This window comes from Fictibacillus sp. b24 (assembly GCF_030348825.1).
In the GTDB taxonomy this organism is placed as follows: Bacteria; Bacillota; Bacilli; order Bacillales; family Fictibacillaceae; genus Fictibacillus.
In genome coordinates this window covers 403,701-460,616 of sequence record NZ_JAUCES010000005.1, presented here as the reverse complement: position 1 = coordinate 460,616, position 56,916 = coordinate 403,701, and the positions used below count along the sequence as shown (strand labels likewise).

Sequence of the window (56,916 nt, the reverse complement as noted above, 5' to 3'; positions counted from 1 at the left end):
TTTGTCGAAAATATATGTTTTAAGATTAATTAAATAGGGTAAATGAATTGGGTGTCTATTATTTTTTTGCCTATGGAGGATTTGTTTATGAATCAGACGCCGAATGAATTATTGAAATCTCAAACCAGTATTGATATTAATGGTTCATCTTTTCTTTGGGACACAGAAAAAGGTATTTTTAAATTTGAAGGCGCCGACGTTTTGCTGTTTTGGACTGATTCAGCGTTCAAGGTATTTCTGGACTCAATTGAAGAGATTACTGGCGAAGGAACGGCAGACCTTGTTTTTGAGACAGCTGGCTATCGTACTGGACTTGTCGTAAGCGATTTTTATAAAAAATCAATGGTTTCTATAGAAACATCTTTTGAATCATTGCCCAACATTTATGCTTCTGCTGGTTGGGGAAAAACGTTTATTGATGTAGATGTGGAAAAGAAAGAAGCGGTTATTACCATCTCTAATGGATGGGAAACAAAAGTTAAGAAGGCACAAAACAGCACGCGTATGGGCCGATTCTTACCTGGTCATTGGGCTGGCGTATTTACAGGTCTGTTTGATACAAACATGTGGTACGAAGTTTTGGAGCATGATCTTACCTCTGACTTTCTAAAAATACGAATAACAGAGTCAAATATTACGCCAAAAGATAATATTCGTGAACTTGTTCAGCGTGAAGAACAAAATGAGATCATGAAGCTTGAAGCAATGGTTGAAAATCGCACGCGCGAGTTAACTGACCTTATTCGCGAGATTTCTTCGCCTATTATTCCAGTAACCGATAATATCGTGGTTATCCCGCTGATCGGTAAATATAATGAATTGCGTTCCAAAGATATGCTGGAACACACTCTTACTTCTCTACCGCAACATCGCGCTAAATTTGTAATCCTGGATTTAACCGGTATAAAGTCCATAGATTCAGAGATGGTAGATATGCTGAATAAGCTCGTATCCTCTGCCCGGTTGTTCGGTATGGAGACGTTGTTAGTAGGTATCTCACCAGAATTGAGTATGGAAGTAACAAAACACCAATATTCCATTGGGGAAAGTACATATTTTAGAAACCTGAAGCATGCCATTCATTTTGCTTTTGCTAAGGAAGGTATGTTCATTCAGGAACCTAAAAAATAGATTCAAGCCACACCGTGATAGTTGCGGCGTGGCTTTTTTTTTGGTTCTCATGGGCAATTTCTCTTGTGTCTATGTGGAAAGAACATATTTGTAATTTTTGTCTTTGTGTGGGGTCAGACCCCGGGTCTGACCCCACACACCACATGTCCCCATTTTTTTCAAACCCCCATCATTCGTCTAAGCAACTTGTCTCCATCTACATATGATATACAGAAACCGAATTCAGATAGGAAATCGGTATCAATTTGTGAGGTGAACGTTTAATGTGTTACAAGTGCGGTAACTTCGACCACTGCAAGTATAAGAAAGAGAAGAAGAAGTCTTGGAAGAAAGAAGAGAAAAAGCATGATCACAAGTGTGAATCTTCTTCATCTTCATCCTCCTCTTCCTCTTCAAGCTCTAAGGTCTTGAAGTGCAAGAAAGTTAAAAAGAAAAAGCATCATTGCTGCTGCGATCCTTGGGCAAGAATCTTGTTCTGGGGTTGTTAGTTAAAATAAATAGTAGCCCAGTCACTTGGGCTGCTATTTTCTTTATGATTAACTTTTTAGTGAGCTTCACTCTGAAATTCCTCTGATATATCTTTTATTCAAAAACAATCCCAATATAAATTAAACATGCAAAAATATAGTTAAAAGCACCGTATTACAACCGATAAAAGATAAAAAGGATATATATTTATAGAGTTCAACAAAAACAATATCAGTAGTTATTAAAATTTTTGTATAATATTCGTTTGCCCAATACCTAACCCGTACTTTATATAATATTCACCATAATTAACATGGCTAGCTATAGTAATCGCTATTTACACTTACTTTTAACGACGGAGGTATTTTTTATGAGTAATCAAGTTGGAGTAAAGTTTACCTATTACCGGAATGGGACAACCATATCCCGAATGACAGACTTTGAAGATATGCAAGAAGTTATCAATCATGGTTTAGAAAGTGTCGCATTAGATTGTATACAAGAGGTATTCTGCACAACGGGGCTTGATTTAAATCAGTTATCTTACCCACATACCGCTACTCGCTTTTGTTTCTTTTCAGAGTTAAGTTATGACGCGGATCAAACAATTACCGAGGGCAAGAGAAAAACAGTATTAAATAATAGAAGTAAAAAGAGAGATTTGGTTTATTAATTCATATCATAGACATAAAAAAGAGGAGTGACCTAACAAAAGGTCATCCTCTTTTTCGATTATAAGCGTTTCGTCCCGTAATAACGTGGTCCCCAATATGAATTGTTCATATCAGCGATTGTTACACCCGTTGATGATCCAGCGTGTATGAACTTCCCGTTCCCAATATAGATTCCCATGTGTGAAGCGCCTGGCTCGTACGTTTCAAAGAATACAAGGTCACCTACAGCTTGTGTTGATACTTTATAACCTGTATTTGCCCACATATCTTTAACTGTACGTGGCAGCGTAATGTTGTGCGAGTTTTTAAATACATAGTTGATGTATCCTGAACAGTCAAAACCAGATGGTGTTGTTCCGCCCCATTTGTAAGGAGTGCCTTGATAACGTTTTGCGTATTCTACTAAATAGGAGTTGTTAACGTTATAGACTCCTAGTTTGTTAAACGTGTTGCGACCAGCGATACCGTCAGCTGTTAAGCCCTTAGCACGCTGAAAACTTACTACGGCACTCTTTGTGTAGGATCCATAATACGATGTATATGAACCGCTATATGTAAAGTATCCTTTATCGCGCAATATTGATTGTAATGTTTTTACATCTGAATGCGTCATTGTTGGACGAAGTGTTTGATCTCCGATATTTGCAAATGCCTGAAGTGGCGACAATAATAAAGTTGCTCCTAAAACTGATGTTGCTATCCATTTTTTCATTATTTATCCCTAACCCCTTTAATTTTCCAAGTAATCTATTATTATCCTACTATATAAAAAAGAGGTTGTGTTTTACGGTTGAGTTACGGAAAATAGGAATTTGGTCCATCTTGTCAAACTAAGTCGAATGAGCTTTATTTGATATTTTAAAATAAAAAAAGGATTACTCTCACTTATGAGAATAATCCTTTGCCAAATTTTTAACCCACTATCTCCCCAAGCGTCTCCGCAAAATTCTTTGATTGCGCAATCGACCCAAACTGCCTTACTTTTTGTTTGGATCCGTAAAACAGCAGCTCACCTTCTTTTAAAATTAAAAAGGAGGTGCATAATGTTTCAAGCTCTTGCGCGTCGTGGCTGGAATATAGGATGGTCTTCCCTTCCATTCCAAGCTCGCGCAAATCATTCACGATTTCCTGTTTTGCAGAGATATCTATTCCTACTGTTGGTTCGTCCAAAATCAAAATCTCCGGGTCATGCAGCATCGCGATCAAGATGTTAAGTTTTCGCTGATTACCGCCAGACAGATGCTTCACTTTTTTATCCAAATGCTCAGCAAGCCGCCATTCTTCACAACGTTTCATCCATCTTTCTTCAGATGAATTGTTCGCTAACTTTCCAAAAAATCTTAAATTCTCTCGCGTTGTTAACTCATGATACACGGCAATTTCTTGCGGTACATATCCGATTTTTTGACGGATCGCCTTTTTCTCTTTTTTCACATCTAATTCATCGACCTCAACCGTTCCGCTTGACGCGCTCATGATGGTTGCGATGATTCTAAGCAACGTAGACTTTCCAGCGCCGTTTGGGCCTACAACGCCGACGGTTTCTCCTTTTTGAATTATGAAATTGATATTCTTTAAAACTTCTTTTCTGCCAAATTTCTTTGTTAGATTTTCTGCAGCAATCAAGCGTTGTCACCTGCCTTTATCGTTGAAAGTCCGTATAAGATAATGCTGATTCCTACAAAAACAAGTGGGATCAGCAGTGTATCCTGGTGCAGTGATGATATGACCCAATATTGAGGGGTCCATTGTGCGGCTCGTTCTAAAAAGCTTGAAAGTTCGTCACTCGGAAAAAAGGTTCCGCTTAATAGCGATGTGGCGAGCACAACAAAAAGTGTAATCGCCTGCCATGTGCGGTTGGCGTGAACAAAATAGGCGAAAGTCAAGGATAGCGCATTTAAAAACAGCACATATCCTATGAGCGCAAAAATTACCGCTCCGTTTACCTCGAGTTCACCTTTCCACCAGCCAAAACCACATAACAGAACCAGAAGCACAAACTGTAAAATCAGCACCCCGAGGGCATTACCGATCCAATACACAGAAAATCTGCCCACCGAATATGGGACTCTTGAGCGCATGCCTGAATTGCGGTCTTTGATTGGCCAGCTGTTCCATAAAAAGCTGAACAGCATTAAGAGGACGAGCATTCCGGGAATATAGATTGAAGCTGCGGATCCGGTCTCAGCCGTTTCGGCTTTTTCACTCGTGACGCCGACTTTGTAATCAATAGTCATGAGCGGTTTTGGCTCCCAATGTTTGTCGCTAAACGCCCAAGCATCTTTCCAGACGGATGCTTGTTCTGCGGCATTGAGATTTTCGCTCTTTCCGTACGTTTTTAACACGGTGTTCGCGCCATACGAATTACTCGACAAACGTTTCACTTCGCTTGCAAAAATTTCGCGCACTAAGCCGTGTGAAATAGTACCGGTTGAGAGCCACATGGTCACGAGTCCGTCTTCATCATTTTTCTGAATTTGATCCATAAATCCTTTTGGTATGAGAAAACCGATTGCCGCTTTTTGCGTCTCGATTTGTAGACGGGCTTCGTCTTCGTTACTCACACTTACAGCGATCGCTGGATTTTTACTCACTCTTTCAATAACGGTTTTGGAGTATTCTGTAGCATCCTCATCCACGATTACGACAGGGATTTTCGTTGCGTTCGCGGTCTTTTCAACAGACATGTTTAAAAAACTCAGCAATAGGACGGGAATCAACAAGCCGATCCAGCTCAACGGACTTTGAAGCAATAATTTTATACGTGTAAAGGCAATTGTCCAGACCATGGCAACCTCTTCTTTATTGTAATAAGTAGTAATCCCGCAGCCCAAATTGTAACAGAAATACTGAGTAACATGATTACCGGCATCCAAGAATCATCGCCGACAAAGAGCGACTCTACTAAACCGCTGTGTGCGTGGTGCACCACATTAAGAAAGCTTGCGCTGTGCCACATTTCAGGCAGGTAGGATAATGGTAAAATACTTCCGCTCGTGGCAGCCATACTTACGACGAGTATGATGCCCGTACCCCACTTTGCTCCGTTTCGCTGAAAGAGCTCTTGAACGAGTGCGAAAATGGAGGATACCACTAAACAGAATGCGAGCAGAATTAATGTTGCGGATAGGCTCCACGTTTTGGTGACGCTGTAGAAAAGGGATATCAGGATAATACTTTGGATGACGAGCAGCACGAAAACGGACAGAATGTTGCTAAAAAAGAAGACGCCCGACCTTACGCCTTGAAGTTTTAGTCTTTCGCGGAGAGCTGTTTGTTCACTTCTTGCCGTTAAGCTCATGCCGAACAATCCGCCGACTAATAGCAGAATCAACACGCCCGACAAACTGTAAAACTCAACCGTCGTGATTCCGCCGAACGCACTTAGTGTTTCGGTTTCATAGATTTTGTTTCGGTTTAAAGCCTGGAGAGTAAAATCGGTAATAATGGTGTCACGATATTTCGCAAATTCCTCAGAACTTAAGCCCATCTTCCGCAAATAGTGAAAAGCTGCGTTCGCTCCGCTTTGGGCCGAGGAAATCAAGTTTGCGTTAGACACCATCACTTGCTTCAGCAGTTCAGCTTGAAAAGGGCGCTCTGGGTTTCCGATCACAGCAACGGGAATGTTCTTGCCGCGGCGTATGCCCTTTGTGAATCCATCTGGCACGATGACTATTCCAGCGATTTCATTCGCGGTCAACCGCTCACTTGCGGTCGAAGCATCTGTTTTTTCAAAAACAAGGACGTTTTGCAGTTCTTCTGATTCTTCATACTGCTTCATCAGCAGTTTTGTTTCAAAGGTGTTATCTTCATCCACGATCGCTACGGCAAAAGGTTCGACCCACTGCTTTTCTTCGAGCAGCGGTTTTAGTCCAAGATAAGTGATTCCGAGCAAAAGGATCGGAAACAGCATCATGGCGAACAGCGGAAACGGCTGTTTGAGCCAGCATTTTACCGTTAGATGGGCAATGAGTAGCGTTTGCCTCATAGTGTCGTTCCTTTCGCTTAAAAGTATTTGTTTCATCCAGGTTAGCAAATGTCATCATGTGTGTAAAAAAAGGACAAAGATCAACTTTGTGTGAAGTTATCTCTGTCCTTCTTATTATAAATCTAGTTTAGAGTCCTTGGAACATTGAAGCATTTTCGCCTACAAACTGCTCGATGTTACGCTGAATTTCGCTCATCATGCCCATCATTTCAGCATCGCTCATCTCAGCAACGTTTACTGCTTTTCCTTCTGATAACTCAAGGAACTTCAGCTTCTCACCAAACGTTGTTTTTGTTTTGATGTTAAGTCCAACGTTGATGTCGCCCATTGTTGCGTCGTTGCCAGTCAATGTTACTTTGTAATCGTGGTTCGCATAATCTTTATCAAGATTCTGGTCACCTGTATGCTCGATCTCAATCGTCATATCCGGAAGTTCCATCGGTGCATCGCCAGCTGGGACAAGGTTTGCTGTCCACTTGGATTTTTTATCCGTGCCTTCACCTTTAATGTGGAATCCGATCCCTTCTGTTGTACCGTTTTCCGTCATTTCAAATTTTGCTTTAATGTCTCGTTTCTTGCCGTCTTTGCCTTTTGGTTCGCTTTCCATTTTCACGTCCACAAGCAAAGTTTCGTCTTCAGGACCTGCGTTAAGAACCCAAGAAGAGTTCGTTACATCACCCTTCGTCCAGCTTTCAGACTTGTAGTTCATCGGAACGGCTTCTTCACCGTTAGCGCCAATTTTCATCGAAAGATCACGGCTTACTACTTTATCGTCTCCATCGATGATTACAACTTGCTTCATGCCGCCAGGGATCTGCAGATCATCGTTAATCCCTTTTTTTGCATCAGCTAAAACTTTTTTCAGTTCTTTTTTCGCGTCTTCTTTGCTCATGTTGCCTGTTGGTGCCATCATGCCTGTTTGAAGTCCGCCTTGCAATGCTGTTTGCTCAGCGATTGCATCTAGGATTTCGTCGTCTTTTTCAATCTTTTCAATAAAGTTCACAAGCATTGTTTTTGTTTCTTTTTCAGATAGAGAAACCGTTAGTTCGCGAAGCTTCTCGCCTTTAAAGTCAACATCGTCCTTCATTGTTACGTTTTCATCTTTAACGCTGTCCGCATATACTTTTGCAAACTCTTGGAACGCTTCGTCACGCGCTTCTTCGCTTACGTCGCCTTCGATCGCTTTAAAGAAGTTTTCAAGCTTTTCCATGCCTTCGTATGATGGGTCGAACTTACGCATTACGTCGCCAAACTGATTGTTCGGAAAATAAACGTTCTTGTCGTATGCAGCAGGAATACTCACTGCTGTTTGCTTGTTGTTTTGGTAAAAATCAGCTTTTACAAGGTCTGCGTTGTTCATTGTTAACGCAACTCCTGCAGATCCTTCTTCTTTTTTAGGGTCGTGCTGTGTTGTCATTTTAATTTCACTGTTTGATAGAATAGATCCGATCATCATCGCTTCCATTCCGCCTGCTCCAAACATTGCAGGATCCACTTCTACACCTACGCGCGCTTCAGATTTATACGCTTCTTCACGCTGTTTGTCTTGAAGAGCAAGCGCGTCTCCAAAGCTGTCTTCAAAAGATTCGTTTAGGGCTTTAAATGTTTTCAGTTCTGATTTTAAGTACAATTCACGCGGAGATAGGTCAATGAACATGGCATAAGCAGTTGCTCCGATTGCAAGCACTGCAATAATCGCAAGGCCAATGATCAACGGTCGTTTCTTGTTTCCAGTACTCTGATTAACTTGTGTTTCCATCGTTTGGTTGTCCCCCTCTTAATAAATATATAAGCTTTGTCCTACCAACTTATTACACTGTTATTCTAAAAAAATAGCAGCTTCTTTCTCTATTGGCTTTTATGGGTAAAAAAGGAATTTTTCGCCCACAGTTTTCTACTATACCCTAATTCTAGAATTATATCCATCAAATCACATAGTAAGAAAGTTTGATTTTATTGGGTAATTAAAACTGTCCTAAGCTTCTTGATGGCAGCCTTCCTCCATGACTTCACCGCGTATAGAGTAACCCCAAACTGATTCGCTATCTCGGCTTCACTCTTCATGTGAAAAATCCGCTGGATAACCCACCGCTGCTGATTTTCCGTAAGGTGCATTAGATATAGATTCAGTGTTTCGTCTTCTAAATACGGAATGTGGTCTTGATGGGTCAAATGCTGAAACGTCAGCGACTCGTGCGGATCATGACTCACCTCTTTTTCTAGCCGCGTCGCTTCTTTTCTCAATTCTTGTAAAATACGTCCTCGAACAAGAAGAAAGGCGTAGGAAGAGAACTGCCCTTTTTCCGCATCAAACGTTTCGTAAGCTTTCCAGAGTCCGAGTAAACCAGCTTGATAGTATTGATCAAAATGGGTGGTGAGGTGATACCGCTTGATCTGGGACTTGATGAGAGGGTCAAACATGGCTGCTACTTCTTCAAAGGGCATGTTTTTCATGGGAATACTTCCTTATGGAATGTGCGCACATTCTGGGAATTCCGCGGTACCCTCACTATAGGTTGGAGTGGGTTTGTAAAACAAAGTCTCACTCTTTAAAAGTTGACTCAAAAAGTATGCAAAAAGATAAAAGTTGCAGGGAAACTTTTGAAAAGTTATCCACAGAATGGGTGTCAAATCACGAAAATCGATATATTTTTTGTGTGAAATGCTCAATTTCGTAAAAATTAGGTGTTGTTTTTGAGTAAATGAAGCTGATTGTGGATAAGTGCTGTAATGTAATTACTGTTGTTTTTGGTAGAGGTTGCTTTCCGTTCCAGGTTGCTCGCTTTCCGGGGGGCGGTGAGCCCCTTGCCGCTACGCGCCCTTAAGGGTCTCACCTGTCCCACTCGTCCCCCAGGAGTCTCGCACCTTGCACTCCTATCAACTTTTCAACGAAGAGGAAGACAAAAATTACATAAAAGCACACTCTTTTAGATAAGAGCTTTTAGAATAAAGCATTAACAAAAAAGACCTTCAAAAAAAATTTTTACCACCATGCCTCCTTTTACCCATCCACTGGAATTTATGATGTGAAAGGAGGTGAGGCACATGGCAACAGCAGCTTTGATTGGTTCTTCGATGCGATTAGAGTTTGACGGTGGACTTGATGCAGACTTGAAACCGGTGGTGAAGTACAAAAGCTTTGCAAACGTAAAAACTTCTGCAACCCCTGACCAGCTTTATGCAGTCGCAAGCGCGTTGACAGGACTTCAAGTTTATCCACTTGTGATGATCAACCGCAATGATTCCTTCGCGATTCACTCTTAAGAAGGAGTCGTGAGGAAAATATAATAGAGAGGAGGGATTTCAATGGCCAAAGTGCTTGAATTGCAGTTTCTTAACCAGGAAAATAAAACGGTAACGATCCGCCTGGATGCTCCGATTGAACCGGTTGATCCTGCAGCTGTAAACGCAGCGATGGACACCGTAATCGCCCAAAACATTTTCACTTCATCAGGCGGAAATTATACGAGCAAAAAAGGTGCGCGTATCGTTGACCGTGAAGTGAGCGAGATTACGCTGTAAGTTTTAGCGAACAAATTGCGACCGTAAAAAAACCGTCTTCTGACCAACTGGTTGGGAAGACGGTTTTATTTTAACTGTGGATACTGTTGATAATGTGGATAAATAAGTGGATAGATTGATTTGACGATGAGTTTGTTTTAAAGGAAATTGTGGATAACCTCTGGATAACTCAATTTATTTCGGGAAAAGCTTATAGATTGCATGATTTTGGAAGCGGTTTATAAAAGCGCTTCAATGGTAATGGGTTTGGGTTTTCGATATAATGCTTAACAAATAGAAGTTTTTAAAAATAAAAGGAAATTACGCTACAATTATGGTAAAATAGTACAAACATAAAATAGTTGGAGGAAAAGGCATGGAATTTAAAATCGGTGACATTATTGAAACGTTCGACGGCTTAAAAGGAGAAATTACTTCATTGTTGACCAACACCGCTGTTGTGGACTTTTCCGTAACAGAAAATTATACCGAGCATTTTGAAGATGCAAAGCAAGTTGTTCGCCTAAATGATATTCGTCAAGTGGTAAAAAGCTAAATCGATATATACGCAAAAACAGCCCTTTTGTTTTGAACAAAACAAGAGAGCTGTTTTTTTGGTTGTATTAAAGGTTTTTACGATTGTTTTGAGAGGTCACGCCGACTGAAACCACATTTTGATCGTTTTCAGTGGTATATGCGGTTTGATTTGATCCAGATGAATAATCTTGCAGATTATCTTTTCCGATCGGGTTTTCCGTTAGTTCTGTTCCCGCTTCTTTTAGCTTTGTACTGATGCTGCCGATCTCCCCTTTTGTTTCTTTTGCCGTGGAGAGAACCTCGTTCGAGATTTCTTTTAACGTATTGATATTGCCAAATACATCTTTATTAAGGCGTTCGTATAGAACTTGCGCGTCACTGATCGCATCTTTTAAGGTAGTTGTTGCAGTCTTGAACTGGCTGATCATCTGGTCCTTCACTTCACCCGGGTTTTGTTTTACTTCAGTTATCATCTTGCTCGAACTGTCCTTCAGCCCTACAGCTGTATTTTTCACTTTTGTCCGCGTATTGTAGTCGATTAGGGCAAGTGCTCCGCCAACGATTCCACCGATTATGATTCCCCTTAAAAGTTTGCTGTTTTGTGGGTTTGCCACTCGTTCTGTTTGAGCTGTGCCATACGTATTTTCTTGGTACAACCCGCTTTCATATCCGTTTCTAGTGTTTGCACTTTGTTCCATTTTGAGTCCTCCTTCAAATAATTTTTTTCGTAGTATGGAGATTCCCTTTTCTCTAAAAGATAAACGTTTGGGTACGCCATTTCAGGATAAACAATCATTTTACATAAAAGTTGGGATAACTCCTCATACTATGAAAAATCATTGTGAAATGGAGGTTTTTAGAATGGGAAAAGACAGACAAGAGAAGAAACTGAGAGAGTCTGGACGCGTTGAATCTGACCGCGATCAAGATTTGAAGTATTCAGGCGCTGCTAAGATGGAAAGCCCTGATGAAGCGCGTGCTCGTAATCATCAAGATCAGTAATAAGTTAAATGGATTGCGATGTGAATGGCTCATGAGGGTGAATTTTGCCATTGTGGGCTGTTTTTGGTGTGGAGTGATGTATGGAGGTTGGCGTGTTTTTGTCGAAAAACGGATAAACTATTTAATACGCGGAATTATTCAGGTTTACCGTGGAATTATTTTGATTTACCGCGGATATATTCTTCATCCTTGTATATAATTTTATGCATCCACTTGGAATGGAAGTATGTATTGTTTGTCCTTCCCATAAAGACATCCAATCCTTTACAAAACTTAAAAGAGGCATTCCCTCAACAAATCGAGTTCATCCCCCCTGTCTTACTTCAATTTTATGGACCTTACAATGAAAAGGGCGATTGTTCCGGTGATTCCGATGATAAAAATCGGCAGAATCCATACACCAAGCCCCTCTTTAGCTCCTTGTGCCACCCCTGTACTCACCCAGCTCATTAGAACGAAGAATAATAGCATCTCATTTTTAATGATATTCAGCATCAGACGGGCATTTTTGTACTGTCTCTCTGCGTTTTCTTGAGTTAGATTAAAATAATTGTAGATGTGCGGAAATTTTTCAAGGACCGTAAGCAGAATCCATGTTATCAATCCGATCACGAGTAAAATCCAAAGATTGATTTTACTTCCCCAGCCGTCTGGTTCACCCGCTGCGTTAAAGTGAGTTGGAACGGTGTCTGGGATGGACGGCCATTGCATAATTAGACTTCCGGTACATGCTATGAACAAGCAAATCGCCACTATATCAAGAATGTTTTCGAGCAATGTCTTAGGAATTTTAAGTTTCGGCCGAATTTCATACATTGTTTTCAACCTCCTCTATTCGACTAATACGGTTTTTTCCAGGTAAAGTTTCGTTCTTATTGTATTTGTGGAAATTCACATTTATAGTAAAAGTATCTTTTTTCCAATAGGAGGACTTATGAAACTAGGCGCATTTTCGGTAAGTTTAAATGTAAAAGATATTCACAAATCAAAAGCATTTTATGAAACACTGGGATTTGAAGCATTAGGCGGGGATATTACTCAAAACTGGCTGATCATGAAAAATGAAAGTTGTGTAATCGGTCTTTTCCAAGGCATGTTTGAAAAGAACATCCTAACGTTTAATCCAGGATGGAATCAAAATGCCGAAAGCCTTGATGAGTTTACAGATATTCGCGAACTTCAAAAGCACCTTAAGGAACAAGGAGTAAAGCTGCTTACGGAAGCCGATGAAACGAGCGCAGGGCCCGCTAGTTTCACGATTGAAGATCCAGACGGAAATCCTATTCTTGTAGATCAACATAGATAATACATAAAAACGTCCAGATTCATTTCTGGACGTTTTCTTATTCCTTATTTATTTTCTATTCCCATCGCGATAATAAACCAGTTTGCTCCGTTTTTACTTCCGATCTGGAAAAAGAGCGCAATGATTTCTTCGCGGGTAAAATGTTCCGTTAATCGGCCGTAAAGTTCATCTGTCAGCTGTCCATGATATGCCATGATGTGGTCGGCAAGTTCTAAAGCTAGCCGCTGGCGGTCTGACAGTTCAGATTTTCCTTGTTTCATTGCTGTTTGTCGAGTGGACTCGTCCAGAGTCCCGTAATCCATGCTTTGTCAGTAATCGCAGCCGTTGTTTGAGGCTGCTCGTAATCGGAGCATTTCCATAAGTTCTGGTTCAAGGATGTCGTTCAGTGCTTTGTCCATTTGCTGAAAAGCATCAAGAATTCCCGGCGCATTAGCAAGGGCTTTTTTAAATGGTGTTCCTTCAACATTCACTTCAGGTAAGCGTGCCATTTTTTATCCTCCTCCTCATATACACTTCCTTTTAAGCTTACATGATTTTCCCAAAGTGTTACATTATTCTGTTTCAGTTTACGTATTTGCGATTCCTTTACATCCTTGTTATGTAATGTTTACTATCGTAACTTTATCTTAAGATAATAAAATAGTTACACGTGTTACGCTTTAACCATAGATAAAAAGTCTCACTTTCGACAGCATTGTAGTAAGTTATCATTATTTTCAGATAACAATAGAGGGTTTTGTAGAATGCTGTTGAATTCCTTACCAACCAAAGCCAAGTCCGCTTGGTAAATACATCTGAGGAGTGATTTTTATGTTAAAGCGTTTCGTGGCAGTTGCCGCATCAGTACCACTAGTCGTCTCTTTGGCCCTTCCAGCTTCAGCTGCTGAGTCAGGAGTGAAGGAAGCTTCGTTTACACCTTCAGCTAAGCAGGAAGCTGCATCTCAGGAAATTATCGTACACTTTAAGGATTCTGTTTCAGCTGCAAGCTCTGTTGAAAATACAGTTTCAAAGTTTGGCGGTAAAGTGGTGGATGTGACGAAGGACTTTACTGTTGTAAAAGTCGATGGCAATGTGGCAGAAGCAGTAAAGCAATATGAAAGCTTGGAATCCGTGGAATACGCTGAGCCAAACGCCACGTTCCATGCAAGTTATGTTCCGAACGATCCTGCTTACAAGCAGCAATACGCTCCTCAAAAAGTTGGTGCCGAGCAAGCTTGGGACACAACGCAAAGTTCGTCATCCGTAAAAATCGCCGTGATTGATACAGGCGTTGACTATAATCACCCAGATCTAGCTGGAAAAGTAATCAAGGGCGCTGACTTCGTTGATGATGACAACGACCCGATCGATGAAAACGAACATGGAACTCACGTTGCAGGAATTGCAGCTGCGAACACGAATAACGGTGTTGGTATCGCAGGACTCGCTCCTAAAGCTTCTATTCTAGCTGTTCGCGTGTTGGATGCAGAAGGCAGTGGTTCATTGGATGATGTTGCACAAGGCATCCGTTATGCGGCTGACCAAGGCTCGCAAGTGATCAACTTAAGTCTTGGTGGATCAATTGGCACGCAGACTCTTCAAGATGCGGTGAACTACGCGTGGAATAAAGGCTCGGTTGTTGTCGCTGCGGCTGGTAACTCTGGTGTAGCCCTTCCTAGCTACCCTGCTTACTATTCAAACGCTATTGCAGTAGCTGCTACCGATCAAAACGATCAAAAAGCTTCGTTCTCTAACTTTGGTACGTGGGTGGATATCGCAGCACCTGGTGTTGACATCTATTCGACAACACCAAACAATCAGTATGCGAGTTTCTCAGGTACTTCCATGGCATCACCTGTTGTTGCGGGTGTAGCTGGACTTCTCGCCGCTCAAGGTAAAAATGCTTCACAAATCCGTGCGGCGCTTGAAGATACGGCAGATCCTGTAACAGGTACTGGCACGCTGTTCCAAAACGGACGTGTGAATGCCGCAAAAGCTGTTCAGCAATAATTTGCGAAAAGTTTTTTCATAGCCTCTAGGAGTCTTTTGCATAAGACTTCTAGGGGTTTTTTGTTTTTTCTAAAGTCTCTTTTCAGATTGTTGTTTTTAGGCGATTTATTTTTATTACTTCTTTGACAAGTTGATTGGAGCGGAAGGTGTGAGACTCCTGCGGGACAGGCTGGCAGGTGAGACACTTAAGAGTGAAACGCTGCGAATGTGGCTCACCGACTGCCCCGCGGAAAGCGAGCAACCTGGAGTGGAAATCAACACTTTCAAGAGCTACAAGATTTGCGGAATCATTCTTGTTTAAAATTCGCTTTTACATGCAAAACTGTTAACAGGAAATGTGTGAGAAGCGGAGGGTTGTTCCTATGTTTGGTTTTGGTAAGCAAAAGAAAAGAACGTCACAAGGTTCTGGCAAGAGCGAATCGACTGAGGTTGAAAAAAGACAGAGCGAAAAAGAAGCAGAAGAAAAAATTGTGTACTTTTTCTTGATCAGCACGGCGATTTTCGGAATTGTCGTATTGTATCTTGGAATATCTAAAGAAATGTCATTGATTTTTCATGCCCCTATGTCATAATAGGTGTAACTTTTATAACGTTTCAGCCGATTTATTCGGTCTCTTATTTCGAGCAGGCGGAGGGATTTAGCCCTATGAAGCCCGGCAACCACCTATTTTTAGGCACGGTGCTACATCTAACAGTTGTTATAACTGAAAGATAAGAGGATGTGTACGGAATCATTCGTCCTCTTTTTTTAAAAAAGAGGGCGTTTTTTAGTTTTTAAATTCGGTTCTTTTCAAAGGGTTATCTCTAGTTAGATCACTTTTTATCTACATTGACAAGTTGATTGGAGTGAAAGGTGCGAGACTCCTGCGGGACAAGCGGTCAGGTGAGACCCCTAAAGGCGCAAAGCGGCAGGGGGCTCACCGCTCGCCCCGCGGAAAGCGAGTACCTGTAACGGAAATCAACCTCTTTCAAGAGCAACAAAGCTTACGAAAAGAGCTTATTTTATTAGAGAGGATGTTATGAATTATGGGTCTTAATAAAGCCGATCGCATAAAGAAGATGCGCGTTCCTGAGGTGGATGGAAAGCTTGAAGGCAGATTGCCGACTGGACAAGTCGTGACGGAACGGTTTCCCATTTTGCATGAAGGTGACGTGCCTGTTTATGACATGAAAAAATGGTCGTTATCTGTAGAAGGACTCGTTGGGAAACATGTCGAATTTACTTTTGAAGACATCATGAAGATGCCGCAAACGACAGTCGTACGCGACATTCATTGTGTAACAAGATGGTCACGATTCGACAATGCGTTTGAGGGCGTAAAGTTTACAGACTTTCTGAAGCACTTTGATGTGAATCCGAAAGCGAAGTACGTGATGATCCACGCGGATTACGATTATACAACGAATGTGCCACTTGAAGATCTGCTGCGTGACGATGTACTGCTCGCACACTCGTTTGACGGCAAACCGCTGACAGACAAGCACGGCTTCCCGCTTCGTCTTATTGTGCCTCATCTGTATTTCTGGAAAAGTGCAAAGTGGATCCGAAAGTTTGAGTTTTTAGCGGAAGATCAGCCTGGTTTTTGGGAGCAGAATGGTTTTCATATGTACGGTGACCCGTTCAAGGAGGAGCGTTTCTCGAGCGACGAGTTTGAGATGCCTGAGGATGAGTGGAAGAAAAAAGAGTATGATTGATCTTCAGGAAAAAAGTTAAGGGAAAAGTAAAGCTACCTTTTCCCCCTTAGCATTTTGATTTCGTTTTTGAGTGCAGTTAACTGGTCTTGAATTTCTTTCATCTGCGCTTCTTGTTCTTGTTGGTCTTTTTGAGCTTGCGCTTGATCGATGTAGATTTGTTTTAGCGCGATGGCAGCACTAAAAGTTGCCAGGAAATCACCGGCAGTTACTAGCGTTGATGCAAGTAAGGCGAGTTCAGCCGCAAACGTTGCACCGTCCTTATTGTTCGCTAAGTATTCTTCTTCTGCTTCTGCTAAAATGACGTCTACTACACGCTGGTTCAAACCATTCACTCCTCACACCCTGATCTCTACCATACAATATGCGTTTGCCCTAGTTCCGGTGCCCGATTTAACTGTTTAGAATGCTGGATTTCGGGTGCTAATTTTTGTTTCTTTCTTAATGTAAAGGCATTTTGACCGATAATATCCATATTAGGGGAGGTTTGGCGATGGATTTTACGATGGATTTGTCGATGGAACACTTGCTGTCCTTACGGATTCCGTTTGATATCATTTCAATATATATTTTGCTGGCTGCTTTTATTATTGTCGGCATATTCTCAAGCCTGCTTCGAACAGCCTTACCAGAGTGGTCTGTCAGGATTTTTAGCTACACAGGGTTTGTTGGCGTCATCTTTGCTTGGCTGAAGCTGCTGGAGTATTAATACATACATAAAAAACGCCTGGGGTTGTGATGCCCCTGGCGTTTTTGGTGTTTTTTTAATTCTCTACATTGGCAAGTTGATTGGAGCGCAAGGGGGCGAGACTCCTGCGGGACAGGCGGGCAGGTGAGACACTTAAGAGTGAAACGTCCAAATGTGGCTCACCGCCTGCCCCGCGGAAAGCGAGCAACCTGGAGCGGATATCAACCACTTTCAAGATCAAGGTTATAAAGATTTAAAAAGCAGTTTGCGCAGTACGGGCATAAGATAGTCCACAAGTTCCGCCGCGCTTGGTACGACAACGTTTTGCGGTCCGTAAATGTTCTGCATCAGCTTCTCTTCTTCCTCCGTTATCTCTCCGTTCGCAATGAACATGCCAATTGTTTCGATTCCGAGTTTTCGAGTTCGAGTAACCGCTTCGTGCGTATCGAGCACACCGTGCGTTTCGTAATCAAAGGCAGCTGGCTCACCGTCTGAGAAAACGAGCAGTATTTTTTGCTGCTCCGGCCGTTTTGTGAGCTCCTCACCCATTCGCCGGATCGAATAGCCGTCACGATTGTCTTCTTGCGGCTCGAGCTGAATGATGGATGCCCCTGACTGATGAAGCGAATTTCGATAGGAAATCACCTCATGAAAGTAGTTCGGCTGATCGTTAGTTGTAGCATCAGCGGCATCTTCCCAAAAACCGACGACAGAATGCGGAATTCTGAGGGCTTTTAACGTTTCGTGAAAAAGAACGATCCCCTTTTGCGTCTCTTCCATCTTGTTGAACATGGACGCGGAACAGTCTACGAGCAGCGTGAACGTTGTGTCGAGCTCATGCTGAGATTCTTGTTTTTTCCGGAAAAGTCTTGGGTTCTTGTCGGTTGCTAGTCTTGTAAGCTTCTTCCCAAGTCTTCCAAAATGCAGATCTTCTCTTGGTGATGTTCGCTTGTGCTCCATCGTTTTCAAGAAGTTTTGTTTGAGCTGCGAGACGAACGGAGCAATTTCTTGATTGTATTCATCGTATTGCGCAATTTCGTCTGGTGCTGCGGGTTTCGCTGGAACGAAATGTTCGGTTACGTTTTTGTTTACTTCACCGTATGGGAAGTGGTTGTTAGAGTCAGAACCTGTTTGATTATTATCGGTTTCGGCTTCGTGTTCGTTTTCGGTGTTGAAGTCGTTGTTGTCCGTCGACTGTGCGCTCGTTTGGACCGATCCGAACACCGCATCTCCACTTTCTGCCTCCCTCGCACCTTCTCCTAATAAATCCGTGTTCGTCCCTTGATCGAGATCCATTTGTAAAAATGAATCCTGCGGGTCAGATGTTTCATCGTGCCAGGACGAATGTGATTCTTTATCTTCATCGTCTTCATCCTTTTCGGAATCATCATCTTTAGTGATGGTTTTCTTCGTTTTTGTTTCGCTGTTGCGTGTTAGGTCGTCAAAATCCTGTTCGTTTTCATGAGTTGTATCTGTATGTTTCGGCTGATCGCTGAAACTGCGGTAAGCGGTTTTCATGTCTTTTAGGCCCGTGTAAGATACTGTGATTTCCGCCATTTGGATGATAATCGCAGCAATGTCTTGTGTTGATTGAGCTGTCGTTAGTTTTGTGAGCAGCGGTCGCAGCTCTTGGTATAGTGCTTGAGTTTCTTGAGGAACCGTCACAAATCGTTTATTGGCTAAAAGAATGATATGACAAAAAAGCGCGTCGAGTTCACGCTTTTGCTGAATATGTTTTCGATACTCCCGATTGTAGTGCACTTGGAATGTTTCTTTACGCAGTTTAAACGCATGCATCATCCCCGGCCGGTCATTTGTACAGATCTGTTCTAATCGGAAGTCTTCCGCGAAAAGAAGGACCTGCTTGAGAAATTCCCGGTGCGGATGGGATTTGAGCTGCTGAAGCGTGTTCCAAATCACGTGGTCATCCGTATGAAATTGCGTTCCGTAGCTGCGCAAATACACGTCCGATTTCCAGCCTTCCAGCTGAATGTCGCGCGGGTATGGGTTCCAGAATTGGCTGACGTGAGTGACGCCGCTTTTTCGTTCAAGGTACGAGTGGTAAGAGAACGAAACATCCATTTTATCCACTTTTGAGAGTGAGCGTGAAAGATCGATCAATTGCATGTGAACAAAAGAATCGATCTTTGTATCCGCAAATATTAGGAATTTCATCTAGGGAAAACCTCCAAAGTCGTGGGAAATAAATTGTGTGGGGTCAGACCCCATTTCCCAGCTTACGCAAACAGCGTCGCGGCCACGTTGGAAACGAGGGCGCGTTCGCGGGCATCTTCGAGCTTGTCGGCGATTGCGCGCTGGATGGCGCGCTTCGCCGGCAAGTAGACGGAGAGGTCGGCCGCATCCAGCAGTGCGCGGATGGATGCGGCGTCCTCGGACAGATGGCCGGCTTTCGCCTGACCGATAAGGTCAGATGAAAGCTGGACAAACTTCGAGAGAACGTCTTCGTCTTTTTGCTGAGACTGGTTTTTCAGCATTTCTTTTAACGTATCACCTTGAATGTAAGGCACTTCGATCACAACGAAACGATTTTTTAACGCTTCATTCAGCGGCACCGTTCCGATGTACCCTTCGTTAATTGCAGCAATGACATTGAATCCAGGCTGCGCTTTTACGACTTCCCCAGTAAACGGATTTGCAATTGTACGTCGGTAGTCGAGCATTCCGTTTAGAATCGGGAGTGTTTCTGGTTTTGCAATGTTGATCTCATCGATGTAGAGAAAGTGTCCGTTCGTTGCCGCTTTCGTTACAGGTCCTGGAATGAACTCAATCTCTTGCTTTCCCTCGTTGTAGCTTAACGTTTTGTGGCCGAGAAGAGCTTCAGCGTCTAAGTCAACAGAAGCGTTCACTTGATGAAGCGGCTGTCCGAACACATTTGAAAGTAGCTCGGCTAGCTTCGTTTTACCTGAACCAGTCGGTCCCTTTAACAGGACATTTTTTCCTAATGCAAGTGCGATCACAGCGTCTTCTATAAGGGAAGCGTCAGGCGCTGTGTAGCCCCGCTCACCAATCAATTCTTTATATACATCTGGTAAGTTTTTTAATCGTTTCGCCGCCTCTTTCTGCAGCTTTTCTTTTATTTCAATCGGAATTTGAAGATTCATATCAAAAATCCTTTCTTTTTCGATGATCTGTTTCAAGATCACCTTATCTATCAACAGTATTTCCACTATTACGCTGTGTAAAGCCTTACACAATGTAACATTGTAAGCTTTTTCAGTGCAAGTGGCGTGTTTGATGTAAACATGCAAGTGCGATTGCATCACAAAAAAAGCTGATCAAAAGGAATCAGCTCTCATTTAGAATCATAAAGTTTCCTTGGATTTTTTTACTGTGAAAGCGAAGTAGGTTGCGAACACCACAACCATAATCGATAACGTCATGATTCCCTTCGTTTCTTTTTCAAGTGAAGTCAGGCCAATCAAAAATTCAGGCACAAACAACATGAGAGGTATGACAATTGTGAACCACGTTTTGCTCCATAAAGCGATTCCGATAAAGATTCCAGCTGCAAGTATTGTTGCCACTATATTTCCTGTTGTTCCTAGGTCAATTACTGATGGCGTTTTGTATGCTTTGTTTGCCAGTAAAAGCCCTAAAAAGAATGCGATCGGTAAACTTCCTAACAAGAAAAAGATTACGCCGTTTTTTACTTTAGAAAGCTCTCGGCTAGCTAAGAACTTGAAGGTTTTCAAATATAACAGAGTTAGAAGCAAGCATGCCACAGGATATCCGATGACTTGAAGAAGCGAATATTGCACTCCGCCTCTGATGGCATCTCCTAACAGCACATAAGCAAAGACCCCTAGTACGATCACCGGAAAATACGATAACCATTTAAAGTCAAACGACATCTCCTCTGATAGCTGCTCCATGTATACTTTTGGCGAGCTTCCGACAATATGCTGAACGGATTTGCCGCGCTTTTCCGCTTCCATCAGATGATCTTCTAATTCTTCTACGATTTCATTTATCTCATCGTCCTTTTTTCCACTTGAGAATAAATAAAGTCTTAAGTTATCTAAAAAATCCTGACTTTCTGCCGTTAACGTATGTTTTGGCGCATTCATTTTCCGCTTCCTTTCTTTTTTAAAATTTGATCCACCGAGCGGGATAACTGACTCCATCTTTCAATAAAAGCCTCTAGCTCTTCTTCACCTTTTTTCGTAAGTGAATAATACTTTCGCCTTGGTCCTGCCGTTGATTTCTTTAACGTTGTGGTTACGAGTTCTTCTTTCTGCATACGAATTAAAAGCGGATAGATCGTCCCCTCACTCGTTTGTTGAAATCCGTAAGTCTCCAGCTTTTCAGCTAATTCGTAGCCATATACTTCACCTTCTTGGATAATGGCTAAAAGACAACCATCGAGAATCCCTTTTAACATTTGAGTGTTCGACAAATAGGTGCACCTCTTTTCACTATCTTGTATTGCAAGGGTATTGAATAAAAAAAGAATGTCTTGCATTACAAGATATACCAATAGTATATGCAGAGCTAACTTGTATTGCAAGGTATTTGTGTAAAATAATTCCAACATTTATTTTTCTTTCTTCATAAGCTCTACCACATGAGGTTTCGGATCCCAGCAATTGAACTGGTACTGTGGTTTTGTCTCAAAACCAAGACGTACGCAGTGATATCGCATACCTTGGCTCGTTTTTTCCGGCTTGAAATTTATACATGTCGCGCAGCAATGATACTTACTTTTATCCATAATCGTTAGCCTCATTCCTTTAACGGTCGGTAAAATAACTCTTTATGATCGCCATATATTCTCGTACGTGTGCCTGAGGAACAGATGAGATTCTGAGCGGTGACCCAAGACCCTCTGCTTCAATTCCAACACGTTTTGCAATCATCTTTGTTCGAAAAAGATGAAAATCACTCGTTACGATTAACAATTGATGATCGGCACCAATCATTTCCTTCGTATATAAAAGATTTTCGTACGTACTTGTAGCCTTTTCTTCAATCTGTATGCGTTCAGGCTCAATCCCATTCTCTACTAAATAGTTTTTCATGATCGTGCCCTCACTCGTTGTTTTTCCGAATCCAAGCCCGCCGCTCACGATAAAGTTAACATTCGGATGGTTCTCGGCATAAGCAAGTGCTTGATCTAGCCTTCCTTTAAGAACAGCACCAGGTCGGTTGTTTTTTGTACCGCCGCCAAGAACGAGGATGGAGTCTATTTTTCCTGAGACCTTCCCCGGGTCAGTGTTAGCAGATGTCAGAATAAGAGTTTCTAGAGTGGCAGCAAAAAGTAAGCATAGGACAATAATCGTCACGGTTGTTTTTTTGTAGGTTTGAAAAAGTTGCCTTGCCATATTGTGTCGATAATAGATGACGAAAAAAAGCGCACCCAAAAGGAAGAAAACCGCCAGACCCATGTCCATGTTGGTCGTTTGGATGAGCATAGCCGTTGCATACACGAGAAAAATAATACTAAGTGCTAAAAATAGTTTTTTCATAGATTTCTCTCCGTTCATCTATTTCTATATTCTAGGATATCAGAAAAAGAAAAAGAGCGGAGAATGAAGATTCCGCTCTTGGAAATTTATTTCGTGTTTTTGTTTTTTTCAATCTCTTTTTCAATCTCGTTTGTGATGTTAGCTTTTATTTCAGTGGTTGACTTAGTAGCAGCGTCATTCATTTCTTGTTTCTTTTTCGTCATTGCTTCCTCTTTTTTCTTTGTAACTTCAGCCATTTCACTGTTGTAGTGGGACTGTATTTCAGTCTTTTTGTTTGTTATAATCTTTTGTTTCTCATCTTCTAGCTCTTGTTTAGCACCTGAGAAGATAGAAGCAATGCTTGTGCTTAGATTCTTCAATAGTGACTTTTCTTCATCCTGAAGAGCTTGATCTATTTCTGGCTTGTAAGTGAACGAAACGATCTGGTTGTAGAGATAATCAGCAAGTTCCGGCTTTGCAGCAAATGCAGATGTTGAACCCACGCCTAATGCCAAAGTTGATGCTAAAACAATTTTAGGCCATTTCTTTGTTGCCTTTTTCTTTGCACTGAATTTTTCTTTTCGAGAGATTTCCATAACAAAATACCCCTTCCTTTATATAGAACGCATAAAGAAAGCGGTCGGTTGCGCTACTAGCTTCAGTTGTTCCAAGCGCCCACATACAGAACAACCTTCACAGCTCCACACTATCTAATTATATTCTGATACTAAATTACCACCAGCTCTATTCACTGTAAATGGGTATTTAGTAAGTTATTACTAAATTTTCATTTTAGTAGGATTTTATTTAAAGATTCTATTATAGGTTTTGTATTGGTGGTAATTATTTGGGTAATTATTATAAATCCCATTTTTTGAATTCCATTTGAGAAGAAAAGAAAAACGACATTGTCCACCTCCAGTGGACAATGTCGTTTAGAATGTATTTGTCTGGGGTCTGTCCCCCTTTGTGAAACTCCCCACAATGTAGGCAAAGAAGGATAGCACGATTGGCATTACAACCGTATGCATGCCCCATAGGTTCGGGTAGTTCAGGTGCAAATACATATAAGAACCTACTCCAACGAGTATAGATGCGATCGCTCCGTTGGCATTTCCTCTTTTCCAATACAGCCCCATAACAATTGGCCAAATGAAGGCTGCTTCTAATCCACCGAATGCGAAGAGATTGAGCCAGATCAGCAAGTCTGGCGGATGAATGGCCATCGCGAACACACTTAACCCGACTACAGCTGTGATTCCGAAGCTTAGTTTTTTTACAAATTGCTCTTCTGCATCTGGCTTGATGTAATTGATATAAACATCCTTTATAATTGCTGAGCTGACGAGCAGTAGCACAGAGTCAACCGTTGACATAACAGCAGCAAGCGGCGCAGCTAAGACAATACCTGCCAACCACCCTGGCAGTACCTCGAGTGCCAATAGAGGCATTACTTTATCCGGAACCTCGATCCCTGGGAGGACTACTCTTCCAAACACACCCGCTAAATGCATGCCAAGCATGATAAACCCTACAACGAACGTTCCGATGATCATCGCTCTATGCATGGCTTTTGCGTTTCGGTAGCTCATCGCTCTAACCGAAATCTGCGGCAATCCTACGACACCCACACCAACCAAAATCCAAAATGACGAAACATAAAGAGGTGTAAGGGATTGATCCGAGCCGAACGGCGAAATGAGATTTGGGTTTTCCGCTCTTAATTCCCCCATAATGTTCTCTATTCCGCCACCTGCTATAATCGTTCCTGCTAGTATGATGACCGTCCCGATCACCATGACAACGCCTTGGATCGCATCTGTAATCACGACAGCTCGAAATCCACCTGCAATAACATAAACGAGGACAGAACCCGAAAAGATAAATAGGGCTGTTGTATAGGATAACCCGGTGAACGACTCGATTAGCCTTCCTCCGCCCACCCATTGGGCAGCCATCGCTGAAAACAAGAAGATAACAATGCTTAACGCTGACAATATGACGACCCACTTGCTTTCATAACGCGCTTTTAGAAAATCAATAAGCGTAACTGCGTTAATCTTACGAGCCACTATCGCAAACTTTTTTCCGAGGACGGCTAGTGTAAAATAACCTGTCACAAGCTGCGCCATAGCGAGCAATACCCAGCCAAGCCCTAATTGATAAGCAGCACCGGGACCTCCAATAAAGCTTGAAGCACTGCCATAAGTGGCAACCATCGTCATAGCGAGCACAAAGCCGCCAAGTTCTCTGCCTGCTAAAAAATAATCTTGTAAAAAAGAAGGTCCACTTTTTATATGACGGGAGGTGTAAATACCAACTAGAAAAACAAGGATCAAAAAGAACGCTAAAGGAAGGATCACATCCCAGTTCATCGAACATCGCCCTCCTCTTTTGGCTCTGAATCTTCTGTATCAAACGGAACTTCTTTGAAAAAGAACTTCACCATGATATATACCAAAACAGTAAAAACTACAAATCCTACAATACAACTGTAAAAAAACCATGCAGGAAATCCGAGTATGTATGTGTATTCTTTAACAGGGCGTCCACCTAGACCGTAAGCAAACGCATACCACCAGATAAAGTTTAAGATAGCGAGCACAGTACCCATAATGGCTTCTTTATTTGATACTCTGTATCGCCAGTCGATACGCTTTTTCATTTTTTACCCCCCCTGGAGTTCAATACGTAAAATAAGTCCACTCATTACTATGGCAAATTCAATTCACCTTGTCGAGTTCTTTCGACTTTAAAGAATTCTTCTATTCCTACTCATGATATCCCTGTTTTCGTGACAATATAAAACGAGCCCCTTTTTTAAGGAGCTCGTTTTATATGATTATAGAGTTATTGAAGCGGTGGTTGTGTCTGTTGTGATGGGGCATAAGCGTTCAGCATGCTCGTCATATCCTGTTGGTTGAGCTGTGGAACTTGATAATAATGATGCTTATTTTGCCAAATTGACAGCTCATAAGCCATCTCTATCCAGTTCGGGATTCCGTCTGCTAAAACACGTCTCATCACCGGATTGGTAACTTCTAAGGTCGCCATCGCTCGTAACGATGCATTGGACTTTAATGTTCCTAGGATGAGGGATGAAACAGACTCATCATTTAATTCGGTCACACCTTGAATTGGTTTTTTAGGCTGCGCTGGTTTTAATCCGTATACAAAGTCATTGTCTTGCTTCATCATATAAGACTCTGTTTTGTGAGCTGGATTTGTTCCTGTTTGAAAAGCCTGCACACAAGCATTGTATTCTCTTGAAATATGCTGATAATGGCTGTTCAGCATTGTTTTCAATTCGGGATCCTGCACGTGGCCACGGCACATCGTGTATAGATTTAATGTAGAAACTATGCCACTCAGCATTTCATGAACATCAAACATCTCGTGACCGCCATGATTGAGCTGAGCAGGTACTTGACCAGTCTGCATGTTTTGATGGATGAATTCGGGACTGTTAGTTGCTGCTGGCTGCTGGTTTTGATTCAGGTTGGGTTGATTCGGTTGATTTGGATTCAATATGTATACCTCCGTTAAATAAAATACGGGGTTATTTTGTGTAGATATAAGGTAGATATTCATTTTCGAGCTAATTTATCGGAAAAATTTCCGGGGAAATTTGATAAGAAGTGCTATAAAGGCTGTACTTTCGACAAAAACATTGTGGATTTTGTTTCGGAAAATGTATAACTTTGCGAAAAGGAGTGATTCGAACCGATTGCATTCCCACTTCCTTGTGGGGTTTTACTCAAAAACAATAAGGGAAATAAATTGTTTGGGGCCAGTCCCCATTTCCCACATACGGCTATCAGCAAGTATAATAGAAGTACAACTGAATAGAAGTACAACTGAAAGGAGGTGAAAATTATTCCTAGATCACCCCGCATTTGGTACCCTGATGCTGTTTATCACGTGACGACTCGCGGAAACCGCAGGGAACCTCTATTTTATTCCCATCTCGATTTCCATCGCTACTTAAAGATCTTAAGTCACTGTGTTAAAAAGCACGCTGTCGAGCTCTTCTCTTATTGCCTCATGACAAACCATACGCACCTTCAAATTTTGTGCAGCAAGTCCCCACCTGGAGAATTCATGAAAGAACTAAATGAAACGTATGCCATGTACTTCAACAAAAAATATGAATTAACTGGTCATGTATTTCAAGGACGCTACGGAGCAGAATTGATCGAAGAACGTTCGTACCTTCTAGATACGAGCCGTTACATTCATTTAAACCCTGTGGCCGCAGACCTTGTTATGTTTCCTCTCGAATACCCTTGGAGCAGTTACCGATATTATGTGACCCAGTCGGTATGCCCTTTCGTAGACACCTCAACCATCCTTGGACTTTTTCAAGATTCAAAAACTCAATATCGAGATTACGTAGAAAGTAAGATATCACCAGCAGTTGAGCTGTAAATCGGATGTAAAATTACACTCTATCAATGAAAGAAAGTCAGTCACAGCAAAGAAAAAGCCGATTTTGTCTTTCTGTGAAAGACAAAATCGGCGAATGTGTAATTGTATGGGGTCTGTCCCCCTATATGTGTAAAAAAATAATAGACTTGACACAAAATATGGTATATAATATTTACAAGATTTACCGATATTAATGGTGCAGAAGTGGTTATTATATTAGAGGGGGAATGGACCATGAGCCGAAGCAATGCTCTTGTCTTAACTACAGAGATAGACGCCATTCGCACGACCATGTATGAGGTAAGCAAAAAGGTTAATAGTCTTGCAGATCCGCTTCTTGTTCAGTTAAGTCAGATTTTAGATGAGAAATTAAACAAACTGGATCAAATAAAAGATTGCGCATAGATATTACGCATACACACATTTAATTCAAAAGTTAACCGAGGTCTTGTCTGCATGGATAGGAAGCTCGGTTTTTTATTGCTTGATTGACTCTTAAACTTTTAACCGCTGATTGGGGTAATACTTTGAAAACGAAAACCTATGTATCCCTTGCTATTTCTATAGTATTTTTACTTTCCTTATATTTTATCATTAGGCCAAACGAGATTAGTTTTCAGGAATTAGAGCTAAATAACCTTTCACCTGAAACTCACAAGTTAATTACCCGTTCAACACTGGAAAAAGGAAGCGCGTATCACTTCTTCCCGAAAACAGATAGCCAGAAATCCATCTATTTTTATTTTGACCGAAACGACAGCAGAAACTTGTACAGCTATCCAAAGGCTACTCTAGTGACCCAAAAAGATAAACTTCAGATTAGAATAAATAATCAAGATGCCTATCATGATGCGGATGCGAAAGATACGTTATTACTAGAATTTGAGCAGCAGCCTTTTCCAAAGCATATAGAAGTCCTATTCAACAACAGAAAAATAGGGCTAAAAACTATTACATACTAAAATTTTGTATACACTGCCGGATCATCTAAACGTTTCACCCGTCATCACGCTCATAAAATCTCTGAAAAAGTAGTTATAATCGAAATCAAACGCGATGCGATGTTTTTTTTCTTGTTCGCCAAATTGAATATACGGCCTGACATCTGCAATACTCTGACCTCTCGCTGTGTCACCGTCTTGCAGCACAATATGTACAGGGAGCGTTCTATACGTAAACATATCTTCCCTTATGCTCGCGAGTAAGGTGATTGCATCGTGAACCGGACTTCCTACTATCCCTGGATTGCGGCTTTTATAAAAATTATAATAAAAATCCAGCACCGGTTTGATGATCGGTGCTTTACCTTTGTAATCAATATAGTTGACCATTTCTGGGGTAACAAGCGCCCTGTCTGTTACGTTCAAGGGAATGATCGTTACGTTTTCCGCATATTGCAGAACTATCCTTACTGCGATGGGATCGGCGTGAAAGTTTGCTTCTGACACTGCCGTCACGTTGCCAGGAACCCAAAAAGCTCCGCCCATTATGTAATAGGCTTTTACTTTTTTCATAAGCGATTGATACAAAATAAACATCGTTGCGAGTGAAGTAAGTCTGCCGGCATTTACAATGATAAGCTCACCTTGATATTCTTCGATGATGTTCACAATCTCAAAGAAATTTTCGATCACTCCGCTATTCGTTTCGGGCTCTATCGGTCCTAATCCATAAACTCCGTGAACTTCAGGATAAAAAATGGGCTGTTCCCCTGTCATAGGAACTTCTGCTCCGCCGATTATTTTCACTTCACTTGGGAAGTTGAATACTTTCGCAAGATATTGTACGTTCGCAATCGTCTGCTCTCTGGACACATTCCCATAGTCCGCAACAACCCCTACGATATCTATTTCCTCGCTCAAATAGGCATATGTTAAGGCGACTGCATCATCAATCCCAGCATCACCAAAGAACAACACTTTTTGTCCCATTGCACGAATCCCCTTTTAGGCTTTTGTTTTATCCTATTAGGCGATATGTTGTCTTATGAAAATTGGTAGTAAAAACTATTGTAAAAACCTATTTTTTAGGTCAGGCGTTGGAATCATACAGCTATCTTTTCTGCCAAACCACCTGTAGCGATTTTTCGCTACTTTTTTATAAAAGAAATTCCGAAGGGGCTTTGGTACGATAACGAGAACTTTTACAAGGTTAAATGGAAATTTTAAAAACTGAGAGGTGGCGAATATAGCCTCCGATTCTGTATGAACTTTTCCGTCCTTTATTAAAATAACGGAATTGGTATGCACAGGATCTATATTGTATCGAGAGAGCAGCTTTTGCGCTGCTTCTGATTGTATGGCTGAAAACTTTAGCACACTGCTCTTTTCATGTTTGAGAATAAATTGCACACTCGTGTTGCAAAGATTACATATTCCATCAAAAAGAAGAACAGCCTCTTTTCCTTCCAAATTCTCCACATCCACCCCTCCTTTTACTAGTGCCTTTTCTTCAATCTTACTATTAATACCTATCAATATCATCTTTCTCTCTTACATCTCGTAGTATAATTAGAGGACAGATCTAGAAAGGTGATTGCATCATGAAAAATAAAGAAATCAAACAACAGGCTCGGTTGCAGCTAAAAGGAAAATGGGGGGCAGCAGCATTATTAACTCTGCTATTTGCTTCGATTTATTACTTCATCCCGTTAATTATTGAAATTAATTTAAGTGGCGGCTTTACCGCATGGGTAAACAAGCCTGAAAGTGTCGATGGACCTGCTGTAAGTACATTTGTCATTACACTCGTTTTACTGCCATTATATATCGGATATTTATGGACCTTTTTATCGGTCATTCGCACTGGTGAAAAGATTAAGTTTTCCAGCCTCCTCCAAGCGTTTTCTGAAATCAGTATGTACTTGAGAATTCTCGGAACGTATTTAGTGATGATGGTGTACATGTTTCTGTGGACACTTCTTCTTGTGATACCAGGAATTATAAAAGCATTCTCGTATTCGCAAACATATTTTGTATTAAGAGACCACCCTGGGATCGGCATTAACGCAGCAATCACACAAAGCCGCAAGCTGATGGACGGGTATAAGTGGAGATTTTTTGTCCTGCAACTAAGCTTCATCGGCTGGGGAATTCTATGTTTACTTACTCTCGGGATCGGATTCCTTTGGCTTTCACCTTACATCACCGCGTCCTATGCTGCTTTTTACGAGAATTTGGTGAGACAGCAAGAAGAGGCGTAAATTTCAGAGAGGTAGCAGTTTGCTGTCCTATTAGGTTGTTGGGTTGATGGCATTGAGTGTGTGGAGTACTGAGAGTGGAACGGAACTTTGAAGAATTAAATAAGGTTAAGAATAAGCCCCTGTTTTGTCCATATCAGATGGACAAAACAGGGATTTTTGTATTTGTTTGGGGCCAGACCCCATTTCCCTAAATATTTCCCGCACCTAGGACATATCTATCAGTAAGGACAATCAGACAAGACATCTAAGGGGTGGCATGATGGATCAACTTACTGTAATCGTCGTCGGGGTCATTGGGTTTCTCGTATTTATGGGTATCGTCGGATATACGCAAACGGCTTACCACTTTCGCAAATGGAGCAAAGAGCTGCAGCAGATCGAGAACAACAAAGATCAGCAGCCTTACTCTCACTGGCTGCAGCGTGTCACATCGGATTACAAGCAATTTCATCTTGCTGGTGTGCCGCAGCTTAACACACAAGCGCTTATCGAAAAGCACCTATACAACGAACGCATTCCGCTGCTCGGAATTTTCAGAGTACCGGTAGGAAATATACAAAAACTGCTCAACCAGCTTCCGTCCTTCACCATCATTCTCGGTGTGCTCGGAACCTTCATCGGCCTAACGCTCTCGCTCCTTTCAATGCAAGACACACTTATGACGCTCGGCACTCAGCCCGCCGACTCCAACCTCACACTTAACTCAATCATCTCATCACTTACAGCTCCATTTGAAGGAATGAGTGTTGCCTTTTTTACAAGTATCGCCGGGATTGGCGCAGCGCTTCTACTCAATCTCATTCAGTCTGGTTTCTTCTCTCAAGGCACTTCCCTTTCTTACATGCAAAATAAACTTTTAGCCGATTGTGAAGTATATCTCGATCACAACATCAACAGCGATTTGATCAACGACAAGCCGCAGGATTCGGTAGAACGTCTGCTTGACCGTCTCGCAGCAAGGGTTGAATCATCGTTCGATAAAACACTTGGTGAGTTCGCGTCTCAAATGGTTAATTTTACTGCGGGTCTTCAAAAAGCGATGGAAGATGTGAACGGAATATTTGAAGCACAGCGCGAGCACTCTGAACGGTTCGCAGCAACTACTACACAGCTCGATCAGTTCGGTCAGCGTTTTAACGAAACAACGAAAGAACTCGGCACGATACAAAAAACGGTCGATACGAGCATCAACGCACTCGCAAAAAACATTTCCTCATTCGAACAGCAGCTAAAAACAAGCAACGACCGCCACACACAAGGTCAGCAAAAGTTCGAGCAGCTTATCCAGCGCTCTGATAAAATGCTGCAAGAAGCACAGCGCCGATCGGAAGAACACGCACAATCGATGCTTCGCGGCATGCAAGAACAGCTTCAGCATTACCAAAACCAGCATGACGCACTCGAAAATCGCCTTGCCCAAAAGCAAGACGAGTGGCACTACCGATACGCAGAAAAACAAGGAGAATACGGCCGGGCAGCAGCGGACTTCGCGTCAAGTGTCGGGCAGCTTGAAAAAGGTTTTTATTCTGCCGTCGAACACATCAAACGTGATTTTACAGACCAAGTCCGAAACGTCATGGATAGCCAGAGCCGCCAGCTCGCTTCTATCCTGAACAACTCGCAAAACCAAAACAGCCGTGATGATGATATGCGGGAACTCGCACGTACACTCGAAAACTTGCATCATGGTTTAACGCGAAGCATTACAGATAATAACCGTACGCTCTCAGACATGTACCATCTCATGCAGCGCATCTACCAAGCTGCCATGAACCAGTCCAATCAAGTGGTCTATGAAACACGCAGTCCGCGTGCAACGGAATATGTCGATGATGAGCGGATGCCGGAAGTGTCGCCGCAAAATTTTAGGAGACGGTGACTGTTATGAAGGCGCGTAAATCCTACTACAACGACGACAGCCAAGAAACGAAAGAGATCTTCTGGCCAAGTTTTACCGATATGATGGCGATGATGGTGCTCGTCATGGTCTTTATCGCCATACTTGCCTACGTGCAGAGCATCTACAACGCCTATGACCAGGCACAGATCAAGCGTGAACTCGGTCAGGTGGCAGAGGTAAAGAAACACATCTCTGACCTGATTCAAAAACAGCTCGAAGAAAACGTTGGAAAAGATAAGATCATCCGAGGGCCGAACAATACGATCTCTGTGGAAGGCAACATCCTTTTTGATACAGGAAGTGCCGAGATTTCCGCAAAAGGAAAGCAAGTTCTCGACCCGCTCGCTGACGCACTTGCGGCAATCATCGAGGAAAAAGACATGAGTCAGTACCTTTACATCATTTTAATTGAAGGCCACACCGATTCTGTTCCATACGACAACTGGTCCCTCTCCACCCAGCGTGCGGTGGCGGTCGTTGATTATCTCGGAAAAGCCAATCCAAAGCTTGCGAAAAAAGAGTATGCGCAATACTTGGCGGCAACAGGATACAGCGAATATAAGCCAATTGCAGAAGGAAACTCAGCTGACGCTCTGCAAAAGAACCGCCGCATCTCGTTTCAGATCATATTGGATGACGACAAGTGGCAGAGCAAGCTGAAAGAGATTGTGGAGCAATAATTTGAGCTGACTTGTTTAAGTCAGCTCTTTCCTGTTTTACGGTACGTGTTCTTATATTTATTACACGTTCACCGATAGACATGTCATTTCCGCCGATAACCATACCGCTTCCACCGATAGACATTCTGTTTCCACTGATAAACTAAAGATTTCCACCGGTAACATTCCTCTCAAACACTCTGCATCTCTTTGCGCACACATACTTTAAACAGATTATAATTAAATTGGAAAAATTTTTATAAAAAGTAAAACTATTTATCTCTTTCTTACGAATGTACTAGTAAGACACCCTTTTCCAGTCTGGAAGTGAAAAACAAATCATGATGAAACAGAAAAAATGGATCAAGCTAATCCAGAAAAAATCAGATGAAAACGCTGCGAACGAACTGATCGCACATTACTACCCGTCTATTTATGCGTACGTTTATAAGCAGACGCTGAATAAAGAACTGTCGATGGACGTAACGCAAGAAATCTTTATTAGCATGCTGCAGTCCATTCAGCATTTCGATGACAAGAAAGCATCCTTTAAAACATGGCTGTACCGAATCGCAACGTATAAGGTGGTCGATTATTTCAGGTCCAGGAACTATACATATGATCAGTCCACAGACTCTATAGAGTTTGTTGAAGTTGTTGCATCTTCTGACTTTACGATTGAACTGGAATATAAAGAAGACATCCAAAGAGTTACTGACCTGTTAAACGCTTTTCATGTAAAAGATCAGCAAATCCTGAGGCTAAAATTATTCGCCGAGCATACGTTTTCTGAGATCGCCAGCACACTTGATATTCCTGAATCATCCATTAAGACTAAGTATTATTCTGCATTAAAAAAGATCAAGCAGCGAATGGAGGCTGAGTAAGTGGACAAGCACAAGTTTTACGTTGATTATCCTGAGGAGCGCGAAATAAAAAATCATGTTCAATTCATCGTTTCTGCAGGACTTACTAAACCAAAATCGTTTCTGCAATCCTTATCAGAAATGTATCAGCAGCTCGGGTTTCGTTACCTGTTTCGCGATGCGACAGAGATTCTGTTCACTGTCTCTTTAGCGCTCTGTGTGTTGATATACGGTATTTTTTCGTTAGATTCTTCAATTCAAACGGACGACATTTATTCGTTCATCTTCACCTTGTCACCTGTTCTTTACTTTATTGTCGCTTCCTTATTTTTAGTAAATGCGTTAACAAAAAACACGTTTGCCGTTGAAATGACGTGTAAATATCACGTATTTCAGCTAGCTGCCTTTCGCATGCTGATCTTCAGTGTGATCGCGCTTATCTTAAACAGTTTATTAATTGTGGTTGTATCCCTACTCTTTCAATCTATCAATGTGCTTGAAGCTTTACTCTTATCAAGCAGTTCATTAAGCGTATTTTCCGTTCTGTATCTCTATGTACTGCAGCGTGTAAAAGGAAGATATAGCACTTATGCGATGATGGCGGGATGGCTGCTCGTAAACTTACTTCCAGCCTTTTTTAGCCAAGATGTATATTCTGTTTTTCTTAGCCATGTGCCCGTGTATGTGTATGCAGTGGTCTGTGCCGCAAGTCTTGTACTCTATGTGAACTCATTAAAAAAACTAATCGCATTTCGCCATGCAGAAGGAGTTTTATAGATGTTAGTCGTTGAAGACGTTACAAAGAATTTCGGAAAGTTTAATGCATTAAAAAATATAAATATAGAGTTTCATAACGGTGTGTACGGCTTGCTGGCACCAAACGGAGCTGGCAAAACGACGTTGATCAAAATGCTCACGACTCTCCTGTTTCCAACGAGCGGCACAATACGATACGAAGGAAACGACATCATTAAGATGGATGAAAGATACCGCGATCTCATTGGCTATCTGCCTCAAGAGTTCGGCTATTACAAAAACTATACTCCTACTGCCTATCTTCTATATCTGGCCGCGTTAAAAGGAATCGATCGAAAAACTGCTGTTTCCCGTGTTGAAGAGCTGCTTAAAACGGTGGCTCTCGATCATGTGGCGACAAAAAAGATGAAGAAGTTTTCAGGCGGCATGATTCAGCGTGTCGGTATCGCGCAAGCCATGTTAAACGATCCGAAGATTCTTATTTTAGACGAACCAACAGCTGGCCTCGACCCGAAAGAAAGAGTTCGTTTTCGCAACCTGCTTACAAATCTCGCTCGCGACCGAATCGTCATTTTATCCACGCACATCGTGTCTGATGTAGAGTCGATCGCAAACGAAATTATCATGATTAAAAACCAAGAAGTGTTATACAAAGATAGCGTTTCTAACATCTGCCGCAAAATTGAAGGCTTGGTTTATGAGACAGAAGTTCATTACGAAGATACTGATCGATTCCGTTCCACATACCTTACTCTTTCTGAAAAACAAGAAGCAGGCAGCATGCACATGAGGTTTTTGACGACAGACACAGCAAAACCAGAGTGGCGATCGGTTCACCCGAACTTAGAAGATGTATTTTTGTACATCTATCAAGATGAGGCAACAGCTCAAGGCAGTTTCAATGATTAAACGGCTCGAATTCAAAAAAATCGTTACTTCGCCTATCATTATCGGCCTGTTCGTTCTGTTCACGCTCTTTAACTTCTATCTAATATATGAGCAATCACCGATGCGCGAAGACATGAGCCTGCTTCATCCCATCGTAAAAGAACAAGGAACACTAATGGATGCAGACGGCGGGAGTAGTTTGCAATCGTCTTACGAAAAAAACTTAAGGGACTGGAACAAACTCGCTAAAAGCAAAACCGGGGACACTTACGCCAAAGCTTCAGACTTTTATAAACCTGAGCACTTTTATGCGTTGATGGACTCTAAAATGTACAGCGACAAAGAGCTCGAAACGGTAAATACCTTAGCCTTAAAAGAAACATATGTGACATCCATTGAAGAGATTGAAGGTAAGTACAAAAACTTAGATGTTATGGACAACGCTGAAGAAGGAATCCGGATGTACGGATTGAGCGGTTCTGCAGCTGATACCGTTCGCGCTCATTATGCCTCATTAAAGCCGCGAGTAGAGAAATTAATTCAAAATAAGGAGCACCTGCATCTCTTTTTTCACGGAAAGATCTTTGCTACACATTCTTTCCTTTTCAAAACGCTGTTTGGGTTTGTCATCTTTCAGGCCATGATTTTGGTCGTCCTGTTCACTGGGTTTATCGTCAATTATGAATTTGAGCAAAAAACGTCATTATTGGCGTATTCAACGAAACGAGGAAGAAAGTTAGTGTGGGATAAGCTAATTGTGGCGCTTTTTTCATCCACCGTTGCGACTTTGCTTTTGCTCTGCACCACCCTGTTCGTTTATTTTTCCGTATTTGATTATCAGGGTCTTTGGAACGTTCCGATCAGCACAGGCTTTTTGATTGAATTGAACAACATTCCATTCATTAGCTGGTGGAACTTAACGTTTTTAGAGTATCTGCTTCTATCTTGCACCTTAGTTGTGATCTGCCAAGTGATTTTCGCTTTAATCACGTTTTGTCTCTCCATGTGGATCAGAAACAGCTATGTGGTTTTCACGGTTTTCGGTGTTATCTTCGGTGCTGGTCTTCTCCTGCCAAGTAGAATGCCAAAAGATAGCGTGATACTTCTTTATTCACACTTTTCACCATTTGTGCTTGTGATGAACGTGAAGAAATGGTGGATGGAAAGCGGTGTTTTTACAACATTCAAATATTATGAAGTCATTACGGTGTCCTCTTGGTCAGCCGCTTTAATGCTTCTGGCTTGGTTTTGTATCAGCCGTTTCTCACGAGAAAATTTATAGATAGGACGCGAACATATGAGACTTATATTTGAGGAATTAAAGAAGCTGTTTACGGTAAAAACCATCATCTTGATTTCAATAGTCAGCTTCATTATGTATCAGCAGTTTATCATGTTTGATTTTAAACATTTCCCGAACGGCCGCCCCTTACTTGATACGTTCCTTGCTACTCAAAAAATGTTAGAAGACTATGGTGAAACGATGGATGAGGATGAGTTTGAGGATTTTAAAGATATTTACGAAAAAAGAATAGATGAAGCGACAGCTTATATAAAGTCACACAATGAATTGGCCGCCGCGGGTATAGACACATACAAAGAATTCCGCAGTATGGATCTTGAAGACGAAAAATTATCAGCGCTTCATCACAAAGTGGTGTTTGAGGATTTTGTGGACGTGTTTTGGGAGATTCAAGCGAGAGAAGTAATGATTGATACTTATGAACATCCCGAGCGTTTTAGCCAATACGGACCCGGTGAATTAAACGAAAAGCAAGAGGCTCGAATTCATGAATTAGTGGAGAACGGAGCGACAACTGCTGTTTTTACCTATCTCGTGTTTGAAAATTATAATACGCTAATAAAAGTTGTTGCGATTATGATTTTTCTAAGTGTCATGCTAGTCCTTATGCCTTTATATGTTGGGGATAAACGGAATCATGCTATTTTTCTGCAATACACATCTAAAGTCGGACGTTCGCTTTTCACAAAAAAGCTTGTGGCTGGATTAATAGCTTCCTTAACCGTTATTACGATTCACCTCAGCTGCTTTTTCTTTCTTTATGCTGGGAACGACACGAGTATGTTCTTCCCGCTAACGATTAACTCGATTTACAATAATTTTGTGTCTTGGTATGACATTACGTTTTTTCAATACATTGTTTTTACCGTGATATGTATCTATTTATTAGGGATAGCTTTGGTGCTGGTCGCAGCGTGCATCTCAAGCATAGCGCCGAACTATATGACGAGTGTTGGCTTGCATGTTCCTCTAGCATTTATTCTGTTTGGACTGGGAACAAGCTATCTTGTGCAAAACATTACGATTGTTTATCTTCCTCAGCATCTCGTGCCAATTTCACTTGTAATCATCCTTTTAATTTGCGCACTCTTGTATGGGTGGAGATACAGGAATGAGAAAGTAAGGGATATTGCGTAAAATTGAGTATAAAACCGAAAAGGGTTTTATACTCTTTTTGTTGTTATTGTGATTCCGCAGCATGAGGCTTTTTACGCGCAGGGTCATCAAAATTTCGCGCACAAGCGAATCATTTGCGAGCACATCCAGGCGATTTCCGCGCACCACAGTACAAAACACATGCAAATTTGGGTATCCAAGTGGTTTTTTCTTATACCAGTCGGGGTATTACAACCCTGAATTCGAGAAGTTTTTGAAATAATTCCGGAAATTCTAGAGATATTCCCGCGAGATTTTGCTATATTCCCGCGAGTTTTACTCAAAATCCCGCGACTCGACACATTCCTGAAATTTAATCACGCCCTATACCCCCATGCACTTAAACCATGAAAAAGCATCAGCCTCTTCACAGCCGATGCTTCCTCGTTTACTTCTTCTTCACAGGAATCCAAATCTCACTTCTAAACGTTGGTGAAGAGGTGTCTTTGTCTGCGTTCCATAACATTTCCGGTCCTTCTGTCTGTTCGTAGGAAGATGACGGAAACCACTCTGCATAGATGCGTCCCCATACATTTTGCAGCGTTTCTGGAAATGGGCCTACTGCTTCAAAAACAGCCCAAGTCGATGCGGCAACCTCTAGATTAGCCAAGTGACCAGGACATTCGTTCGTCGTAGCTGCCCCAATATAGTGATCGAGTTTGCTGTTCTCAGCCACCCTCTCTGAAAAGTTCGTTGAAGCACTGATCAGTCCTTTTGGCTCTATATTCGATAGCTGCTTAAGCTCGTTAATGGTGTCCATGTTTAGACTCTGCCACATAGCAGCAATCTCTGGATTTACTCCTTCAAAAATCAATGGAACTCGTTTCTTCATTCCCACAATGCGGAACGCCTCTTTTTCGACAATGCGATAGTTCATTTCATTTCCTCCTTTTACCGATAGTTGAAAGGACATGCGCGGAAATGCTTTTAAAGAATGACCGTTCCTCCGAGCCTCTGATGGTGTTATACCGTGCAACTGTTGAAACGCTTTTGTAAAAGCATCCGGTGAACGGTAGCCATATTTTACAGCTAGATCAATGACCTTTGTTTCACCGTTCGCTAGTTCAAATGCTGCAGAAGTCAGGCGTCTGCGGCGAATATATTCCGATAGTGGAACACCCGCTAAGAATGAAAACATTCTTTTAAAATGATATTCGGAGCAATAGGCACGCTTTGCTATTTCCTTATAATCGATATCGTCTGCCAAATTTTCCTCGATATAGTTCAGCGCGTCATTCATTCTTTGAAGCGAATCCATACGAACGCCTCCTTTCAACTCAACAATAACAGGAGCTTTTGAATCCTACCCGACTTATTATGCACAGATATGTCGGATTCCTTTTTTGCACAAAAAAAACAACCGCTGCTACGGGCAGCGGTTGCTCCAAATTAACTATATAAAAAGGGGGGGTAGTACTACTATTCCCAGCTCACATAATTTTATTCATCATTTTGCAAGTTTCATAGATTTTTTTTGAACGACCTCTGTTTTTCCATAATAGCTGTGTAAAAACATGCCCAGCATGATGATGATAACGCCGAGCATTGAAATGAAAGTTGGGCTCGCAATCGATAACAACCACATCTCACCTGCTAGCACGAAAATAATTTCTGCTGATTGCGTAGCTTCCACACCTGCCAGTTTCACAGGGTTGTTCGCGCAAAGGTCGGTTGCTTGGAAAAAGAGTACGGTTGCGATGACACCTGACGAGATTGCCACTAAAAACGTCTGCCACAGCTGATCATTCGTTGGCGGTCCGCTTTCGAGCCAGCCGACCACAGCCAAAACAATCCACCACGGCAATGAGGCTATCGTCATGCCGAACGCACGCTGAAACGCATCAAGCCGTTTGTTGGTCACGAACATCATCTTTCGGTTGCCGAGCGGATAAGCGATTGCGGCAATTAAAACCGGCAGTACAACGTTCAGCCAAGCCGATCCATTCACCCCGCTCGCTTCTTGCACTTGAACGAGTGCGACTCCTGCTAAAATAATGACAGAAAACCCTAGACCTTTAAACGGTATTTTTTGCCTTGACGCACCTGCTTTATTCTTTCCTTCTCCTTCATAAAAGAACGGAACAAGAAGAGATCCTGCTACAATCGTAATCTGCCAAGTCGCCGCTACGAGCCATGCTTCGCCAAAGCCAGCTGCATACGTAATCGGCGCATAAAAGAGCACAAACCCAACCGAACTCCATAAAAACCACGTGCCAAACCGAGCTCGTAACTCTTCAAAAACAGGACGCACGTTTCCACGCATCCAAACGATGATCCATAAAAGTGGAACCATGTAAAAAAAGCGAAGGGCCGCACTCCAATGCCAGCTTCCGCCCGATAAATCCATTGAACGATTCAATATGAACGTCACCCCAAAGAAAAAGGCTGCCGCAATACCAAGCCATATCGGTTTCATCCTAAATCCCCCGTTTCCCCTAAAAAGTATTCATTTGTTTTGTCCGACATACCAACTAAGATTGAAATTATCTTACCACATGGACAATGTATATAACTCTATTTATGCCTTCAAAAACGCAAAAAACGTCTGGACCGCATTCATCCAAACGTTACGTCATCTCTATTTAACCGAGAGGGTTATTTTTCAGCGTCTTCTGTTTTAATACATCCCACGCCGCTTTCCCATCTGTCGGATATCCGTTTTGCTCAATTGGAATCAGAGAGAAAAAGACGAAATAAAAGGAAAAGTACACAAATTGGTAAGTGAAGATGCCCGGTTCAAATACTTTCATATAGATCAGCATGTTCACGATCAGCATGCTCAGAATCGTAAATAATGGTCCACCCAAATACACTAACACGAGGTGTCTGCGTGTATGATTTTTCAAATTTTCATATTCACACCAGCCGTCCCAAAAATACAATTTGCGAACGTTACAGGGACCAATCTTAAACAGTCTATTTCCACTTCCGATATGAATGCTGACTTTGCCACCCGTTATTTTTCCGAAAAAGAGATGACCTGCTTCGTGAATAAACGTAACGATCGGTAAAACGAGAAAGAATGAAAAGAAAAACTTCCAAACATCTTCAAAACCAAACATGTGCATCCCTCCTATAACCTATTTTTTCTAGTATCAGGTATAATGTTTCCTACTTTGAGCATGTTCACACTAGGCTTTTGACCCGTCTTTTTTACAAGAAAAGTATAGGGAGGTCAATCATTCCATGGTATTCCATCTTTTATAAAAAACTTCCCATTTTTGTAATGAGATTTTCGAATAAGCATGATTAAAAAAGTATTCAATGCTCATTTATTTCAAAAAAACCCCATTCCAACAAAGTTGAAATGGGAATCGTCTACAAATGATCATTATTTTAATACATACGCCTTGATGACATCTTGCTTTATCTTATTTCCGGCATCGTCCCATGCAGCTGCACGAAGTGAAACGGAACCCCCTGGTTCATTCGGATTTTTAATAGTACCTTTCCACTTGTCTGCTTCTGCTGTAAGCGGAACGTCTTTCCACGTATGTCCCTCGTCAAAGGAAACTTCAAGAGTTGCTCCCTCGATCTTCCCAGCTCCTACAGCGTCTTCCATATGTTCTGCAGATAAAACAATCTGTGTTGCACTGCTCGCCTGAACACGATTATAGATGTCAGTCTTAACATCATACCCTAGCTCTAGAAGGGGTACAGTTGTTTTCTTAGGTCCTACGTACGCTGACCAGAACGTCCACTCCGTTTTTGTTCGTACAGAACTGCTAAAGACTTCTGCATCGCGAGAACTTTCACCCACGAGACGGTATTGTGTTCGTTCAACTGGATGATTATATTGCCAAGAAAGCAGTGCCTGACTATTTTGTTCTTTTACAAATTTATCTTCTTGGTAAAGTGTTAACTTTGAATTGTTATGAGAAGACTCATCCATAAAACCTGCGTGTCCTAAGTCTGCATCACCCCAAGCCGGAACATTTAAGTAGAAAATGTTTCCTTCGCGGTATGGATAAAAGAAACCAGGTCCAAATGTTGGACGGACCACAGACTTGTACCAATGCTGTTCTAAACGCTCACCCGGATCATAGTCCACAAGCTTATCTCTCATTTCCCAGTACGTATCGCCTTTGTACATGCCAGTTTTTTGATACCATTTGCTTCCTTCTGGGGCAGAGATCCATTCTTCCCTTTCATGTGGGAACTTTAAAGCTGGCTTGCCAATGACATGATCAACCGTACGGGTCGGACGAAAATCATAACGCCACTCTTCTCCATCCTCGCCTTCCTTATCATCTGAATGATAATACGTATCCACCTTCGTTAATTCTTCTTTCTTAGGTGCATATACCAACGTTTCATTCGGGATCTTATCCTGATATATGGAAATGAGGTCATATGAATAAGGTGAATATGGCGTACCTTTTACCGGAAGAACAAGATTTCCTTTTTGTGCCGCTGCAATTAGCTCTTTTCCTTCAATGTTTGAAACAGCTGTGACGGCAAGGGGAATATTTTTGCTGTATTCCTGACTATTCAAATAAGATTCCCTGAATTCCTGAGGTGTGTTATTCACTACGATAAGTAATTTAACACCCGCTGCAATTGCAGCTTTACCTCGTTCTTTAGGGGTTACTTCTGCACTTCTCTCTATGATTACTGCTTTTCCTTTCACATCTAGACCTTCATAATCAGAAGCTGCTCCTTTATTAGCGTATACCGCTTTTAGGTTGTGGTTTCCTTCCAGATTTGTGACGCCTCCTTGAGGAAGATCATCAATCACTTGACCACGGTATTTCATATCAAGTACTGGTTTTACTAAACGCCAGCGGGTTGAAAATTCAAATGTTCCTTCCTCAACGCCATCAAGTGGAACAGCGTATACTTTATCGTGTACCACTGGGAGTGTCCATTGCTCTCCAACACCACCCTGCTTAAATACACGAGTGTAGTCCATTCTTCGATAGGAATCTTCTGCTTCTTTAGGTGCTTTGACGACGACTTCATTGGCTTTTCGAGCATCGAGTTCTATGACCGTGTCCTTTGTCAACTTCACTTCTGGATTTCCGACAAAAGCTACACCAGACTCATCTGTCTTTGTATCTACATCCATTAAGGAAGTAACTGTGTACGTATCTGGAGGAAGACGCAGTTCTCTTTCTCCATTAACCGTATAAAGTTTCGCCCCGAGTTTAGGAGAATAAAGCGTTACATATGCTAAGTTTGGTGAGCCATCCCGATCAATCGGGCGAATTTTCATCGAGTAAAGCTCACCTTCTTTAACCAAACTCATGGAAGTATGAACAACTGGTTTACCGTCAGCTTTTGCTGAGATATGTCCTTGCAGGGTAACTCCTGGTGATACCTGGTTCACCGCTATTTTTACCTTGATGGAAGCTGTTCCCTTAGCTGGTACGGTTACTTGCTTGTCAGATAGCTGGAGTATCTCTGCCGGAGCAGGTTTTCCGCTTTTATCCAGCAAATCAGCCGTTAGATCTAACGTGATAGGTTTATCACCATCATTCGTATACGTAACCGTTCGTTCAACACTTTCATCCTCTTCATGTGGCCAATCGAAAAATCCGAAGTATATGGACCCTGTTGCACGTACCTCACCTAAGGAGGCAGGAATATCCAGTCGTCCAGTTCCTATTTCATAAGGCAAATATTTTAATTTTTTTGTGTTACTCATAAGCGCTTCTTTTATGTCTTCATTGGTCCAATTCGGGTGCTTTTGCTTAAGAATGGCTGCAGCACCTGCTACGTGAGGAGTTGCCATAGAAGTTCCGTTCAGTGATTTATAAGCTCCTTGACCGCTTGAGTACTGTGAGCGAGCTGCAATAATTCCAACACCTGGAGCCGACATATCTGGTTTTAAACCACTGTCCCCAATACGCGGCCCTTTTGAAGTGAACGACGCGATTGTATCTGTTTTTGATACTGCCCCAATGGTTAGTGCTTTATCTGCTGCACCTGGTGCCCCAATTGATCCCTCTGATCCAATATTACCCGCCGCAACAACAAACAGCGCTCCCGTTTCTTCTGTAAGTTCATTTAAGGCTTGTGACATGGGATCTGTTCCATCGCTTGGCTGTTGGCTTCCTAAACTCATATTGACGATATCGGCATTTTGAGCAGCCCATTCCATGCCGTCAATGATCCAAGAGTTTAAACCAGATCCATTGTTGCCTAAAACTTTACCTACAAGTAACTCAGCTCCTGGCGCAACACCTTTACTTTTTCCATTTGACGCTGCACCTGTTCCGAGTACTGTCGAAGCAACGTGTGTGCCGTGAGAATTGTAATCTAATATATCCTCACCTGGCACAAAGCTCTTACTATCCTTGATTTTACCGGCTATATCCGGATGATTCGGGTCAATTCCTGTATCCAAGACCGCAACCTTTACTCCTGTCCCATCAAGTCCAAGATTCCATGCTGTTGGAGCTCCCACTTGGGTAACGCTTTGTTCAAGACTCGCTTCTACTTTTCCATCGAGCCAAATCTTTTCAATTTCTTGGTCCAATATTACTTCTTTACGTTCATTCTCACTCGCCTCATCTTTAACCACCTTTTCTGTCACAGCATTCCATAGCTTTTTTGCCTGTGATTTTTCTACTGAAACCGCAGAAGCTCGAATGCTTTCAAGAACCTTTGTCCGTTTTGAACCCTCAGGTGCTTTAGGAAGGTTTGCACTTGAGGCAGCACGCACTTTTGACTCCTTATACTGAACAATCATCGGTAGAGCCGTACTTCCTTTATCGGTGTATCCGTTCTTCACTAATTCTGTAATATTAAATAAGTCTTGATCGATCTTATCTGCCGCTACAAGAGGCAACGCTTCTTCTGGAATGACATATGTTTCATTATCTGCTGTGATGATTCGTGTGCGGTCTTCTAATCCGTTTACTGGCTTCACATCTATGACACTCTTACCTTCACCAATTTCGGTTACAGTTACGACATCTCCCGTGATCAGCGTTATTTGATATTTACCTTGTCCAGAAGACACATTTTTTTGTTCTGATTCAATAAGTTGTTTCAATGCTTCTTCTTGATTATTCAAGACATTTACCGGTGGTTGGGTACTTGCATTTCCTAAGATAGGTGATGCTAGTATGACCGTTGATAGTGCAAGTGCTACAGGCTTTAACAAACTGGTCTTCTTCATTACTTTTCCCCCTGTAATAATAGATTCAAAGTTTCCCCGCGATGTCTTTGTTGTTTCTTCATTGTAAGCTCAACATTAATCCACTGACTATCGGGGTTTTCAACGTCTATTCATCCCGGTTTTTGCATTTGTTTTCTGCCTTTTGGTCATGTGAGAGCTGTTTTTTTAGGACTTAAGGCTGGTTTTTCTATTTTTAGGTTGGGTTTTTTTAAGGTTTTCTTTGCCCATAATAATAGCCTCCCAGATTGCTGGGAGGCTATTAAACATACTGATGTTTAGGTTCAATAGATTCTATGCATGCGCTCGACAAGAGGTTGGCTTTTTCCATTTGTCCGGTTTTAACAAAATGGTGATAGAGCTGTATTTGGTAATAGTCTTTCTGTGGCTTCATCTCATTGTTGGAAAAATAGGGGTAGGCAGTTGATTCCAAATAGTAATAATAGTCATCTAATCGACTTAAAATTTTATATTGATGAAGTGTAAACAAATGCAAACTGCGCTCATCTTCAAGCTTCTTAGCTTTTTCCAACCCCTCCTCTACCCACTTTAGTAATTTTTTTGGAGCATTCATGGACGATTTAAAGGCAGCATGGATATACCCTTCTAATGATCCCAAATAATCTTTGCTGTTAGGATCTTTCAGATTCATTGCTCGTCTATATAAATCCATGGCTTTTAGGTAATGCCTGTTCACAAAGAGGTGGTAGGCATAGTTATGAAGAATGATTGATTGCTGCTCTTGCAGTCCATACGTTTCACTCATTTCAAGCAAAGACTGATACTTGTCTTCTTTATATTCAGTCATGCTGTCCTGCTCCAGTTGAATAAGAATTAGCATTTCTGCATCTATAATTCTTGAAAAATTATGTGTTTTCATAAAGTAATCTAGACTTTTACTGGCATATTTATAAGCTAAGATATGCTGACCAAGAAAATAATGGCTAAGGGCGAGATGATAATAAAATTCATGGTAAGGATACATAGAGTCGTCGATCTGTCTTAGAAGTACTTTTGCACCCTCATAATCTCTATCAAAATATAATAAGCAAATCGCTTTATTATGTAACAATAAATGAACGTCTATGTCTGATAGATTTTCTTCTTTCTCTGCCTCTTTCATAATCAGAGGAACATCAGAAAAGTCTCCTATAAGCATATTGTAGCGTATATGTATAAGCATATAGGTCCGCTTGAATTCTGGCAGTTCTAGTAATTCATATCCTTCGATCTTGCGCTTCAGGTGTTCAGCTTTCTTTCTCTGTCTCATCAGAATCGCTTCCATCCACTGATGAAGCAGTGATTTTATTGTATAATAGGTTTCTTTTTCTACTTCCAAATCTACCTGTAGCCGATCTGCCAAAAGCTTTACAACTTCAGATGAATACTCAGTCAGTCCTCTTTCGATCTTACTCACATGAGAACTTGAACAAATTCCCATACCGAGATCTCGCTGGGTGATTTGTTTTTTTTCCCTAAAAAAGCAAATGATTTTCCCCTCAACCATTTAATTGCACTTCCTTCATAGATAAAGATTTCAAAAAAGTGCATATCTCTTTAAGTGATATACACCCGTTCTATATTTTCACTCTATGTTCGACAATATTTGGCTACATCCCTTCTACTCTCTGAAACGATTTATAAAGAAATGGTATTCAGTTGCAGGTGGCAAGAACAAAGAAATTCATCCTTCTTAAACCACCTGTATTACAACAGTTTCAAAAAAAGTTTTTACTAGGACAAACGCTGATATATCAAGGGAAAACAGTTGGACAGATGACTCAATTTTATAAAAAATCGAAAAATGTTATAAAACAGGTGTTGCAAAACTATATCTGTTATAATACAATGCATTATAATCAATTAAAAACAAAACAGGAGGAACTTAAAATGAAAAATTACTTGGAGCTACACCGCAACATACCGGACAAAACGTGTACAGAATGTGGATGTGTGATCGAGGAGCAACACGAATCTTACCTTTACGAGTGCGAGCGCTGTATGGGCAAACACGAGAGGTAAATATTTTTTTACCTTCACTGTTATATAACAATAATAAAGATTAAGCACCTGTTTAATAACATATTCAGAAAGGACTGTGGAATTAGTGACCATCGAAACCTCTAATCTTCAAGTATTAGGCGATATAACCCCAGCGTATGAAAAGATATTAACACCAGGTGCCATTCTTTTCTTAAAGTCACTGCACCTTCAATTCAATACCACACGAAAAGAGCTTTTAGAGCAGCGTAAGGTAAAGCAAAAAGAAATCGATGCAGGGATTCTTCCCACCTTTTTACCTGAAACTGAACATATCCGAAACAGTGATTGGACCATCTCTCCTCTTCCGAAAGATCTTCATGATCGTAGGGTGGAAATTACAGGACCTGTTGACCGAAAAATGGTAATCAACGCGCTTAACTCTGGCGCCAAACTATTTATGGCCGATCTTGAAGATTCCAACTCGCCTACTTGGGAAAACACGATTGAGGGTCAGATCAATCTGAAGGATGCCGTTAACGGTACCATTTCTTTTGAAAATCCAAACGGCAAAAAATATACATTGAACAAGGACATTGCAACGTTAATTGTGCGTCCCCGCGGCTGGCATTTAGAAGAAAAACATATTGTTGTCGACAACGAAGTGATGTCTGGAAGTTTAGTAGATTTTGGACTTTATTTTTATCACAATGCGAAAACACTTATTGAAAAAGGTTCTGGTCCTTATTTTTACCTTCCTAAAATGGAAAGCCACAAAGAAGCGCGGCTTTGGAACGATGTTTTCATCTACGCACAACAGCAGCTAGGCATTCCTAGAGGAACAATCAAAGCAACTGTACTAATTGAAACAATTGTCGCAGCATTTGAGATGGATGAAATATTATACGAACTGCGTGAACACTCTGCAGGTGTAAACTGTGGACGCTGGGATTATATTTTTAGCTATATTAAAAAATTCCGTAACCAGCCGCACGTCATTCTGCCAGATCGGTCGCTTGTTACGATGACTGTACCATTCATGAGATCTTACTCTCTTCTGGCGATCAAAACATGTCACAAACGGAACGCCCCTGCGATTGGTGGAATGGCAGCACAGATTCCGATCAAAAATGATGAAGCAGCAAACGCAGCTGCTTTTGAAAAAGTACGTGCTGACAAAGAGCGCGAGGCTTCTGACGGTCATGACGGAACATGGGTGGCGCACCCGGGACTTGTACCTGTCGCGATGGAAGTGTTCGACCGCATTATGCCGACGCCAAACCAAATTGATCGCAAGCGTGAAGATGTAGTCGTGACGGCTGACGATTTAGTGGCTGTACCAGAGGGCGAAATTACAGAAGAAGGTTTGCGTGTGAACATCAGTGTCGGCATCCAATACATCGCGTCATGGCTTAGAGGAAAAGGTGCTGCACCGATCAACCATCTCATGGAAGATGCGGCAACTGCAGAAATCTCTAGAGCTCAAGTATGGCAATGGATTCGTCACCCTAAAGGTATTTTGAACGATGGCCGCAAAGTTACATTCGAGCTGGTAGAGGAACTAAAGCTTCAGGAAGTTCAAAAATTAAGACAGCAAATGAATGAGGATTCATTCAACTCTGGCCGTTTTATGGAGGCAGTCGGGCTGTTTGACGAACTGATTTGCGATGATGATTTTCAAGATTTCTTAACCAATCGAGGTTATGAGGTGCTGTAGGTTTTGAAAAGCGCTTTTAAGCAACGTTAATAAAAATACCATTTCACAAAAACTATGAAAACTTAAGGAGAGAGTTATATTATGAAACAATCACGTGTGGAGAAATTACAGGAAATGTGGCAAAACGAAGAGCGCTGGTCAGGAGTTCAGCGCCCATATACAGCTGAAGAGGTTATTCGCTTGCGCGGATCCATTGATATTGAACATACACTTGCAAAACGAGGTGCTGAAAAATTCTGGGATCTGCTTCAAAACGAAACATATGTAAACGCTTTAGGTGCACTAACAGGTAATCAGGCGGTTCAGCAAGCAAAGGCAGGTCTGAAAGCCGTATACTTAAGCGGTTGGCAGGTCGCAGCTGATGCCAACCTTTCAGGAAACATGTATCCTGACCAAAGTTTGTATCCAGCAAACTCTGTGCCACACGTGGTAAAACGCATTAACTCTGCTCTTCAGCGCGCTGATCAGATTCAGCACATGGAAGGCGGAAATGAGGTAGATTACTTCCTGCCAATCGTTGCCGATGCAGAAGCTGGTTTCGGCGGACAGCTTAACGTGTTTGAACTAATGAAAGGCATGATTGAATCAGGAGCTTCTGCTGTTCACTTTGAAGATCAGCTATCTTCTGAGAAAAAATGCGGTCACCTTGGCGGAAAAGTACTATTGCCAACGATGACGGCTGTACGCAACTTAATCTCTGCTCGTCTTGCGGCAGATGTAATGGGCACGCCAACAATCTTGATCGCACGTACAGATGCGGATGCTGCAGACTTGATCACAAGTGACATCGACCCAGTCGATCGTGCATTTATTACAGGTGAGCGAACGGCTGAAGGCTTCTACCGTACGAATGCTGGCCTTGATCAAGCAATCGCGCGCGGTCTTGCGTATGCGCCATATGCGGATTTAATCTGGTGTGAAACGAGTGAACCAAACCTAGAGCAAGCGCAGCGTTTTGCAGATGCAATTCACGAGCAGTTCCCTGGTAAACTATTAGCCTACAACTGTTCTCCTTCTTTCAACTGGAAAAAGAAGCTGGATGACGCGACGATCGAAACGTTCCAGCAGCAGCTTGCGGCAATGGGCTATAAATTCCAATTCGTTACACTTGCAGGGTTCCATGCACTGAACCACAGCATGTTCGAGCTCGCAAAAGGCTACAAAGCAAGAGGTATGGGTGCTTATTCTGAGCTTCAGCAACGAGAGTTTGATAGTGAGATCGACGGGTATACGGCAACTCGCCATCAGCGCGAAGTAGGAACAGGCTACTTTGACGAAGTAACACAGCTCGTTTCAGGCGGAACAGCTTCAACAACTGCCCTAAAAGGATCTACAGAAGAAGATCAATTTCAGTCTCAAAAGGCGTAGAGATAGAGTCGTTGGATAGGAGATAAATAGACGAAGGACAGGAGCACATGTGGCCCCTGTCCTTTTTAGATTAATTTACAAATGTGTTGTGGACGCGGTACGATTTTTTGGCATACGCTGACCAAATAACAAAGGCTAATGCAGCAGATGCTGAGTTAACAAAAGCAGTCCCTGTATCCACTTCATCCACAAAGAGAAGCAATACATCTAACACGATGGCAAAATATAATGTGATCTGTAGCAGAAACAGCCATGATTTGACGAAAACTTTTTTCTTTGCGAAAAATAAATAGAGAAGATAAACATTAAACAATAGTAAACCGATGTTAAAGACCAATTCTCCGTAAATGATGTACTTCAATAATATAGAATTTAGGGTATAGCCTTTAATAGCCTCCAGCCCGATCAGTATAGCATTCAGCTTATATGGGAGAGCTAAGATGAGTCCCACTGCCACCAACAGTAGCCAGCCTCCTATCCCTTTTACATCTTCTTTTTGTTTTGTTTGAGTTTCCAATGTTTTATTCACCTTTTTCCATTGATATCTGTTATCTTTATCCGTTTATTCTAACATGGAATTTGACGGGTTGATTAAACAAAAAAAGATAACCCATTTAAAATAGGTTATCTCGTGTTTATAGACTTTCTTTTACGCTTTTACATCACGCTTCTGGAAAACGGTAAACGTAATTGCAAGCATCACCGCTGTATACACCGCCAACACACTAATGGAGAACGGCAGCGTTAAATCTTTGATCAGCTGATCTTGCCCGTCAATGAGCACGCTAAGATCCATGTTGGCAAACAGTGTGTAAACAATCCAGTCTTTGTTAGCGAGCAGCATCACAATCGTGTTTCCTGCAAACATTGTGAACATGGCCACCCCAATTGCGACCGAGTTACTCATGAACAGAGTAGAAATCATGAACGACAGAGCTACAAGTGCCGTTAATTCGATAAACTCGACACCGATGTTGGCAAAAACGTACTCAACGATCAATCGTTCTTTTACTTGTTGATCTTCCGTTACAACCAGATACGATTGATCCATTCCTCCGAATCCATACGCTAGACCACCGACCAGCCACGTTGATGCAATCACAACGAGCCACATCACAAAGGCAAATCCTAATGTTGCAAGGAACTTGGATAATAGGATCTTCCATCTGCTATAAGGACGAATGAGCAGCATCTTAATGGTTCCTTTTGAAAATTCACTTGAGACAATATCACTCGCGACTACGATAACAAATAATCCGATTAAGGACGAGATCGGCGCCATATCTTTCATAAACTGCCAAGTTGTTGTTTCATATGGTGAAATTTCATTGGCAATGGCGTATTCGTTTTGCTTAATGCCTGTTTCAAGCATCTCTATGTAAAACTCATCAGCGCCGTTTTTCTTTTCTTCTTCTACCAACTTCTTATCATTCTTAATTTGTTCAGTAAGTTCTTGCTTCCAGTTGTTATTCACTTCCTCATCCGTCGTTACTTTATCATAGACGGCAACACCAATAATAATGATGATCGGAAGCGCAAGGAAAATCCATGTGCGTATGCGGCTAAAGATCTTAATCCACTCATTCGTTAACAGGGACAGCCACTTCATTCACATCGCCCCCTTTCTTCGTCATTTCTAAGAATCGCTCTTCTAATGTCTTCGTTTTACGTTGGATGCCTACAACGAGAACACCTGCTAATACAAGCTGTTTGTTCAGCTCTGCGATAAATCGTACGTCAGATACTTCAACGATCAGTTCATTGCCAGATTCAGTCACGGCAAGTGCATCATTCATCTTCACTAAAACTTGTTTGGCTTGTGAAGTATCTCCCTCGATCTGGAAGTGAACTTTTACGTCTGCTTCGTCTTCTTGATTCGTGATTTCGTCAATTCGCACAAGTTTTCCGTTCTGAATAATGGCAACGCGGTCACACATCATCTGCATCTCGGAAAGCATGTGAGAAGAGACGACGACAGAGGTACCGTTGTTTGCTAGAAGCCGTAAATAGTTTCTTAGATCATAGATTCCTTGTGGATCAAGTCCGTTTGTTGGTTCGTCTAGAATCAACACGTTTGGCTTATGTAAAAGTGCCTGCGCTACTCCTAGTCGTTGTCTCATACCAAGCGAGTAGGTTTTTACTTTGTCATGAATGGCGTATTTCAGATCGACGAGTTCGATCACTTCGTCAATTCTTTCCTTCGTTACACCTGGCATGATCCTCGCATATTGCATGAGGTTTTTATATCCTGACATATAATCGTACAGCTGAGGATTTTCAACAATTGCACCAACGCGTTCCATCGCTTTTTCATAGTTTCCGCGAATGTTGTCACCGTTGATCAGAACATCACCGTCTGTAATTGAGATGAGTCCTACAATCATTCGGATCGTCGTCGTTTTTCCGGCACCATTCGGGCCGAGCAGGCCAAAGATTTCTCCTTCTCTCACCGAGAACGACAGATCATCTACAATGGTCTTGCTTTTAATCTTTTTCGTTAAGTTCTTTAGTTCTAACGTATGTGTTGTCATGAAATTCCCAACTCCTCCTATCTCAACTCTCTCTTTTTTCCAATTATCTATACGAGTGATAGCAGTAGATAGTTTCAATATTTTTGTAAATTATTTACTTTTAAACTAAAGACTTCTATCTGCCGCGACACTGCTTTTTGCTCTTTTTGTTACACGGGTTGATAGATAAACACCTAGTATGACTAACGCTCCGCCAACCGCTTGATAATAAGCGAGCGTTTCATCAATAAACAGCACGGCAAAAGTGGCAGCGAACACTGGAATCAAGTTCAGAAAAATGCCTGCTTTATTCGGTCCTACTCGTTCTACCGCTGTGTTCCATGACATAAAGGCAACGATGGACGCAAAGATTCCTGTGTATAAAATCGTTAGTACGGAGCCGGTCGACCAGACGATCTCTGTCTCTTGTGCTTCTTTTATAAAAAACGGAAGCAAGATTATGATGCCGAGAACCATCGAAACGGTGAACGTGCTGTATGTCGGAAGTTTTCCAGCATATCTTTTTATAAGTAAAGAATAAATGCTCCAGCAGATGACAGCAGCAATCACAATCAGGTCACCCTTGTTAAAGGAGAACTGCAGCAACACAGCAAGTGAGCCTTTCGAAATAATAAAATGAAGTCCAACGATTGAAAGAATGGCACCTGCAACTTGTTTGGCGTTCAGCCGCTCACCCAGCCAGATGAATGACAGAATAAAGATAATAATCGGCGTCGACGTGTTAACGAGTGATGCGTTGATGGAAGTCGTGTAATGAAGTGCGATGTAAAGAAGTGTGTTGAAGCCGGTAATACCAGTGAGTGCCATGAATAGTACAATTCGCCACTGCTTTTTCACCACCTGCCACTCTTTACGTAGAAATGGCCAGGCAAATGGGAGGAAAATGACGAATGCTGTGCACCATCGCAAAAAAGATAGTGTAACAGGCGGTAAACTGCTCGTAATCGCTCGTCCAATCACGAAATTGCCTCCCCAGATCAAGGTTGCGACAACTAGAAGTACATATGGGTTTACTTTTTTCATGTGATGATCACACCTTTTTTAGTAATTAAGTCGTTTCGGGCTTCAATTAGGTCGTTTTTAGAAGAATTAAGTCTAACCAGCTACCAAAGTCTAAATTTGAAAATAAAGGCGTTTCGACAAACCTGACAATCGTAAGTCACCAGACAACATGATAATTTAATCAGCTTCAAAATCATTTCTCCCACTATATCAGACTACCTCTTGAAGGAGATATGGTCGTTTCGGCTCAAACTGTAAAATGTAAGCTTTTTTTCTGTAAAAACATCTACAATGATGTACAATGGAAACTAAAATCATTTTAATACTTTACTTCATGAAGTAAAAGCAGAAGAAAGAAGATGACGTGATGAAACCGTATCGAACGTATATCATTTTATTTTCTGTGATGGTGGTGTGGGGGCTAAATGTAACGGCGACGAAAATTCTCGTTACGAACTTCATGCCTGTTACGATCACAGGAATTCGTGTTCTAACCGCTGGCTTAACGGTATTTTTGCTTCTCTCTCTTATTAAAAAGGTTCGAATGCTAACAAAAAAAGAGTTTTGGTATGTTTTTTTAGCTTCGATCTTTAATGTTGTGGCGCATCATTATTTTCTGTCGATCGGCCTAACCGAAACGACAGCCACAAACGGCGGTTTGATTATGGGAATGTCGCCGCTTCTGACGACCATCCTTGCCATCTCGTTCCTAGGTACACCATTAACACTGCTTAAGACAATCGGACTTTTACTAGGATTTTCTGGAGTTGCCTTCATCGTGTTAGAAGGCAGCCAAGTGACAGGCATCTCGTTCGGTGACGGTTACATCCTTTTATCTGTTCTTACGCAAGCCGTTAGTTTTATTCTAATAAAAAGAGTCGCACACACGCTGGATCCCCGCTTGATGACTGGGTACATGATGGTGATCGGCTCGCTGTTCTTGATCGTGATTGGGTTGATCGAGGAGCCTCAAGGATTTGCAGGAGTGATTGAGAATTCAACGGTATCATTATGGCTGATCTATTTCGCTTCCGCCTGTATTGCTACAGCGATGGGCCACATGCTTTATAACGAAGCGATCGGTAAAATTGGAGCTTCAGAAGCGTCGATCTTCATTAACTTGAACCCGTTCTTTGCTTTAGTCGGCGCCGTTTTGTTTTTGAACGAGAAAATTTTGTTTCAGCATATACTTGGATTTTTCCTTATTATCACAGGAGTTCTGTTAGGATCTGGTGCGGTTGAGGAGATTCGAAACAGACGACTACGTAAAAAAAGTGCTGCATAAAAAATACGAACAGATTAAGATGTCTGGTCGTTTTCTCATTATGAGCTAGTGGATGCTGTCTTTTTCTTTATTCTTTTTAAAATGACGGTTTGAATCGTCAAAAACACATTGCCCACCATCCAGTATAATGGCAATACCGCTGCCAGTTTCCAGGCAGAAGAAAGGATGATAATTGGCATAATGTAACCCATCATTTTCATTTGCGGGTTTTCAGCTGCTAGCTCAGCCGTACTCAATTTATATTGTACGAGCGTTGTGAGTGCCGCTAATACCGGTAGCAGATGAAGAGGATCAGCTGTGCCTAAGTTAAACCAAAGAAAGTTGTGCAATGCAATTTCTTTCGTTTTGATGATCGCATAATAAAAGGCCATCAAGATAGGCATTTGGATCAAAAGAGGCAGACATCCCATTGATAATGGATTTACCTCGTGCTTTTTATAAACTGTCATGAGTTCGTTTTGTAATTTCAGCTGAGACTCCCGATCTTTGCCGGTGTATTTTTCACGAAGCTGTTTGATTTCCGGCTGAATCTTTTTCATTTTTTCCTGATTTTTCGTTTGTTTTAACGTTAAAGGCAAAATCAAGAATCGAATAACGATGGTTAAGAATACGATCGCAAGTCCATAGCTATCGTTAAACATATAGGCAACATATTGAATGAGCTGTGAAAAGGGATAGATGACAAAATGGTTCCAGACACCTGTGCTATCTGCTGTGATCGGTGCGGTATTGCTGCATCCGGATAACAGGAAAATAGCCATTAGTACTGTAAGAATGGATACATACTTTTTCAAAAATGGTTCCTCCTTGTTTTTAAAACTTTACGCAAACAAGGATTGTACGTGTCCTTCTTTATCATCAGGCGTTTCAATTCTGAACATCTTACGTGCTATTTCATCACGAATAAAGCAATAGTTCTGAACGAGGCGGGGATCTATTATAACTTGATCAAGTCGAATCCCATCCGTTTTCTGGGGTCGATTTGACTTATGGACGACAGAACTACTTACGAACGAATAAAGCTGCCCAACAACGATAAAAGTCAGCGCAAAACTAACTGATAACAGCAAGGCATCCATATTGCATAACAGGTCTAAAAACTCCATAAATTCAAATCACCTCCTAGTAACCATTATATAGAAACATCGAGCTTTATTCTAATCTCACCCTAAAAGTCTGTGATAAAGGGACTTCGCTTCTGCCGTATCCTTCGTTCCATGAACGAGCGCTCGTCCGTCTTTAAAAAGTACAAGTCGCCGGCTATTGCTCTGCAATTCCAGTAAATACGGATTTCGGCGAACTTCTCCATGTGCTGAGAGTCTTTGTTCCATCTCTTTTAAATCGATCTCGCGGTTGTAAGATGGACGAATTTGAACGGTGTCACGTCCGCATAATACGGCCGTTTTTAACGCTGAGCTTTTTTCTAAATGTGGATACGTCGGATTCGTTCCGCATGATGGACAATCCTCTTTTTTCGCCTTATCCATTCCGAGCTGTACGTGCTGGTTCTCCCAGAGATCAAACGTTACGATTTTACGCCGGACGGCCTGAAAATCCTCAACTAAAATTTTTAATGCTTCTGCTGTTTGATAAGCTGTAACCATCTGAACAGCCGGTGCTATGATTCCCACTGTGTCACACGTTTGGTTGTACGCTGGTATTTTGTTTAAAAAACAGTTCAGACAAGGTCCTTGTCCGGGGAGGATGGTGTAGGTGATTCCGTAGCTCCCAACACACGCCCCATAGATCCAAGGCACCTGATATTTTTGCGACAGGTCGTTGATGAGTAATCGTGTTTCAAAGTTGTCCGTCGCATCTATAATGAGGTCGATCCCCTCGATCAGCTCTTCCGCTTCTTCAATCCCCATATCCATCACATGTCCCTGAATTTCTACGTCGGAATTGATTTGGTTTAACCGGTTTTTAGCGGCAATGACTTTTGGAAGCTGTTGTTTTGCATCATTCTCCGTATAAAGCTGCTGGCGCTGAAGGTTCGTCCAATCCACATAATCTCGGTCGACGAGGACAATCCGTTTTACACCCGCTCGTGTGAGTGATTCCGCACTCCCTGCGCCAAGGGCTCCTGCCCCAACAATCAGCACGTTCTTTTGCCTGATTTTTTCTTGCCCCTCTTTACCGATCGGGCTAAATAATTCCTGCCTCGAATATCTGTCGTTCACTTTGTGTTCAACCCCTCTAAAGGACTGTCGCAATGCTGCAGCCGATGATTTCTATTTATAGATTATCATATTGTATGTTTTGACAGGGGATTGTCTTCGATCGAGATTTTTACGGTACGTGTTCTTATATGT

At 41.8% G+C, this 56,916-nt stretch carries 62 protein-coding genes and 2 riboswitches; of the genes, 28 read left to right on the top strand and 34 right to left on the bottom strand.

Going from position 1 to position 56,916, the window contains the following annotated elements:
- Window positions 1-87 precede the first annotated feature (87 nt).
- Both QUF49_RS02465 and QUF49_RS02460 read left to right on the top strand, forming a co-directional pair.
- Window positions 88-1,131, top strand: coding sequence for an STAS domain-containing protein (locus QUF49_RS02465; protein ID WP_289494162.1), 1,044 nt, complete (start codon window positions 88-90; stop codon window positions 1,129-1,131).
- Between the two features lie 838 nt (window positions 1,132-1,969).
- A complete protein-coding gene (locus tag QUF49_RS02460; protein WP_289494161.1) occupies window positions 1,970-2,272 on the top strand; it encodes a hypothetical protein in 303 nt (100 codons plus the stop codon).
- A 59-nt stretch (window positions 2,273-2,331) separates the two neighbouring features.
- On the opposite strand, the gene QUF49_RS02455 is transcribed toward QUF49_RS02460, so the two are convergent.
- The 6 genes from QUF49_RS02455 to QUF49_RS02430 form a co-directional block, all read right to left on the bottom strand.
- Window positions 2,332-2,985, bottom strand: coding sequence for an NlpC/P60 family protein (locus QUF49_RS02455; RefSeq protein WP_289494160.1), 654 nt, complete (start codon window positions 2,983-2,985; stop codon window positions 2,332-2,334).
- Between the two features lie 200 nt (window positions 2,986-3,185).
- The gene (locus QUF49_RS02450; RefSeq protein ID WP_289494159.1) at window positions 3,186-3,899 is read right to left on the bottom strand and encodes an ABC transporter ATP-binding protein; all 714 of its coding nucleotides are present in this window, start codon (window positions 3,897-3,899) and stop codon (window positions 3,186-3,188) included.
- Window positions 3,896-5,062, bottom strand: a complete 1,167-nt coding sequence (locus QUF49_RS02445; protein ID WP_289494158.1) for an ABC transporter permease — start codon at window positions 5,060-5,062, stop codon at window positions 3,896-3,898. The genes QUF49_RS02450 and QUF49_RS02445 overlap by 4 nt, the downstream gene beginning before the upstream one ends.
- Window positions 5,032-6,297: an ABC transporter permease gene (locus QUF49_RS02440; protein ID WP_289494157.1), complete on the bottom strand. Its 1,266-nt coding sequence runs from the start codon at window positions 6,295-6,297 to the stop codon at window positions 5,032-5,034. The genes QUF49_RS02445 and QUF49_RS02440 overlap by 31 nt, the downstream gene beginning before the upstream one ends.
- 91 nt (window positions 6,298-6,388) lie before the next feature.
- The gene (locus QUF49_RS02435) at window positions 6,389-8,020 is read right to left on the bottom strand and encodes a DUF6583 family protein (protein WP_289494156.1); all 1,632 of its coding nucleotides are present in this window, start codon (window positions 8,018-8,020) and stop codon (window positions 6,389-6,391) included.
- A 194-nt stretch (window positions 8,021-8,214) separates the two neighbouring features.
- Window positions 8,215-8,715 (bottom strand): sigma-70 family RNA polymerase sigma factor, encoded by a 501-nt coding sequence (locus QUF49_RS02430; RefSeq protein WP_289494155.1) that lies wholly within the window; start codon window positions 8,713-8,715, stop codon window positions 8,215-8,217.
- Window positions 8,716-9,306: 591 nt separating this feature from the next.
- Here QUF49_RS02430 and QUF49_RS02425 point away from each other — a divergent pair.
- The 3 genes from QUF49_RS02425 (at window position 9,307) to QUF49_RS02415 (ending at window position 10,318) form a co-directional block, all read left to right on the top strand.
- A complete protein-coding gene (locus QUF49_RS02425) occupies window positions 9,307-9,525 on the top strand; it encodes a DUF1659 domain-containing protein (RefSeq protein WP_289494154.1) in 219 nt (72 codons plus the stop codon).
- Window positions 9,526-9,567: 42 nt separating this feature from the next.
- Complete coding sequence (locus tag QUF49_RS02420) at window positions 9,568-9,783, top strand: DUF2922 domain-containing protein (protein ID WP_289494153.1); 216 nt, start codon at window positions 9,568-9,570, stop codon at window positions 9,781-9,783.
- 355 nt (window positions 9,784-10,138) lie between these two features.
- Window positions 10,139-10,318, top strand: a complete 180-nt coding sequence (locus tag QUF49_RS02415; protein WP_289494152.1) for a DUF2187 domain-containing protein — start codon at window positions 10,139-10,141, stop codon at window positions 10,316-10,318.
- Between the two features lie 67 nt (window positions 10,319-10,385).
- Here the strand turns inward: QUF49_RS02415 and QUF49_RS02410 are convergent, their stop codons facing one another.
- Window positions 10,386-10,997, bottom strand: coding sequence for a hypothetical protein (locus QUF49_RS02410; protein ID WP_289494151.1), 612 nt, complete (start codon window positions 10,995-10,997; stop codon window positions 10,386-10,388).
- A 163-nt stretch (window positions 10,998-11,160) separates the two neighbouring features.
- Here QUF49_RS02410 and QUF49_RS02405 point away from each other — a divergent pair, with 163 nt between their 5' ends.
- Window positions 11,161-11,301, top strand: a complete 141-nt coding sequence (locus tag QUF49_RS02405; protein WP_289494150.1) for a YpzI family protein — start codon at window positions 11,161-11,163, stop codon at window positions 11,299-11,301.
- 318 nt (window positions 11,302-11,619) lie between these two features.
- On the opposite strand, the gene QUF49_RS02400 is transcribed toward QUF49_RS02405, so the two are convergent.
- Window positions 11,620-12,117 (bottom strand): DUF1648 domain-containing protein, encoded by a 498-nt coding sequence (locus tag QUF49_RS02400; RefSeq protein WP_289494149.1) that lies wholly within the window; start codon window positions 12,115-12,117, stop codon window positions 11,620-11,622.
- 118 nt (window positions 12,118-12,235) lie between these two features.
- Between QUF49_RS02400 and QUF49_RS02395 the strand changes: the two genes are divergently transcribed.
- The gene (locus tag QUF49_RS02395; RefSeq protein WP_289494148.1) at window positions 12,236-12,607 is read left to right on the top strand and encodes a VOC family protein; all 372 of its coding nucleotides are present in this window, start codon (window positions 12,236-12,238) and stop codon (window positions 12,605-12,607) included.
- A 44-nt stretch (window positions 12,608-12,651) separates the two neighbouring features.
- On the opposite strand, the gene QUF49_RS02390 is transcribed toward QUF49_RS02395, so the two are convergent.
- Together QUF49_RS02390 and QUF49_RS02385 are read right to left on the bottom strand one after the other, a co-directional pair.
- Window positions 12,652-12,867 (bottom strand): carboxymuconolactone decarboxylase family protein, encoded by a 216-nt coding sequence (locus QUF49_RS02390; protein WP_289494147.1) that lies wholly within the window; start codon window positions 12,865-12,867, stop codon window positions 12,652-12,654.
- 48 nt (window positions 12,868-12,915) lie between these two features.
- Complete coding sequence (locus QUF49_RS02385) at window positions 12,916-13,095, bottom strand: hypothetical protein (RefSeq protein WP_289494146.1); 180 nt, start codon at window positions 13,093-13,095, stop codon at window positions 12,916-12,918.
- Between the two features lie 322 nt (window positions 13,096-13,417).
- Here QUF49_RS02385 and QUF49_RS02380 point away from each other — a divergent pair, with 322 nt between their 5' ends.
- From QUF49_RS02380 to QUF49_RS02360, 5 genes are all read left to right on the top strand, one after another.
- Window positions 13,418-14,596, top strand: coding sequence for a S8 family peptidase (locus QUF49_RS02380; RefSeq protein ID WP_289494145.1), 1,179 nt, complete (start codon window positions 13,418-13,420; stop codon window positions 14,594-14,596).
- Between the two features lie 130 nt (window positions 14,597-14,726).
- Window positions 14,727-14,897 carry a hypothetical protein gene (locus QUF49_RS02375; protein ID WP_289494144.1) on the top strand — a complete coding sequence of 57 codons (171 nt, stop codon included), beginning with the start codon at window positions 14,727-14,729 and terminating at the stop codon, window positions 14,895-14,897.
- A 61-nt stretch (window positions 14,898-14,958) separates the two neighbouring features.
- Window positions 14,959-15,168 (top strand): hypothetical protein, encoded by a 210-nt coding sequence (locus QUF49_RS02370; protein ID WP_289494143.1) that lies wholly within the window; start codon window positions 14,959-14,961, stop codon window positions 15,166-15,168.
- A 40-nt stretch (window positions 15,169-15,208) separates the two neighbouring features.
- Window positions 15,209-15,314: riboswitch (SAM riboswitch) on the top strand.
- Between the two features lie 119 nt (window positions 15,315-15,433).
- Window positions 15,434-15,619, top strand: a complete 186-nt coding sequence (locus QUF49_RS02365; protein ID WP_289494142.1) for a hypothetical protein — start codon at window positions 15,434-15,436, stop codon at window positions 15,617-15,619.
- Window positions 15,620-15,622: 3 nt separating this feature from the next.
- On the top strand, window positions 15,623-16,291 hold the full coding sequence (locus QUF49_RS02360) for a sulfite oxidase-like oxidoreductase (RefSeq protein WP_289494141.1): 669 nt from the start codon (window positions 15,623-15,625) through the stop codon (window positions 16,289-16,291).
- 32 nt (window positions 16,292-16,323) lie between these two features.
- Here the strand turns inward: QUF49_RS02360 and QUF49_RS02355 are convergent, their stop codons facing one another.
- Window positions 16,324-16,614 (bottom strand): hypothetical protein, encoded by a 291-nt coding sequence (locus QUF49_RS02355; protein ID WP_289494140.1) that lies wholly within the window; start codon window positions 16,612-16,614, stop codon window positions 16,324-16,326.
- A gap of 167 nt (window positions 16,615-16,781) precedes the next feature.
- On the opposite strand from QUF49_RS02355, the gene QUF49_RS02350 reads away from it, so the two are divergent.
- On the top strand, window positions 16,782-16,997 hold the full coding sequence (locus QUF49_RS02350) for a hypothetical protein (RefSeq protein WP_289494139.1): 216 nt from the start codon (window positions 16,782-16,784) through the stop codon (window positions 16,995-16,997).
- 222 nt (window positions 16,998-17,219) lie between these two features.
- On the opposite strand, the gene QUF49_RS02345 is transcribed toward QUF49_RS02350, so the two are convergent.
- From QUF49_RS02345 to QUF49_RS02305, 9 genes are all read right to left on the bottom strand, one after another.
- Complete coding sequence (locus QUF49_RS02345; protein ID WP_289494138.1) at window positions 17,220-19,151, bottom strand: nitric oxide reductase activation protein NorD; 1,932 nt, start codon at window positions 19,149-19,151, stop codon at window positions 17,220-17,222.
- A 62-nt stretch (window positions 19,152-19,213) separates the two neighbouring features.
- Window positions 19,214-20,098 (bottom strand): ATP-binding protein, encoded by an 885-nt coding sequence (locus QUF49_RS02340; RefSeq protein ID WP_289497568.1) that lies wholly within the window; start codon window positions 20,096-20,098, stop codon window positions 19,214-19,216.
- Between the two features lie 201 nt (window positions 20,099-20,299).
- Window positions 20,300-21,121 (bottom strand): HAAS domain-containing protein, encoded by an 822-nt coding sequence (locus tag QUF49_RS02335; RefSeq protein WP_289494137.1) that lies wholly within the window; start codon window positions 21,119-21,121, stop codon window positions 20,300-20,302.
- Complete coding sequence (locus tag QUF49_RS02330; protein WP_289494136.1) at window positions 21,061-21,393, bottom strand: PadR family transcriptional regulator; 333 nt, start codon at window positions 21,391-21,393, stop codon at window positions 21,061-21,063. Before QUF49_RS02330 ends, QUF49_RS02335 begins: the two co-directional genes overlap by 61 nt.
- Before the next feature lie 334 nt (window positions 21,394-21,727).
- Window positions 21,728-22,462: a YdcF family protein gene (locus tag QUF49_RS02325; protein WP_289494135.1), complete on the bottom strand. Its 735-nt coding sequence runs from the start codon at window positions 22,460-22,462 to the stop codon at window positions 21,728-21,730.
- Between the two features lie 86 nt (window positions 22,463-22,548).
- The gene (locus QUF49_RS02320) at window positions 22,549-23,037 is read right to left on the bottom strand and encodes a hypothetical protein (protein ID WP_289494134.1); all 489 of its coding nucleotides are present in this window, start codon (window positions 23,035-23,037) and stop codon (window positions 22,549-22,551) included.
- Between the two features lie 33 nt (window positions 23,038-23,070).
- A riboswitch (cyclic di-GMP riboswitch) is annotated at window positions 23,071-23,153 on the bottom strand.
- A gap of 223 nt (window positions 23,154-23,376) precedes the next feature.
- Window positions 23,377-24,816, bottom strand: a complete 1,440-nt coding sequence (gene panF / locus QUF49_RS02315) for a sodium/pantothenate symporter (protein ID WP_289494133.1) — start codon at window positions 24,814-24,816, stop codon at window positions 23,377-23,379.
- On the bottom strand, window positions 24,813-25,106 hold the full coding sequence (locus tag QUF49_RS02310; RefSeq protein ID WP_289494132.1) for a YhdT family protein: 294 nt from the start codon (window positions 25,104-25,106) through the stop codon (window positions 24,813-24,815). The genes panF and QUF49_RS02310 overlap by 4 nt, the downstream gene beginning before the upstream one ends.
- Before the next feature lie 185 nt (window positions 25,107-25,291).
- Window positions 25,292-25,882, bottom strand: a complete 591-nt coding sequence (locus tag QUF49_RS02305; RefSeq protein WP_289494131.1) for a spore coat protein — start codon at window positions 25,880-25,882, stop codon at window positions 25,292-25,294.
- Between the two features lie 426 nt (window positions 25,883-26,308).
- Here QUF49_RS02305 and QUF49_RS02300 point away from each other — a divergent pair, with 426 nt between their 5' ends.
- From QUF49_RS02300 to QUF49_RS02290, 3 genes are all read left to right on the top strand, one after another.
- Window positions 26,309-26,869, top strand: a complete 561-nt coding sequence (locus tag QUF49_RS02300; protein WP_353958294.1) for a transposase — start codon at window positions 26,309-26,311, stop codon at window positions 26,867-26,869.
- 234 nt (window positions 26,870-27,103) lie between these two features.
- On the top strand, window positions 27,104-27,274 hold the full coding sequence (locus QUF49_RS02295; RefSeq protein ID WP_082820769.1) for an aspartyl-phosphate phosphatase Spo0E family protein: 171 nt from the start codon (window positions 27,104-27,106) through the stop codon (window positions 27,272-27,274).
- Between the two features lie 83 nt (window positions 27,275-27,357).
- Window positions 27,358-27,831: a hypothetical protein gene (locus QUF49_RS02290; protein WP_289494130.1), complete on the top strand. Its 474-nt coding sequence runs from the start codon at window positions 27,358-27,360 to the stop codon at window positions 27,829-27,831.
- A 21-nt stretch (window positions 27,832-27,852) separates the two neighbouring features.
- Here QUF49_RS02290 and QUF49_RS02285 read toward each other — a convergent pair whose 3' ends face one another.
- Entirely contained in the window at window positions 27,853-28,800 is a 948-nt protein-coding gene (locus QUF49_RS02285; protein ID WP_289494129.1) for a nucleoside hydrolase, read from the bottom strand.
- 75 nt (window positions 28,801-28,875) lie between these two features.
- On the bottom strand, window positions 28,876-29,289 hold the full coding sequence (locus tag QUF49_RS02280) for a thiol-disulfide oxidoreductase DCC family protein (protein WP_289494128.1): 414 nt from the start codon (window positions 29,287-29,289) through the stop codon (window positions 28,876-28,878).
- Window positions 29,290-29,411: 122 nt separating this feature from the next.
- Here QUF49_RS02280 and QUF49_RS02275 point away from each other — a divergent pair, with 122 nt between their 5' ends.
- The 8 genes from QUF49_RS02275 (at window position 29,412) to QUF49_RS02240 (ending at window position 37,580) form a co-directional block, all read left to right on the top strand.
- Window positions 29,412-30,071 (top strand): DUF975 family protein, encoded by a 660-nt coding sequence (locus tag QUF49_RS02275; RefSeq protein WP_289494127.1) that lies wholly within the window; start codon window positions 29,412-29,414, stop codon window positions 30,069-30,071.
- Window positions 30,072-30,327: 256 nt separating this feature from the next.
- Window positions 30,328-31,950, top strand: coding sequence for a hypothetical protein (locus QUF49_RS02270; RefSeq protein ID WP_289494126.1), 1,623 nt, complete (start codon window positions 30,328-30,330; stop codon window positions 31,948-31,950).
- Window positions 31,951-31,955: 5 nt separating this feature from the next.
- Window positions 31,956-32,651, top strand: coding sequence for an OmpA/MotB family protein (locus QUF49_RS02265; protein WP_289494125.1), 696 nt, complete (start codon window positions 31,956-31,958; stop codon window positions 32,649-32,651).
- A 320-nt stretch (window positions 32,652-32,971) separates the two neighbouring features.
- Window positions 32,972-33,517 carry an RNA polymerase sigma factor gene (locus QUF49_RS02260; RefSeq protein ID WP_289494124.1) on the top strand — a complete coding sequence of 182 codons (546 nt, stop codon included), beginning with the start codon at window positions 32,972-32,974 and terminating at the stop codon, window positions 33,515-33,517.
- Window positions 33,518-34,273, top strand: coding sequence for a hypothetical protein (locus QUF49_RS02255; RefSeq protein WP_289494123.1), 756 nt, complete (start codon window positions 33,518-33,520; stop codon window positions 34,271-34,273). It begins immediately after the preceding gene.
- Window positions 34,274-35,161, top strand: a complete 888-nt coding sequence (locus QUF49_RS02250) for an ABC transporter ATP-binding protein (protein ID WP_289494122.1) — start codon at window positions 34,274-34,276, stop codon at window positions 35,159-35,161.
- Entirely contained in the window at window positions 35,127-36,422 is a 1,296-nt protein-coding gene (locus tag QUF49_RS02245; RefSeq protein WP_289494121.1) for an ABC transporter permease subunit, read from the top strand. The genes QUF49_RS02250 and QUF49_RS02245 overlap by 35 nt, the downstream gene beginning before the upstream one ends.
- Window positions 36,423-36,437: 15 nt before the next feature.
- Window positions 36,438-37,580: a hypothetical protein gene (locus QUF49_RS02240; RefSeq protein WP_289494120.1), complete on the top strand. Its 1,143-nt coding sequence runs from the start codon at window positions 36,438-36,440 to the stop codon at window positions 37,578-37,580.
- A gap of 406 nt (window positions 37,581-37,986) precedes the next feature.
- Here QUF49_RS02240 and QUF49_RS02235 read toward each other — a convergent pair whose 3' ends face one another.
- From QUF49_RS02235 to QUF49_RS02215, 5 genes are all read right to left on the bottom strand, one after another.
- Window positions 37,987-38,856 carry an AraC family transcriptional regulator gene (locus QUF49_RS02235; RefSeq protein WP_289494119.1) on the bottom strand — a complete coding sequence of 290 codons (870 nt, stop codon included), beginning with the start codon at window positions 38,854-38,856 and terminating at the stop codon, window positions 37,987-37,989.
- Between the two features lie 189 nt (window positions 38,857-39,045).
- A complete protein-coding gene (locus QUF49_RS02230) occupies window positions 39,046-40,014 on the bottom strand; it encodes a DMT family transporter (RefSeq protein WP_289494118.1) in 969 nt (322 codons plus the stop codon).
- Between the two features lie 166 nt (window positions 40,015-40,180).
- Window positions 40,181-40,660, bottom strand: coding sequence for a site-2 protease family protein (locus QUF49_RS02225; protein ID WP_289494117.1), 480 nt, complete (start codon window positions 40,658-40,660; stop codon window positions 40,181-40,183).
- Between the two features lie 269 nt (window positions 40,661-40,929).
- Entirely contained in the window at window positions 40,930-44,724 is a 3,795-nt protein-coding gene (locus QUF49_RS02220) for a S8 family serine peptidase (protein WP_289494116.1), read from the bottom strand.
- Between the two features lie 259 nt (window positions 44,725-44,983).
- Window positions 44,984-46,228: a helix-turn-helix domain-containing protein gene (locus QUF49_RS02215; RefSeq protein WP_289494115.1), complete on the bottom strand. Its 1,245-nt coding sequence runs from the start codon at window positions 46,226-46,228 to the stop codon at window positions 44,984-44,986.
- A gap of 269 nt (window positions 46,229-46,497) precedes the next feature.
- On the opposite strand from QUF49_RS02215, the gene yhfH reads away from it, so the two are divergent.
- The 3 genes from yhfH (at window position 46,498) to aceA (ending at window position 49,786) form a co-directional block, all read left to right on the top strand.
- Entirely contained in the window at window positions 46,498-46,743 is a 246-nt protein-coding gene (gene yhfH / locus QUF49_RS20835; protein ID WP_425590486.1) for a protein YhfH, read from the top strand.
- An 85-nt stretch (window positions 46,744-46,828) separates the two neighbouring features.
- Window positions 46,829-48,418 carry a malate synthase A gene (gene aceB / locus QUF49_RS02205; protein ID WP_289497566.1) on the top strand — a complete coding sequence of 530 codons (1,590 nt, stop codon included), beginning with the start codon at window positions 46,829-46,831 and terminating at the stop codon, window positions 48,416-48,418.
- Between the two features lie 81 nt (window positions 48,419-48,499).
- Entirely contained in the window at window positions 48,500-49,786 is a 1,287-nt protein-coding gene (gene aceA, locus QUF49_RS02200) for an isocitrate lyase (protein WP_289494114.1), read from the top strand.
- Between the two features lie 70 nt (window positions 49,787-49,856).
- On the opposite strand, the gene QUF49_RS02195 is transcribed toward aceA, so the two are convergent.
- From QUF49_RS02195 to QUF49_RS02180, 4 genes are all read right to left on the bottom strand, one after another.
- Window positions 49,857-50,303 (bottom strand): DUF2569 domain-containing protein, encoded by a 447-nt coding sequence (locus tag QUF49_RS02195; protein ID WP_289494113.1) that lies wholly within the window; start codon window positions 50,301-50,303, stop codon window positions 49,857-49,859.
- A 132-nt stretch (window positions 50,304-50,435) separates the two neighbouring features.
- Window positions 50,436-51,395 carry an ABC transporter permease gene (locus QUF49_RS02190; protein WP_289494112.1) on the bottom strand — a complete coding sequence of 320 codons (960 nt, stop codon included), beginning with the start codon at window positions 51,393-51,395 and terminating at the stop codon, window positions 50,436-50,438.
- Window positions 51,367-52,317, bottom strand: a complete 951-nt coding sequence (locus QUF49_RS02185) for an ABC transporter ATP-binding protein (protein WP_289494111.1) — start codon at window positions 52,315-52,317, stop codon at window positions 51,367-51,369. Before QUF49_RS02185 ends, QUF49_RS02190 begins: the two co-directional genes overlap by 29 nt.
- Window positions 52,318-52,422: 105 nt before the next feature.
- A complete protein-coding gene (locus tag QUF49_RS02180; RefSeq protein ID WP_289494110.1) occupies window positions 52,423-53,340 on the bottom strand; it encodes a DMT family transporter in 918 nt (305 codons plus the stop codon).
- A 346-nt stretch (window positions 53,341-53,686) separates the two neighbouring features.
- Between QUF49_RS02180 and QUF49_RS02175 the strand changes: the two genes are divergently transcribed.
- The gene (locus QUF49_RS02175; protein WP_289494109.1) at window positions 53,687-54,604 is read left to right on the top strand and encodes a DMT family transporter; all 918 of its coding nucleotides are present in this window, start codon (window positions 53,687-53,689) and stop codon (window positions 54,602-54,604) included.
- Between the two features lie 38 nt (window positions 54,605-54,642).
- On the opposite strand, the gene yidC is transcribed toward QUF49_RS02175, so the two are convergent.
- From yidC to QUF49_RS02160, 3 genes are read right to left on the bottom strand one after another with little or no spacing between them, the layout of a single operon-like run.
- Complete coding sequence (gene yidC / locus QUF49_RS02170) at window positions 54,643-55,398, bottom strand: membrane protein insertase YidC (protein ID WP_289494108.1); 756 nt, start codon at window positions 55,396-55,398, stop codon at window positions 54,643-54,645.
- A gap of 27 nt (window positions 55,399-55,425) precedes the next feature.
- Window positions 55,426-55,710, bottom strand: a complete 285-nt coding sequence (locus tag QUF49_RS02165) for a hypothetical protein (RefSeq protein ID WP_289494107.1) — start codon at window positions 55,708-55,710, stop codon at window positions 55,426-55,428.
- A gap of 57 nt (window positions 55,711-55,767) precedes the next feature.
- Entirely contained in the window at window positions 55,768-56,784 is a 1,017-nt protein-coding gene (locus QUF49_RS02160) for a MoeB/ThiF family adenylyltransferase (protein ID WP_289494106.1), read from the bottom strand.
- Window positions 56,785-56,916: the final 132 nt, after the last annotated feature.

Coding starts and splice junctions, on each gene's coding strand:
- QUF49_RS02235 (WP_289494119.1), bottom strand. CDS start 38,856: ATGGATTCGCTTCAAAGAATGAATGACGCGCTGAACTATATCGAGGAA.
- QUF49_RS02190 (WP_289494112.1), bottom strand. CDS start 51,395: ATGAAGTGGCTGTCCCTGTTAACGAATGAGTGGATTAAGATCTTTAGC.
- QUF49_RS02425 (WP_289494154.1), top strand. CDS start 9,307: ATGGCAACAGCAGCTTTGATTGGTTCTTCGATGCGATTAGAGTTTGAC.
- QUF49_RS02165 (WP_289494107.1), bottom strand. CDS start 55,710: ATGGAGTTTTTAGACCTGTTATGCAATATGGATGCCTTGCTGTTATCA.
- QUF49_RS02180 (WP_289494110.1), bottom strand. CDS start 53,340: ATGAAAAAAGTAAACCCATATGTACTTCTAGTTGTCGCAACCTTGATC.
- QUF49_RS02335 (WP_289494137.1), bottom strand. CDS start 21,121: ATGGAGTCAGTTATCCCGCTCGGTGGATCAAATTTTAAAAAAGAAAGG.
- QUF49_RS02455 (WP_289494160.1), bottom strand. CDS start 2,985: ATGAAAAAATGGATAGCAACATCAGTTTTAGGAGCAACTTTATTATTG.
- QUF49_RS02240 (WP_289494120.1), top strand. CDS start 36,438: ATGAGACTTATATTTGAGGAATTAAAGAAGCTGTTTACGGTAAAAACC.
- QUF49_RS02225 (WP_289494117.1), bottom strand. CDS start 40,660: ATGTTTGGTTTTGAAGATGTTTGGAAGTTTTTCTTTTCATTCTTTCTC.
- QUF49_RS02370 (WP_289494143.1), top strand. CDS start 14,959: ATGTTTGGTTTTGGTAAGCAAAAGAAAAGAACGTCACAAGGTTCTGGC.
- QUF49_RS02465 (WP_289494162.1), top strand. CDS start 88: ATGAATCAGACGCCGAATGAATTATTGAAATCTCAAACCAGTATTGAT.
- QUF49_RS02175 (WP_289494109.1), top strand. CDS start 53,687: ATGAAACCGTATCGAACGTATATCATTTTATTTTCTGTGATGGTGGTG.
- QUF49_RS02260 (WP_289494124.1), top strand. CDS start 32,972: ATGATGAAACAGAAAAAATGGATCAAGCTAATCCAGAAAAAATCAGAT.
- QUF49_RS02265 (WP_289494125.1), top strand. CDS start 31,956: ATGAAGGCGCGTAAATCCTACTACAACGACGACAGCCAAGAAACGAAA.
- QUF49_RS02460 (WP_289494161.1), top strand. CDS start 1,970: ATGAGTAATCAAGTTGGAGTAAAGTTTACCTATTACCGGAATGGGACA.
- QUF49_RS02345 (WP_289494138.1), bottom strand. CDS start 19,151: ATGAAATTCCTAATATTTGCGGATACAAAGATCGATTCTTTTGTTCAC.
- panF (WP_289494133.1), bottom strand. CDS start 24,816: ATGAACTGGGATGTGATCCTTCCTTTAGCGTTCTTTTTGATCCTTGTT.
- QUF49_RS02230 (WP_289494118.1), bottom strand. CDS start 40,014: ATGAAACCGATATGGCTTGGTATTGCGGCAGCCTTTTTCTTTGGGGTG.
- QUF49_RS02295 (WP_082820769.1), top strand. CDS start 27,104: ATGAGCCGAAGCAATGCTCTTGTCTTAACTACAGAGATAGACGCCATT.
- aceA (WP_289494114.1), top strand. CDS start 48,500: ATGAAACAATCACGTGTGGAGAAATTACAGGAAATGTGGCAAAACGAA.
- QUF49_RS02440 (WP_289494157.1), bottom strand. CDS start 6,297: ATGAAACAAATACTTTTAAGCGAAAGGAACGACACTATGAGGCAAACG.
- QUF49_RS02385 (WP_289494146.1), bottom strand. CDS start 13,095: ATGGCACGCTTACCTGAAGTGAATGTTGAAGGAACACCATTTAAAAAA.
- QUF49_RS02325 (WP_289494135.1), bottom strand. CDS start 22,462: ATGAAAAAACTATTTTTAGCACTTAGTATTATTTTTCTCGTGTATGCA.
- QUF49_RS02410 (WP_289494151.1), bottom strand. CDS start 10,997: ATGGAACAAAGTGCAAACACTAGAAACGGATATGAAAGCGGGTTGTAC.
- QUF49_RS02220 (WP_289494116.1), bottom strand. CDS start 44,724: ATGAAGAAGACCAGTTTGTTAAAGCCTGTAGCACTTGCACTATCAACG.
- QUF49_RS02395 (WP_289494148.1), top strand. CDS start 12,236: ATGAAACTAGGCGCATTTTCGGTAAGTTTAAATGTAAAAGATATTCAC.
- yhfH (WP_425590486.1), top strand. CDS start 46,498: ATGACTCAATTTTATAAAAAATCGAAAAATGTTATAAAACAGGTGTTG.
- QUF49_RS02350 (WP_289494139.1), top strand. CDS start 16,782: ATGGATTTTACGATGGATTTGTCGATGGAACACTTGCTGTCCTTACGG.
- QUF49_RS02390 (WP_289494147.1), bottom strand. CDS start 12,867: ATGAAACAAGGAAAATCTGAACTGTCAGACCGCCAGCGGCTAGCTTTA.
- QUF49_RS02400 (WP_289494149.1), bottom strand. CDS start 12,117: ATGTATGAAATTCGGCCGAAACTTAAAATTCCTAAGACATTGCTCGAA.
- QUF49_RS02285 (WP_289494129.1), bottom strand. CDS start 28,800: ATGGGACAAAAAGTGTTGTTCTTTGGTGATGCTGGGATTGATGATGCA.
- QUF49_RS02415 (WP_289494152.1), top strand. CDS start 10,139: ATGGAATTTAAAATCGGTGACATTATTGAAACGTTCGACGGCTTAAAA.
- QUF49_RS02420 (WP_289494153.1), top strand. CDS start 9,568: ATGGCCAAAGTGCTTGAATTGCAGTTTCTTAACCAGGAAAATAAAACG.
- QUF49_RS02360 (WP_289494141.1), top strand. CDS start 15,623: ATGGGTCTTAATAAAGCCGATCGCATAAAGAAGATGCGCGTTCCTGAG.
- QUF49_RS02340 (WP_289497568.1), bottom strand. CDS start 20,098: ATGAATCTTCAAATTCCGATTGAAATAAAAGAAAAGCTGCAGAAAGAG.
- QUF49_RS02405 (WP_289494150.1), top strand. CDS start 11,161: ATGGGAAAAGACAGACAAGAGAAGAAACTGAGAGAGTCTGGACGCGTT.
- QUF49_RS02445 (WP_289494158.1), bottom strand. CDS start 5,062: ATGGTCTGGACAATTGCCTTTACACGTATAAAATTATTGCTTCAAAGT.
- QUF49_RS02245 (WP_289494121.1), top strand. CDS start 35,127: ATGAGGCAACAGCTCAAGGCAGTTTCAATGATTAAACGGCTCGAATTC.
- QUF49_RS02250 (WP_289494122.1), top strand. CDS start 34,274: ATGTTAGTCGTTGAAGACGTTACAAAGAATTTCGGAAAGTTTAATGCA.
- QUF49_RS02430 (WP_289494155.1), bottom strand. CDS start 8,715: ATGAAAAACATGCCCTTTGAAGAAGTAGCAGCCATGTTTGACCCTCTC.
- QUF49_RS02185 (WP_289494111.1), bottom strand. CDS start 52,317: ATGACAACACATACGTTAGAACTAAAGAACTTAACGAAAAAGATTAAA.
- QUF49_RS02270 (WP_289494126.1), top strand. CDS start 30,328: ATGATGGATCAACTTACTGTAATCGTCGTCGGGGTCATTGGGTTTCTC.
- QUF49_RS02275 (WP_289494127.1), top strand. CDS start 29,412: ATGAAAAATAAAGAAATCAAACAACAGGCTCGGTTGCAGCTAAAAGGA.
- QUF49_RS02310 (WP_289494132.1), bottom strand. CDS start 25,106: ATGAAAAAGCGTATCGACTGGCGATACAGAGTATCAAATAAAGAAGCC.
- QUF49_RS02435 (WP_289494156.1), bottom strand. CDS start 8,020: ATGGAAACACAAGTTAATCAGAGTACTGGAAACAAGAAACGACCGTTG.
- QUF49_RS02320 (WP_289494134.1), bottom strand. CDS start 23,037: ATGGAAATCTCTCGAAAAGAAAAATTCAGTGCAAAGAAAAAGGCAACA.
- QUF49_RS02215 (WP_289494115.1), bottom strand. CDS start 46,228: ATGGTTGAGGGGAAAATCATTTGCTTTTTTAGGGAAAAAAAACAAATC.
- QUF49_RS02305 (WP_289494131.1), bottom strand. CDS start 25,882: ATGCAGACTGGTCAAGTACCTGCTCAGCTCAATCATGGCGGTCACGAG.
- QUF49_RS02380 (WP_289494145.1), top strand. CDS start 13,418: ATGTTAAAGCGTTTCGTGGCAGTTGCCGCATCAGTACCACTAGTCGTC.